General features: G+C 57.2%; 51 protein-coding genes, 2 rRNA genes and 1 riboswitch (1 of these 54 running past the window's edge). Of the genes, 19 read left to right on the top strand and 34 right to left on the bottom strand.

Features of this window, described 5'->3' with window-relative positions; translation table 11 throughout:
* The 4 genes from secD to queA form a co-directional block, all read right to left on the bottom strand.
* A protein-coding gene (gene secD / locus VNZ60_RS06330; protein ID WP_325657577.1) for a protein translocase subunit SecD crosses the window boundary here: on the bottom strand, window positions 1–409 show its start. 1,457 nt of this gene lie to the left of the window's left edge; the window shows 409 of its 1,866 coding nt (coding positions 1–409); its start codon is at window positions 407–409; its stop codon lies beyond the left edge, outside the window.
* 170 nt (window positions 410–579) lie between these two features.
* Window positions 580–933 carry a preprotein translocase subunit YajC gene (yajC, locus tag VNZ60_RS06325; protein ID WP_325657576.1) on the bottom strand — a complete coding sequence of 118 codons (354 nt, stop codon included), beginning with the start codon at window positions 931–933 and terminating at the stop codon, window positions 580–582.
* A gap of 220 nt (window positions 934–1,153) precedes the next feature.
* Window positions 1,154–2,281, bottom strand: coding sequence for a tRNA guanosine(34) transglycosylase Tgt (tgt, locus tag VNZ60_RS06320; RefSeq protein WP_325657575.1), 1,128 nt, complete (start codon window positions 2,279–2,281; stop codon window positions 1,154–1,156).
* A 29-nt stretch (window positions 2,282–2,310) separates the two neighbouring features.
* Window positions 2,311–3,330 carry a tRNA preQ1(34) S-adenosylmethionine ribosyltransferase-isomerase QueA gene (gene queA, locus VNZ60_RS06315; protein WP_325657574.1) on the bottom strand — a complete coding sequence of 340 codons (1,020 nt, stop codon included), beginning with the start codon at window positions 3,328–3,330 and terminating at the stop codon, window positions 2,311–2,313.
* A gap of 168 nt (window positions 3,331–3,498) precedes the next feature.
* Here queA and recG point away from each other — a divergent pair, with 168 nt between their 5' ends.
* The 4 genes from recG (at window position 3,499) to VNZ60_RS06295 (ending at window position 8,084) form a co-directional block, all read left to right on the top strand.
* A complete protein-coding gene (gene recG, locus VNZ60_RS06310) occupies window positions 3,499–5,628 on the top strand; it encodes an ATP-dependent DNA helicase RecG (protein ID WP_325657573.1) in 2,130 nt (709 codons plus the stop codon).
* 92 nt (window positions 5,629–5,720) lie between these two features.
* Complete coding sequence (locus VNZ60_RS06305; protein ID WP_325657572.1) at window positions 5,721–6,668, top strand: LysR substrate-binding domain-containing protein; 948 nt, start codon at window positions 5,721–5,723, stop codon at window positions 6,666–6,668.
* 148 nt (window positions 6,669–6,816) lie between these two features.
* Window positions 6,817–7,671, top strand: a complete 855-nt coding sequence (ubiA, locus tag VNZ60_RS06300) for a 4-hydroxybenzoate octaprenyltransferase (protein ID WP_325657571.1) — start codon at window positions 6,817–6,819, stop codon at window positions 7,669–7,671.
* A gap of 92 nt (window positions 7,672–7,763) precedes the next feature.
* Window positions 7,764–8,084 carry an ElaB/YgaM/YqjD family protein gene (locus tag VNZ60_RS06295; protein WP_325657570.1) on the top strand — a complete coding sequence of 107 codons (321 nt, stop codon included), beginning with the start codon at window positions 7,764–7,766 and terminating at the stop codon, window positions 8,082–8,084.
* Between the two features lie 137 nt (window positions 8,085–8,221).
* On the opposite strand, the gene proC is transcribed toward VNZ60_RS06295, so the two are convergent.
* Window positions 8,222–9,046, bottom strand: a complete 825-nt coding sequence (proC, locus tag VNZ60_RS06290; RefSeq protein ID WP_325657569.1) for a pyrroline-5-carboxylate reductase — start codon at window positions 9,044–9,046, stop codon at window positions 8,222–8,224.
* On the bottom strand, window positions 9,043–9,792 hold the full coding sequence (locus VNZ60_RS06285; protein ID WP_325657568.1) for a YggS family pyridoxal phosphate-dependent enzyme: 750 nt from the start codon (window positions 9,790–9,792) through the stop codon (window positions 9,043–9,045). The genes proC and VNZ60_RS06285 overlap by 4 nt, the downstream gene beginning before the upstream one ends.
* 120 nt (window positions 9,793–9,912) lie before the next feature.
* Between VNZ60_RS06285 and VNZ60_RS06280 the strand changes: the two genes are divergently transcribed.
* From VNZ60_RS06280 to VNZ60_RS06270, 3 genes are read left to right on the top strand one after another with little or no spacing between them, the layout of a single operon-like run.
* Window positions 9,913–10,956 carry a type IV pilus twitching motility protein PilT gene (locus VNZ60_RS06280; protein WP_092432679.1) on the top strand — a complete coding sequence of 348 codons (1,044 nt, stop codon included), beginning with the start codon at window positions 9,913–9,915 and terminating at the stop codon, window positions 10,954–10,956.
* Between the two features lie 50 nt (window positions 10,957–11,006).
* Window positions 11,007–12,143 carry a PilT/PilU family type 4a pilus ATPase gene (locus VNZ60_RS06275; RefSeq protein ID WP_325657567.1) on the top strand — a complete coding sequence of 379 codons (1,137 nt, stop codon included), beginning with the start codon at window positions 11,007–11,009 and terminating at the stop codon, window positions 12,141–12,143.
* On the top strand, window positions 12,140–12,643 hold the full coding sequence (locus VNZ60_RS06270; protein WP_325657566.1) for a glutathione peroxidase: 504 nt from the start codon (window positions 12,140–12,142) through the stop codon (window positions 12,641–12,643). Before VNZ60_RS06275 ends, VNZ60_RS06270 begins: the two co-directional genes overlap by 4 nt.
* A gap of 106 nt (window positions 12,644–12,749) precedes the next feature.
* On the opposite strand, the gene VNZ60_RS06265 is transcribed toward VNZ60_RS06270, so the two are convergent.
* The 9 genes from VNZ60_RS06265 to VNZ60_RS06225 form a co-directional block, all read right to left on the bottom strand.
* Entirely contained in the window at window positions 12,750–13,463 is a 714-nt protein-coding gene (locus tag VNZ60_RS06265; RefSeq protein WP_325657565.1) for an MIP/aquaporin family protein, read from the bottom strand.
* Between the two features lie 97 nt (window positions 13,464–13,560).
* Window positions 13,561–15,057: a glycerol kinase GlpK gene (gene glpK / locus VNZ60_RS06260; protein ID WP_325657564.1), complete on the bottom strand. Its 1,497-nt coding sequence runs from the start codon at window positions 15,055–15,057 to the stop codon at window positions 13,561–13,563.
* Window positions 15,058–15,207: 150 nt separating this feature from the next.
* Window positions 15,208–16,737 carry a glycerol-3-phosphate dehydrogenase gene (gene glpD, locus VNZ60_RS06255; protein ID WP_414648785.1) on the bottom strand — a complete coding sequence of 510 codons (1,530 nt, stop codon included), beginning with the start codon at window positions 16,735–16,737 and terminating at the stop codon, window positions 15,208–15,210.
* Between the two features lie 444 nt (window positions 16,738–17,181).
* Window positions 17,182–17,979 (bottom strand): DeoR/GlpR family DNA-binding transcription regulator, encoded by a 798-nt coding sequence (locus VNZ60_RS06250; RefSeq protein ID WP_325657562.1) that lies wholly within the window; start codon window positions 17,977–17,979, stop codon window positions 17,182–17,184.
* 103 nt (window positions 17,980–18,082) lie between these two features.
* A complete protein-coding gene (glcF, locus tag VNZ60_RS06245) occupies window positions 18,083–19,318 on the bottom strand; it encodes a glycolate oxidase subunit GlcF (RefSeq protein ID WP_325657561.1) in 1,236 nt (411 codons plus the stop codon).
* A 22-nt stretch (window positions 19,319–19,340) separates the two neighbouring features.
* Window positions 19,341–20,414 (bottom strand): glycolate oxidase subunit GlcE, encoded by a 1,074-nt coding sequence (gene glcE, locus VNZ60_RS06240; RefSeq protein WP_325657560.1) that lies wholly within the window; start codon window positions 20,412–20,414, stop codon window positions 19,341–19,343.
* Between the two features lie 15 nt (window positions 20,415–20,429).
* On the bottom strand, window positions 20,430–21,953 hold the full coding sequence (locus tag VNZ60_RS06235) for an FAD-linked oxidase C-terminal domain-containing protein (RefSeq protein WP_325657559.1): 1,524 nt from the start codon (window positions 21,951–21,953) through the stop codon (window positions 20,430–20,432).
* A 187-nt stretch (window positions 21,954–22,140) separates the two neighbouring features.
* Complete coding sequence (locus tag VNZ60_RS06230; RefSeq protein WP_325657639.1) at window positions 22,141–23,028, bottom strand: LysR substrate-binding domain-containing protein; 888 nt, start codon at window positions 23,026–23,028, stop codon at window positions 22,141–22,143.
* Between the two features lie 50 nt (window positions 23,029–23,078).
* A complete protein-coding gene (locus VNZ60_RS06225) occupies window positions 23,079–24,488 on the bottom strand; it encodes an FAD-binding oxidoreductase (protein ID WP_325657558.1) in 1,410 nt (469 codons plus the stop codon).
* A 98-nt stretch (window positions 24,489–24,586) separates the two neighbouring features.
* Between VNZ60_RS06225 and VNZ60_RS06220 the strand changes: the two genes are divergently transcribed.
* The gene (locus VNZ60_RS06220) at window positions 24,587–25,144 is read left to right on the top strand and encodes a cob(I)yrinic acid a,c-diamide adenosyltransferase (RefSeq protein WP_325657557.1); all 558 of its coding nucleotides are present in this window, start codon (window positions 24,587–24,589) and stop codon (window positions 25,142–25,144) included.
* A gap of 80 nt (window positions 25,145–25,224) precedes the next feature.
* Here the strand turns inward: VNZ60_RS06220 and folE2 are convergent, their stop codons facing one another.
* The 4 genes from folE2 to VNZ60_RS06200 form a co-directional block, all read right to left on the bottom strand.
* A complete protein-coding gene (gene folE2 / locus VNZ60_RS06215) occupies window positions 25,225–26,049 on the bottom strand; it encodes a GTP cyclohydrolase FolE2 (RefSeq protein WP_325657556.1) in 825 nt (274 codons plus the stop codon).
* Window positions 26,050–26,155: 106 nt separating this feature from the next.
* On the bottom strand, window positions 26,156–28,027 hold the full coding sequence (dxs, locus tag VNZ60_RS06210; RefSeq protein WP_325657555.1) for a 1-deoxy-D-xylulose-5-phosphate synthase: 1,872 nt from the start codon (window positions 28,025–28,027) through the stop codon (window positions 26,156–26,158).
* Between the two features lie 12 nt (window positions 28,028–28,039).
* On the bottom strand, window positions 28,040–28,981 hold the full coding sequence (locus VNZ60_RS06205; RefSeq protein WP_414648784.1) for a polyprenyl synthetase family protein: 942 nt from the start codon (window positions 28,979–28,981) through the stop codon (window positions 28,040–28,042).
* A complete protein-coding gene (locus VNZ60_RS06200; RefSeq protein ID WP_325657554.1) occupies window positions 28,978–29,244 on the bottom strand; it encodes an exodeoxyribonuclease VII small subunit in 267 nt (88 codons plus the stop codon). Before VNZ60_RS06200 ends, VNZ60_RS06205 begins: the two co-directional genes overlap by 4 nt.
* Before the next feature lie 470 nt (window positions 29,245–29,714).
* On the opposite strand from VNZ60_RS06200, the gene VNZ60_RS06195 reads away from it, so the two are divergent.
* From VNZ60_RS06195 to VNZ60_RS06185, 3 genes are all read left to right on the top strand, one after another.
* The gene (locus VNZ60_RS06195; protein ID WP_325657553.1) at window positions 29,715–30,818 is read left to right on the top strand and encodes an aromatic ring-hydroxylating oxygenase subunit alpha; all 1,104 of its coding nucleotides are present in this window, start codon (window positions 29,715–29,717) and stop codon (window positions 30,816–30,818) included.
* Window positions 30,819–30,966: 148 nt separating this feature from the next.
* On the top strand, window positions 30,967–31,896 hold the full coding sequence (locus VNZ60_RS06190) for a DMT family transporter (protein ID WP_325657552.1): 930 nt from the start codon (window positions 30,967–30,969) through the stop codon (window positions 31,894–31,896).
* A 39-nt stretch (window positions 31,897–31,935) separates the two neighbouring features.
* Window positions 31,936–32,805, top strand: coding sequence for a sulfurtransferase (locus VNZ60_RS06185; protein ID WP_325657551.1), 870 nt, complete (start codon window positions 31,936–31,938; stop codon window positions 32,803–32,805).
* Window positions 32,806–32,875: 70 nt separating this feature from the next.
* Here the strand turns inward: VNZ60_RS06185 and VNZ60_RS06180 are convergent, their stop codons facing one another.
* The 3 genes from VNZ60_RS06180 to polA form a co-directional block, all read right to left on the bottom strand.
* On the bottom strand, window positions 32,876–33,634 hold the full coding sequence (locus VNZ60_RS06180; protein WP_211460814.1) for a ZIP family metal transporter: 759 nt from the start codon (window positions 33,632–33,634) through the stop codon (window positions 32,876–32,878).
* Window positions 33,635–33,872: 238 nt separating this feature from the next.
* Window positions 33,873–34,754: a dienelactone hydrolase family protein gene (locus VNZ60_RS06175; RefSeq protein WP_325657550.1), complete on the bottom strand. Its 882-nt coding sequence runs from the start codon at window positions 34,752–34,754 to the stop codon at window positions 33,873–33,875.
* A 69-nt stretch (window positions 34,755–34,823) separates the two neighbouring features.
* Window positions 34,824–37,604, bottom strand: coding sequence for a DNA polymerase I (polA, locus tag VNZ60_RS06170; RefSeq protein WP_325657549.1), 2,781 nt, complete (start codon window positions 37,602–37,604; stop codon window positions 34,824–34,826).
* Here polA and VNZ60_RS06165 point away from each other — a divergent pair, their 5' ends adjacent.
* The 4 genes from VNZ60_RS06165 to VNZ60_RS06150 all read left to right on the top strand — a co-directional run bounded on the left by VNZ60_RS06165 (window position 37,605) and on the right by VNZ60_RS06150 (window position 40,829).
* Window positions 37,605–38,342, top strand: coding sequence for an LOG family protein (locus VNZ60_RS06165; RefSeq protein WP_325657548.1), 738 nt, complete (start codon window positions 37,605–37,607; stop codon window positions 38,340–38,342).
* A 129-nt stretch (window positions 38,343–38,471) separates the two neighbouring features.
* Entirely contained in the window at window positions 38,472–38,912 is a 441-nt protein-coding gene (locus VNZ60_RS06160) for a hypothetical protein (protein ID WP_325657547.1), read from the top strand.
* Between the two features lie 122 nt (window positions 38,913–39,034).
* Window positions 39,035–39,991 carry a homoserine kinase gene (locus VNZ60_RS06155; RefSeq protein ID WP_325657546.1) on the top strand — a complete coding sequence of 319 codons (957 nt, stop codon included), beginning with the start codon at window positions 39,035–39,037 and terminating at the stop codon, window positions 39,989–39,991.
* Between the two features lie 34 nt (window positions 39,992–40,025).
* Complete coding sequence (locus VNZ60_RS06150; protein ID WP_325657545.1) at window positions 40,026–40,829, top strand: BPSS1780 family membrane protein; 804 nt, start codon at window positions 40,026–40,028, stop codon at window positions 40,827–40,829.
* Window positions 40,830–40,872: 43 nt separating this feature from the next.
* Here VNZ60_RS06150 and VNZ60_RS06145 read toward each other — a convergent pair whose 3' ends face one another.
* Complete coding sequence (locus tag VNZ60_RS06145) at window positions 40,873–43,152, bottom strand: UvrD-helicase domain-containing protein (RefSeq protein WP_325657544.1); 2,280 nt, start codon at window positions 43,150–43,152, stop codon at window positions 40,873–40,875.
* Window positions 43,153–43,330: 178 nt separating this feature from the next.
* On the opposite strand from VNZ60_RS06145, the gene VNZ60_RS06140 reads away from it, so the two are divergent.
* Together VNZ60_RS06140 and VNZ60_RS06135 are read left to right on the top strand one after the other, a co-directional pair.
* Complete coding sequence (locus VNZ60_RS06140; protein ID WP_325657543.1) at window positions 43,331–44,551, top strand: MFS transporter; 1,221 nt, start codon at window positions 43,331–43,333, stop codon at window positions 44,549–44,551.
* A gap of 364 nt (window positions 44,552–44,915) precedes the next feature.
* Window positions 44,916–45,404 carry a Dps family protein gene (locus tag VNZ60_RS06135; RefSeq protein ID WP_325657542.1) on the top strand — a complete coding sequence of 163 codons (489 nt, stop codon included), beginning with the start codon at window positions 44,916–44,918 and terminating at the stop codon, window positions 45,402–45,404.
* Window positions 45,405–45,476: 72 nt separating this feature from the next.
* Here VNZ60_RS06135 and thiE read toward each other — a convergent pair whose 3' ends face one another.
* From thiE to thiC, 5 genes are read right to left on the bottom strand one after another with little or no spacing between them, the layout of a single operon-like run.
* Window positions 45,477–46,091 (bottom strand): thiamine phosphate synthase, encoded by a 615-nt coding sequence (gene thiE, locus VNZ60_RS06130; RefSeq protein ID WP_325657541.1) that lies wholly within the window; start codon window positions 46,089–46,091, stop codon window positions 45,477–45,479.
* Window positions 46,092–46,095: 4 nt separating this feature from the next.
* A complete protein-coding gene (gene thiD / locus VNZ60_RS06125) occupies window positions 46,096–46,932 on the bottom strand; it encodes a bifunctional hydroxymethylpyrimidine kinase/phosphomethylpyrimidine kinase (protein WP_325657540.1) in 837 nt (278 codons plus the stop codon).
* Window positions 46,929–47,741, bottom strand: a complete 813-nt coding sequence (locus tag VNZ60_RS06120; RefSeq protein WP_325657539.1) for a thiazole synthase — start codon at window positions 47,739–47,741, stop codon at window positions 46,929–46,931. Before VNZ60_RS06120 ends, thiD begins: the two co-directional genes overlap by 4 nt.
* A 54-nt stretch (window positions 47,742–47,795) precedes the next feature.
* Entirely contained in the window at window positions 47,796–47,996 is a 201-nt protein-coding gene (gene thiS / locus VNZ60_RS06115) for a sulfur carrier protein ThiS (RefSeq protein WP_325657637.1), read from the bottom strand.
* Between the two features lie 7 nt (window positions 47,997–48,003).
* Window positions 48,004–49,926, bottom strand: a complete 1,923-nt coding sequence (gene thiC, locus VNZ60_RS06110) for a phosphomethylpyrimidine synthase ThiC (protein WP_325657538.1) — start codon at window positions 49,924–49,926, stop codon at window positions 48,004–48,006.
* Window positions 49,927–50,023: 97 nt separating this feature from the next.
* A riboswitch (TPP riboswitch) is annotated at window positions 50,024–50,154 on the bottom strand.
* 247 nt (window positions 50,155–50,401) lie between these two features.
* Between thiC and VNZ60_RS06105 the strand changes: the two genes are divergently transcribed.
* The gene (locus tag VNZ60_RS06105; protein WP_325657537.1) at window positions 50,402–53,236 is read left to right on the top strand and encodes a valine--tRNA ligase; all 2,835 of its coding nucleotides are present in this window, start codon (window positions 50,402–50,404) and stop codon (window positions 53,234–53,236) included.
* Between the two features lie 68 nt (window positions 53,237–53,304).
* Window positions 53,305–53,754, top strand: a complete 450-nt coding sequence (locus tag VNZ60_RS06100) for a DUF2147 domain-containing protein (RefSeq protein WP_325657536.1) — start codon at window positions 53,305–53,307, stop codon at window positions 53,752–53,754.
* Window positions 53,755–53,877: 123 nt separating this feature from the next.
* Here VNZ60_RS06100 and VNZ60_RS06095 read toward each other — a convergent pair whose 3' ends face one another.
* From VNZ60_RS06095 to VNZ60_RS06070, 6 genes are all read right to left on the bottom strand, one after another.
* Window positions 53,878–54,720, bottom strand: a complete 843-nt coding sequence (locus VNZ60_RS06095) for a 2-keto-4-pentenoate hydratase (RefSeq protein WP_325657535.1) — start codon at window positions 54,718–54,720, stop codon at window positions 53,878–53,880.
* 140 nt (window positions 54,721–54,860) lie between these two features.
* Window positions 54,861–55,313, bottom strand: a complete 453-nt coding sequence (locus tag VNZ60_RS06090; protein WP_325657534.1) for a YaiI/YqxD family protein — start codon at window positions 55,311–55,313, stop codon at window positions 54,861–54,863.
* 43 nt (window positions 55,314–55,356) lie between these two features.
* Complete coding sequence (ruvB, locus tag VNZ60_RS06085) at window positions 55,357–56,415, bottom strand: Holliday junction branch migration DNA helicase RuvB (protein WP_325657533.1); 1,059 nt, start codon at window positions 56,413–56,415, stop codon at window positions 55,357–55,359.
* Between the two features lie 92 nt (window positions 56,416–56,507).
* On the bottom strand, window positions 56,508–57,086 hold the full coding sequence (gene ruvA / locus VNZ60_RS06080; protein WP_325657532.1) for a Holliday junction branch migration protein RuvA: 579 nt from the start codon (window positions 57,084–57,086) through the stop codon (window positions 56,508–56,510).
* Between the two features lie 167 nt (window positions 57,087–57,253).
* Window positions 57,254–57,366 (bottom strand): 5S ribosomal RNA (gene rrf, locus VNZ60_RS06075).
* 204 nt (window positions 57,367–57,570) lie between these two features.
* Window positions 57,571–57,671: ribosomal RNA gene (locus VNZ60_RS06070) — 23S ribosomal RNA — on the bottom strand; the annotation flags it as partial.

The following is a 57,671-nucleotide window of genomic DNA, read 5'->3' as shown; positions in this document are numbered from 1 at the left end:
GCAAATCGAGGCCGAGATACATAGGGAACGCATGCAGCGTTTGCAGCCAGTGCGGCGTATTCGGCACCAGGTTGAAAGCGACCGCATAGGTCGGATCGGTGGGGTCGGTATTCAGATTCTGTTCCAGCAAGGCTTTAGCCTTGAACTGTGTGTCTGTATCGTGAAAACGTGCACGTACCGTACCTTGCGCGCCGGCGTTTTCAAACGCCACGCCGTCTGCCGGCAAATTGCCTTGCTGCAGAACTTGCGAGACCTTGTCAGCCAGTGAGCTGTCGATCTTCAGCGTCGATTTGCCGCTGCTTACCTGTACCGCAGGCGATTCGCCAAAGAAATTCGGCAAGGTGTACAGCACGCCAAACAGCAGCGCGATGACGATCAGAATATATTTCCAGAGAGGATAGCGATTCATAGTAATTCAGCGTTCTGTGCGAGTCTCAAGGTCAGGTGAGTCTCTTGCTTGTGTGAGTCCGCCCGGAGCGCGTTGCACTGCGGGGCTCTTTTCTGTACTGGATAAATACAAAATAAGTACAAAAGAGCATCCGCTACGGATGCTCTCGTTCCATCAAGCAGGGTCCGTTATTACAGTGCCGTCTTGATTGTGCCCTTTGGCAGCAAGGTGGTGACCGAGCCCTTTTGCACCACGACTTCAGTACCGCTGGCGATTTCCAGGGTGATGTAGCCGTCGGCAACTTTAGTGATCTTGCCCAGCATGCCGCCGGCGGTGACGACTTCGTCGCCCTTGGCGAGTGCTTCCATCATGGCTTTTTGTTCTTTCTGACGCTTCATTTGCGGACGGATCATCAAGAAGTACAGCACCACGAACATCAGGATGATCGGCAAGAAGCTGGTCAGGTTGCCGCTCAGGCCCAGTGGGCCGGTAGCAGCGGTAGCTGCAGGCGCAGCTTGCGCATATGCATTGGAAATAATGAACACGAGTTGCTCCAAGTAGTAGTTTGAAAATAGCCCAGCATTCTAGCATTGGGCGGCGGCATACAACCGCCGCCATATCGCCCATTGCCATTTATTGCCAGAAAAACCAGCTCAGCCTGCCGCAGCCATCTCTGCCGCAGCAGCTGGAACCCGCTGTCATAGATAGTCTTACTTAAAAATAGTTGCAAAAATACATTTTTTTCAGATGTGCGGCAGACAACTTTTACACGCCGCGCGCCCGCTCCACGTGAAATTGCTTCACAAACACGTTGAACTGTCCGACATCCAGCGCTGCCCTGATATTTTTCATCAGATCCAGGTAGTAATGCAAATTGTGTATCGTATTCAGCCGCGCGCCAAGGATTTCGCCGGTGCGATGCAAATGATGCAAGTAAGCACGGGAGAAATTGCGGCAAGCGTAGCAGCCGCAGGTTTCATCCAATGGTTTTTCATCATCCTTGTAACGCGCATTCTTGATCTTCAGGTCACCAAAACGGGTGAATAGCCAGCCATTGCGCGCGTTGCGGGTCGGCATCACGCAGTCGAACATATCGACCCCGTTCGCGACCCCGGCCACCAGATCTTCCGGGGTGCCGACGCCCATCAGATAGTGCGGTTTGTCGGCCGGCAGACGCGGCCCGATGTGTTCCAGCACGCGCATCATTTCTTCTTTCGGCTCCCCCACCGACAGGCCACCGATGGCGATGCCGTGGAAACCCACGTCCTGCAGGCCTGCCAGCGATTCATCCCGTAAATGTTCGTACATGCCGCCCTGGACGATGCCAAACAGCGCATTTGGATTTTCCAGATGGTCGAACTCATTCTTGGAACGCTTGGCCCAACGCAGCGACATCCGCATCGATTGCGCCGCCTCGTCGCTGGTCGCCGGGCGGCCGTCGATTTCATACGGCGTGCATTCGTCGAACTGCATCACGATGTCGGAATTCAAGACTTTCTGGATCTGCATCGACACTTCAGGCGAGAGGAATAATTTATCGCCATTGATCGGCGAAGAAAACTTGACGCCCTCCTCGGTGATCTTGCGCATGGCGCCCAGAGAAAATACCTGGAAACCGCCTGAATCGGTCAGGATCGGCTTGTCCCAGCCCATGAACTTATGCAGGCCGCCGAATTTCTCGATGACGTCCATGCCCGGCCGCAGCCACAGATGGAAAGTATTGCCGAGGATGATCTGGGCCTCGATCTCCACCAGTTCCAGCGGCGACATCGCCTTCACCGAGCCATAGGTGCCGACGGGCATGAAAATCGGCGTTTCAACCATGCCGTGGTTGAGTTTCAGACGGCCGCGACGGGCCTTGCCTTCGGTTTTTAACAGCGTGAATTCAAGCATGGAATAAGATTTTCAATAAATAATCAGAATCAAACGTTATAGGTAAGCAGCATCGCATCGCCATAGCTGAAGAAGCGATAACGCTGGGCGATGGCATGGGTGTAGGCGGCGCGGATGCAGTCGTAACCGGCAAAGGCCGACACCAGCATCAGCAAGGTCGATTTCGGCAAGTGGAAGTTAGTGATCAAACGATCCACGGTTTTGAAGGTGTAGCCAGGCGTGATGAACAAGGCGGTATCCGCGCTGCCCGCCTGCAAAGCACCGGACTGCGAAGCCGATTCCAGCGCCCGCAAGCTGGTGGTGCCGACCGCCACCACCTTACCGCCGGCAGCCTTGGTCGCGCGTACGGCCTCAACCGTGGCCTCAGTGATCGTGTACCACTCGCTGTGCATCTTGTGCTCAGCCAGGTTCTCGCTGCGTACCGGCTGGAAAGTGCCGGCGCCGACATGCAGCGTGACATAGGCAAAACCAATGCCCTTTTGCTGCAAGCGTTCCAGCAAGGCCTGGTCGAAATGCAAGCCGGCGGTAGGCGCAGCCACCGCGCCCGCATGTTTGGCGTAGACGGTTTGATAACGGGTTTCGTCGAAGGCGTCAGCGTCGTGCTCGATATACGGCGGCAAAGGCAAGCGGCCGTGGGCCTCGATCAGTTCGAACACATCGGCCGGGAAGGTCAATGTGTAAAACTCGCCGACGCGCTCGCCGACAACCACATCAAACGCCTCTGCCAGACGAATCCTGGCGCCGGCCGGCGGCGATTTCGAGGCGCGCACCTGGGCGTGTACAGTACGGCTGTCGACCACCCGCTCGACCAGCACTTCAACCTTGCCGCCGGTTTCCTTGATACCGAAGAAACGCGCCTTGAGTACCCGGGTATCGTTAAACACCAGCAAATCGCCGGGGTTCAACAGATCGACAATGTCGGCGAACTGGCGGTCGATGAATCGTGCGCCGTCTATATGCAGCAGGCGCGAGGCGCTACGCTGCGGCAACGGGGTTTGCGCGATCAGCTCGGGAGGCAGCTCGAAATCGTAATCGGAAAGAGAATGCATGCTCGAATAAATAATGAAATTAGGCTCAACTTGCCAATACAGCTATAGGCTTTACAATGGCAAACGCTGAAATCCGTGCAAAACAGGGATGCAGCAACGCCATGCCTTTTTATGAGCAAACCCGTTATTTTACGCCCTGCCGCCCCCGATCACCCATTAATAGCCGATATGCCTGCTCCGAAGCGAAAACCTGCCGCTGCCGCCCCCTCTGCTCCGGCCGCGAACACCCGCGCCAGTAAGCTGGAAAAGCTGGGGCTGCGCTCGGATATGGACCTGGTTTTGCATCTGCCGCTGCGCTATGAGGATGAAACTCAGATCGTCACCATCCAGCAAGCCGGCATGATGGGTACTAGCGTAGCGCAAGTCGAGGGGATCGTCACAGCTTGCGATATCCAGTACCGGCCGCGGCGGCAATTGATTGTGACCATTGCCGACGACAGCGGCCAGCTGGTGATGCGCTTCCTGAATTTCTACGGCAGCCAGACCAAGCAACTGGCGGTCGGCACCCGGGTGCGCGCACGTGGCGAAATCCGTCACGGTTTTTTCGGCGCCGAGGTGGTCCATCCAAATTATAAAGTGGTACTGGAAGGCGCGCCCTTGCCGGATGCCCTGACTCCGGTCTACCCCGCCGGCGAGGGACTGTCGCAGATTTTCCTGCGCAAGGCGATTGCCGACGCCATGCAACACATCGAATGGCGTGACACCTTGTCGCCGGCGCAACTGGCAGCCCAGCAACTGACGCCATTCGAAAGCGCGGTGCGGCTGCTGCACAACCCGCCGCCGGATGTCGACGAGCATGCGCTGGAAGATCGTTCCCATCCGGCCTGGGTGCGTATGAAATTCGACGAGTTGCTGGCCCAGCAGTTGTCATTGAAACGCGCTCAGGTCGCACGCCGCGCCAAGAACGCCCGGGCGCTGCCGCTGGTGGGACAATTGTCTGCAGCCTTTCTGAACACGCTGCCATTCACCTTGACCAAGGCGCAACAACGGGTGGTAGCCGAAATCAGCACCGACCTGCGCGCCTCCTTCCCCATGCAGCGTTTGCTGCAAGGCGATGTCGGCAGCGGCAAAACCGTGGTCGCCGCATTGGCTGCGGCGCAAGCCATCGACAGCGGCTATCAGGCCGTGTTGATGGCGCCCACCGAAATCCTGGCGGACCAGCATTTCCGCAAGATTGCGGCCTGGATGGAGCCGCTGGGCGTACGCGTCGCCTGGCTCACCGGCAGCCTGAAAAAGAAAGAGAAACTGGCCGCCCTGAGCATGATCGAATCGGGCCAGGCACAACTCGTCATCGGCACCCATGCCTTGATCCAGGACAGCGTGCAATTTGCCAAGCTGGGGCTGGTGATTGTCGACGAACAGCATCGTTTCGGCGTCGGCCAGCGGCTGGCGCTGCGCAATAAAACCATCTCTGAAAACGGCGGCAACGAGACCGTGCAGGATATCAAAAACACGGCGCCGGTAGTGCCGCATCAGTTGATGATGAGCGCCACCCCCATCCCGCGCACCCTGGCAATGACCTATTACGCCGACCTGGAAATCTCGGTCATCGATGAATTGCCCCCCGGCCGCACGCCGATCGTCACCCGCGCGGTCGACCAGATGCGGCGCGACGAAGTCATCGCCCGGGTCCATGCAGCAGTGCAGGATGGCCGTCAGGCTTATTGGGTCTGCCCGTTGATCGAAGAATCGGAAGCCTTGCAATTGCAAACCGCGACCGAAACCTATGCGATGCTGGTGGAGGCGCTGCCAGACCTGCGCGTGGGCCTGGTCCATGGCCGTCTCAAGCAAGCAGAAAAACAGGAAGTGATGGACGCCTTCAGCGCTGGCGCCTGCCATGTACTGGTCGCCACCACCGTGATTGAAGTCGGGGTCGACGTCCCTAACGCTTCGCTGATGGTGATCGAGCATGCCGAGCGCTTCGGGTTATCGCAGTTGCACCAGTTGCGCGGGCGGGTTGGACGCGGTTCTGCGGCCAGCGTATGCTTGTTGTTATACCAAAGCCCGCTCGGTTATATCGCCAAGCAACGCTTGATGACTATGCGCGAAACCACGGATGGCTTTGAAATTGCCCGGCGCGATCTGGAAATCCGCGGCCCCGGCGAATTTCTGGGAGCGCGCCAGTCCGGCCAGGCCATGTTGCGCTTTGCCGACCTGACTACCGACCAGTGGCTGGTGGACCGTGCCCGCGATCTGGCGCAGACGCTGCTGCAGGATCCGACGCCGGCCAACCAAGCCACCGTCAGCGCCCATCTGGCGCGCTGGCTGGGCGGACGGGAAGATTTTCTGAAGGTTTGAGCGGCAGCAACTGGGAATGACGTCAGGCAGGCAAGAATGACGCCGAAACACGGAGATACAATCTCCATCGAAAAATATGCGAAGATAACAACATGACTCTGACCGAACTCAAATACATCGTCGCGGTAGCCCGCGTCAAGCATTTTGGCCATGCCGCGGAAGCCTGTTTCGTGGCGCAGCCGACTCTCTCCGTGGCGATCAAGAAGCTGGAAGATGAATTAGGCGTCGTCATCTTCGAACGCGGCGGCACTGAAATTTCGGTAACGCCGCTGGGCTCGCAGATTGTGGCCCAGGCCGAACGGGTGCTGGAGCAAACCGCCACCATCCGCGAAATCGCCAATCAAAACAAAGATCCGCTGGCCGGCCCGCTGCGGCTGGGCATCATCTATACGGTCGGCCCTTACCTGCTGCCGCCGCTGGTGAAAACCATGATCGAGCAAGTGCCGCAGATGCCGCTGGTCTTGCAGGAAAATTTTACCGTGCGCCTGCTGGAACTGCTGCGCCAAGGCGAACTGGACGCCGCCATCATCGCCCTGCCGTTTCCCGAGCATGGGCTGATGGTGCAACCGCTGTACGACGAACCGTTCGTAGTGGCGTTGCCCAAGCATCATCCGTGGGCCGATCGCGCCAGCATCAGCGCCCAGGATCTCAAATCGGAAACCATGCTGTTGCTTGGCAACGGCCATTGTTTCCGCGACCAGGTGCTGGAAGTGTGTCCCGAAATGTCACGCTTCTCGACCGCCGGCGACGGCATTGCCCGCACCTTTGAAGGTTCGTCGCTGGAAACCATACGCCACATGGTGGCGTCCGGCATCGGCATTACGGTGCTGCCGCTGGCCTCGGTGCCGGATATCGACGCCAAGGACGGCATGCTGCGTTATGTGCCGTTTACCGCGCCAGAGCCGTCGCGCCGAGTGGTGATTGTCTGGCGCAAAAGCTTCACCCGCCATGCCGCCATCGAAGCGGTGCAAAAAGCAGTCCTGGATTGCGGCCTGAGAGGCGTGACCTTGCTGCATGACGCGCTTGCCGTCGAGGGCTGAGGCCTTGATTTAAGCGTCTGACGCCTTGGGCGGAACAGCGTTTCCGCCCGTCGATATTCTTCTATACTCCGGTTGTCCTTACTCAAGTTTTATCCGCTCAAGTTTTACCCGCTGCCGTCCGGCGCTAACGCTCATCCCATAAACCGCAATGAATCGTCTCAAACTCTACTTCCAGCTGATCCGGATGGACAAACCCATCGGCATCCTGCTGCTGCTCTGGCCGACGCTGGCCGCCTTGTGGCTGGCTGCCGCAGGTAAACCGGGTTGGTCACTGGTGGCGATTTTCGGCATCGGCACCGCTCTGATGCGTTCCGCCGGCTGCGCGATCAACGATTTCGCCGACAGGGATTTCGACAAGCATGTCAAACGCACCGCCGAACGGCCGCTGACCAGCGGCAAAATCGCCGCCTGGGAAGCGGTGATGGTTGCCGTGGTGCTGACGCTGCTGTCCTTGCTATTGATCCTGCCGCTGAATGCGCTGACCAAGGAATTGTCCGTGCTCGCGGTGCTGGTGGCCGGCAGCTATCCCTACTTCAAGCGTTTCTTCGCGATTCCGCAAGCCTATCTCGGCATCGCCTTTGGTTTTGGCATTCCGATGGGTTTCGCCGCCATACAGGGAGCGGTGCCGGCGGCCGCCTGGCTGCTATTGCTGGCCAATGTATTCTGGGCCGTCGCCTACGACACCGAATACGCGATGGTCGACCGTGACGACGACCTCAAGATCGGCATCCGCACTTCGGCGATTACCTTCGGCCGCTACGACGTGCTGGCAATCATGATTTGTTACGCGCTCAGTTTGGGATTAGTATTTGCAGTAGGCTGGCAATTCGGCTTGCGTGGCTGGTTCAGCGCCGGCATGCTGCTGGCAGCCGGTTGCGCCGCGTATCACTACCGTTTGATCCGCACCCGTGAACGGGCCGGCTGCTTTGCCGCTTTTCGCCACAATAACTGGCTGGGGGCGGCGGTATTTGGCGGGATCGCCCTGGACTACGCGCTCAGGTAGCAAGACCGTAGCAATACTAGCAATACAACAGGATTTATCATGGTATATTAAGCAACTTCTTTCCCCCCGCAATCCACATTGAAGAGGCAAACATGGCTACTACCGACAACGTAAAAGAGATGCGCGACAATCTGGCTGGCGAACTTAAATCCGTGATCAAAGAAGCAGAAACCCTGCTCGACGATACCCACGATCATGCTGAAAAAAAATACAACTCGGCACGTGAAAAACTGAAAGCAGCGCTGGATACGGCCAAAACAGAACTGCCGAAAGCCACAAAAAAAGCGGTGGAGCACACCAAGCACGCAGCCCACGTGACCGATGAATATGTCGGTGACAATCCGTGGAAAGCCGTCAGCGTGGCAGCCGCCATCGGTTTGCTGGCGGGCCTGGTGATTGGCCGCAGCAAATAGAATCTGAGACGAGCTGCTGATGCAAGCTGCTGAAACAAACTGAAATGCGGCTTATCGACAGCAACAAAAAAGAAACAGCGGCAGTCGCGATGCGATTGCCGCTGTTTTTTTATGGCGCGCCGCGCTGCTGACGGATACTAGTCGCGCCCGAACTCATCGCCCAATTCCTGTCCGCGAGCAGCAGCAGACTTGATGGCGCTGATGACCGCCCCTTTCACATCAGCGGCCTCCATGCTGCTTAACGCAGCATAAGTGGTGCCGCCCTTGGAAGTGACGCGCTCGCGCAATAAAGACACCGGCTCTGACGATTGCGCCGCAAGTTGTGCTGCGCCGACGAAGGTTGCCTTGGCCAGTTCGATACCCTGCTGTGCAGTCAGCCCTAGTTCCTGGGCCGCCTGCTGCATCGCCTCGATAAAATAAAATACATACGCCGGGCCGCTGCCGGAGACCGCCGTCACCGCATCGATCTTTGCTTCGTCATCCAGCCACACCGTGCTGCCCACCGCGCGCAAGATCAGATCGGCAGTCTCGCGTTGTGCCGCCGACACCCCCGCAGTGGCGACCATCCCGGTAATTCCCTGGCCGATCAGCGCCGGCGTATTCGGCATGCAGCGCACGATGCTATCGTGGCCGCCCAACCAGCGCGCCAGATCGACGGCGCGAATCCCGGCGGCAATCGACAACACCAGTTGCGTCGTCACATGCGGCCGCAATTGGGCCACCACCTGCTTCATTTGCTGAGGTTTGACCGCCAGCACGATTACTTCGCTGGATTCGATCGCAGCGTCGATTGCGGTTGCAGTGCTGACGCCAAAACGTTGCGCCAGATGCTGCAAGGCCTCAGGATTCAGATCGACCACATGGATGTTGGCGCCCTCGGTGACCTTGCCGGCCAAGCCGCCGATCAGAGCCGCCGCCATATTGCCGCCGCCGATGAAACTGATATTTAATTTATTTTTCATGATTTACTGATCCGTTCCCGTTGCCCAAAAATTGCGCTGCCCACACGCACGATGGTAGCGCCTTCTTCAATCGCCGCTACCATGTCTGCCGACATTCCCATCGACAAAGTATCCAGTTGCAGCCCCGCCCGCTGTTGCGTCAATGCCGATTGCAGCTGCACCAGCAATTCCCTGGTCTGGCGGAATGCGGCGTGTTGTTTCTGTTGATCGTCGGTTGGCTCCGGTATCGCCATCAAGCCGCGTAATCTCAGCCCTGGCAATTCTGCAATGGCGCGCGCCACATCCAGCACTTCCGCCGGCGCCATGCCGCTTTTGCTCGCCTCGCCGCTGATATTCACCTGCAGGCAGATATTCAGCGGCGCCAGTTGCGGCGGGCGTTGCTGCGACAAGCGCTGAGCGATTTTTTCGCGATCGACCGTATGCACCCAATCGAAATGCTCGGCAATCGCGCGCGTCTTGTTGCTTTGAATCGGGCCGATAAAATGCCATTCGAGCAAGACGCCGGCGCCAGCGCCCGGCGTTGACTGCAACGCCTGCTCGACTGCTGCCATTTTGGCCAATGCTTCTTGCAGATAATTTTCACCGAAGGCGCGCTGGCCGGCAGCAATCGCCTCTAGCACCATTTCAGGGCCGAAGGTTTTGGACACCGCCAGCAATGCAACACTGTCAGGTCGGCGCGACACCGCAGCCGCCGCGGCCTGAATACTCGTATGGACGGCTTGCAACTTGTGAGACATTAAGGACATAATCGGAGACTTGGAAAATTGCCGCAAGGAACTACCAATCTGCGCTGCAGAGTTGTTCCGGCAGGCAGTGCACGGGCAAGAATGCCTTTCAATAAACAAAATACAGCACAGGGATTATAAATGGACATTTCCGAACTTCTGGCTTTTTCGGTGAAGAACAAGGCATCCGATTTGCATTTATCCGCAGGCTTGCCGCCGATGATCCGGGTTCACGGCGATGTGCGCCGTATCAACTTGCCGCCGCTGGAGCACAAAGATGTGCATTCGATGATCTATGACATCATGAATGACGGCCAGCGCAAGGCATACGAAGAGCATCTGGAATGCGATTTTTCGTTTGAAATCCCCGGCCTGGCGCGGTTTCGGGTGAACGCCTTCAATCAGGATCGCGGCGCTGCCGCCGTATTGCGGACCATCCCGTCAACCGTCCTGACACTCGAACAACTCAACGCGCCGCGCATATTTGCCGAATTGGCGTTGAAGCCGCGCGGCCTGGTGCTCGTCACCGGCCCCACCGGTTCGGGTAAATCGACCACGCTGGCGGCGATGGTGAATCACGTCAATGAAAATGAATACGCGCACATCCTGACCATCGAAGATCCGATCGAGTTCGTCCATCAGCCGAATAAGTGTCTGATCAACCAGCGCGAAGTCGGACCGCATACCCATTCGTTCAGCAATGCGCTGCGCTCAGCGTTGCGGGAGGATCCTGACGTCATCCTGGTCGGCGAATTACGCGACCTGGAAACCATTCGCCTGGCGCTGACTGCCGCCGAAACCGGCCACTTGGTATTCGGCACGCTGCATACCTCTTCCGCCGCCAAAACCATAGACCGTATTGTCGACGTGTTCCCGGGCGAAGAAAAAGAAATGGTGCGCGCCATGTTGTCAGAATCGCTGCAAGCGGTGATTTCCCAAAGCCTGCTCAAAACCAAGGACGGTTCCGGCCGCGTAGCCGCCCATGAAATCATGCTGGGCACGCCGGCGATCCGCAACCTGATCCGCGAGAGCAAGATTGCGCAGATGTACTCGGCGATCCAGACCGGCAGCAACATGGGCATGCAAACCCTCGACAGCAACCTGACCGAGCTGGTCAAACGCAATGTGATCTCGCTGGCCAGCGCCCGTGCGGCGGCCAAAACGCCGGACAATTTCCCGGGCTAAGCTGTGCTGGGCTGTACTGAGCTGTAAATCAATAACTAGGATAAGAAGATATGGAAAGAGATCAAGCGACCAAATTCATGCACGACTTGCTACGCCTGATGGTCAGCAAGCGCGGCTCCGATTTGTTCATCACCGCAGACTTCCCGCCGGCGTTCAAGATCGACGGCAAGATCACGCCGGTATCGAACCAGGCGCTGACTTCCGTCCACACCCTGGAACTGGCGCGGGCCATCATGAGCGACAAGCAGGCCGCCGATTTCGAAGAAACCAAGGAATGCAATTTCGCCATCAGTCCGGCCGGACTGGGGCGCTTCCGAGCCTCGGCGTTTATCCAGCAGGGCCGGGTCGGCATGGTATTGCGTACGATTACCACCGACATCCCGAAATTCGAAGATCTGGGCCTGCCGCCTACACTGAAAGAGGTTGCCATGACCAAGCGCGGCCTGGTGATCATGGTTGGCGCTACCGGCTCCGGCAAATCGACTACTCTGGCGGCGATGGTTGGTTATCGTAATGAAAACAGCTATGGCCATATCATCACCATCGAAGATCCGGTCGAATACATCCATCCGCACAAGAACTGCATCGTGACCCAGCGTGAAGTCGGGGTCGATACCGACAGCTGGGGCGTGGCGCTGAAAAACACCTTGCGCCAGGCGCCGGACGTGATCCTGATCGGCGAAATCCGTGACCGCGAAACCATGGATTACGCCATCGCCTTTGCCGAAACCGGCCATCTGTGCCTGGCTACCCTGCACGCCAACAGCGCCAACCAGGCGCTGGACCGCATCATCAACTTTTTCCCGGAAGAACGGCGGCCGCAATTGCTGATGGATCTGTCACTGAATCTGAAAAGCATAGTCTCGCAACGCCTGGTCCCGCTGAAAACTGTCAAAGGACGCTGCGTAGCGGTGGAAATCCTGTTGAATTCACCCTTGATTTCCGACTTGATTTTCAAGGGCGATGTGCATGAGATCAAGGAAATCATGAAGAAGTCGCGCGAGCTCGGCATGCAGACTTTTGACCAGGCCCTGTTCGATTTGTATGAAGAGGATAAAATCAGTTACGAAGACGCGTTGCGCAACGCCGATTCAGTCAACGATTTGCGCCTTTCCATCAAGCTGCGCGGCAAGGATGCAAAAGACCGCGACCTGGCAGCCGGCACCGAACATCTGGGGATTGTATGAGTAACGACACTAGCCACACCAGCATCTATGATTTCACCGTCAATCAGCTCGACGGCACACCTGATTCACTGGCTTCGTTTCGCGGCAAGGTACTGCTGATCGTCAACACCGCGAGCAAGTGCGGTTTTACGCCGCAGTACAAGGGGTTGGAAGAGATTTACCAGAAATACCATGATCAAGGCTTCGAAGTGCTGGGCTTTCCATGCAATCAGTTTGGCGCCCAGGAACCGGGAACGGCCGAGGAAATCGGCGATTTCTGCGAGAAGAATTTCGGCGTCACGTTTCCCTTGTTTGAAAAAATCGACGTCAACGGCGATCACGCAGCGCCGCTCTACCAGTACTTGAAAAACGCGGCGCCGGGCTTGCTTGGCAGCGAAGGCATCAAATGGAATTTCACCAAGTTCCTGGTGAATAAAGATGGCAGCGTGGTCGACCGCTTTGCACCGCAGACCAAGCCGGAAGCCTTGACCGCGGATATCGAGAAATTGCTGGGGAAATAAGACCGGAACAATCCGTATCACGTCCTGTTTTGCATCCTGGTTTTCCAGGCAGCCGAACCGGATACATCAAATCGATGCCGCCACCGTGGTGGCATCGAAGACTTCATCAATGCGCCATTTGCAGGCCGTACACCAGCGCTGCCAGCACACCGCCGCAGATCGAACCCACCACCGGCACCAGTGCATAACCCCAATCGCTGTCGCGCTTGCCAGGGATCGGCAACAAAGCGTGCATCAAGCGTGGCCCCAGATCGCGCGCCGGGTTGATTGCGTAACCGGTAGTACCGCCCAGAGAGACGCCGATGCTCATCACCAGCAAGGCCACCGGCAAAGCATCCAACGCGCCCAGTCCCATTTTCGGCGAAGCGATATTCAGTACACAGTAAACCAGCACGAAGGTGCCGACCACTTCGGAAACCAGGTTGCCGAAGGTGTTGCGGATTGCAGGAGCGGTGCAAAACGCCGCCAGTTTGAGATTGCCGTCCGAGGTTTCAGCAAAGTGATTGCGATACACCAGCCACACCAGGAAAGCGCCCATCATGCCGCCCAGCATTTGCGACAGGATATAGCCGGGCACACCACTCCAGGCAAACTTGCCGGCTACCGCCAGCGCCAAGGTGACAGCCGGATTCAAATGCGCGCCGCTGGACGAGGCCGCCACAAAAACGCCGACGAACACTGCCATCGCCCAGCCGACGGTGATCACAATCAGGCCGCTGCCGTTGCCATGGGTTTTACTTAAAAGAACGTTGGCAACCACACCGTTGCCAAGTAAGACAATCAGGGCGGTGCCCACGAATTCAGCTAAAAAGGGAGTCATGATGAACTCTTTCGGAAATAGGAAGTGAGAGGAACGCAGATTCTGATCTGCGTTCCATTCTGTTTTTTATCTAACAGCGTGTGCTACTAGTGAATGCTCAGGAGTCTGCCCAAACCACCGCCGCAGCAATCGCCCGCTGCCAACCTTTGATACTGGTCTGCACTTCTTCAGCCGGCAGCGCCGGTTTGAAGCGCTGGTCGAGTTGCCATTGTCCTTGCACGTCGTCAGTGCTGCTCCAGTAGCCGACCGCCAGGCCAGCCAGATAGGCCGCGCCCAATGCAGTGGTTTCGGTTACTTTCGGCCGCACCACATCCACTCCCAGAATGTCCGACTGGAATTGCATCAACAGATTATTCGCAGTGGCGCCGCCGTCGACGCGCAGTTCCGGAATCACGATGCCGGCGTCCGCTTCCATGGCCTTCAAGACATCCATGGTTTGATAAGCGATACTGTCCAGCGCAGCACGCGCATAGTGGGCCGAGGTTGTACCGCGGGTGATGCCGAAGATAGTGCCGCGTGCATGCGGATTCCAATGCGGCGCGCCGAGGCCGGCAAACGCCGGCACCAGATACACTCCGTCGCTGCTCTTGACGCTGCGCGCCAGCGCTTCGATTTCAGTGGAAGTCTTGATGATGCCGAGGCCGTCGCGCAACCACTGGACCACGGCGCCGCCGATAAAGATGCTGCCTTCCAATGCGTAGTTAACCTGATCACCGATTTTCCAGGCGACCGTGGTCAGCAAATTGTTTTTCGAGATGATCGGCTTGGTGCCGGTGTTCATCACCATGAAGCAACCGGTGCCGTAAGTATTCTTGACCATGCCGGGTTGGGTGCACATCTGGCCGAACAAGGCCGCCTGCTGATCGCCGGCAATCCCGGCCAATGGGATTTCAGAACCAAAACCGGAAATCTCGGTGTGGCCATAGACTTCGCTGGAGGAACGCACTTCCGGCAGCATGCTGCGCGGCACGCCCATGATCTTGAGCAGCTCGTCATCCCACTGCATGGTGTGGATATTGAATAGCATGGTGCGCGAGGCATTCGAGACATCGGTCAGATGCAGTTTGCCGCGCGTCATGTTCCACACCAGCCAGGTGTCGATGGTGCCGAACGCCAGGCGTCCTTGATCAGCCAGCTGTTGCGCGCCTTCGACATTGTTCAGTATCCAGCGGATTTTAGTGGCGGAGAAATAAGAGTCGACCAGCAAACCGGTCTTTTCACGGATAATTTCGCCCAGGCCGTCGGCTTTCAACTGATCGCAAAATGCCGCCGTGCGACGATCTTGCCAGACGATGGCGTTGTACACCGCCTTGCCGGTTTCGCGATCCCAGACCACGGTGGTTTCACGCTGGTTGGTGATACCGATGGCGGCAATCGAAGTGCCGTTCAAACCGATGTTGGTCGAGGCCTCGGCCGCCACCCCAACCTGGGTCGACCAGATTTCCTGCGGATCATGTTCGACCCAGCCCGGCTGCGGATAGATCTGGCGGAATTCTTTCTGCGCGGAAGAAACGATATTGCCTTGACGATCGAACAGAATCGCACGTGAGCTGGTAGTCCCTTGATCCAGGGCTAGAATGTATTTATCTTTCAACTTGTCTACTCCAAGGTTGGTGAATCCGCTTGCGCGGACCGGGGTGACTTTGATTCGGGGTGAATCCCGGATCCGTCTTTTTTATCTTCCGCTGTATCTTCCGATTTAATACGGCGAATCACTACACTAACTGCTTCATCGGGCAAAACTTCAGGCGAACATAGCAGCCGGCGGCTGTACCTGCTGCGCATCCAGCCAAGCCCGCAAACGACCAACGGCTGCGGCGTCAAGACGCAAGCCCAGCTTGGAACGACGCCACAGAATGTCTTCCGCGGTCAGCGCCCATTCGTTGCGCATCAGGTAGCGTACTTCGGCTTCATATAGATCTGCGCCGAACAATTCTCCCAGCCCGGCGACGTCGTGAATACTATCCAGCAGCCGTGCAGTGCGCGTGCCATAGGCGTGCGCGTAACGCGCCGCCAGGGTGGCTGGCAGCCAGGCGTGACGTTGCTGGAAAATACGCAGGAATTCTGCGAAATCGGCGTTGGGGATATCGCCGCCCGGCAGCGCTTCATGCGCCGTCCAATGCGTTTTCATGTAACCGAACAGCGGTTGCAAATGCTCCATGGCTTCTTCCGCCAGGCGCCGATAAGTCGTGATTTTTCCGCCGAATACGGACAGCACCGGAGCCAGTCCTTGCTCGGCCCGCAGCTCGAGACGGTAGTCGCGGGTCACCGCGGATGGATTGGCGATTTCTTCTTCCAGCAGCGGCCGCACGCCGGCGTATGACCAGACCACCTGCTGCGGCGTCACGGCGACCTCGAAATAGCGGCTCACCGATTCGCACAGATACGCGGTTTCCTCGTCGGAAATCTCGACGCTGCTCGGATTGCCGCTGTATTCAACGTCGGTAGTGCCGATCAGCGTGAAGTCGGTTTCATACGGAATCGCAAATACGATGCGCTTGTCGGGATTCTGGAAGATATAGGCGTGATCGTGATCGAACAAACGCTTGGTGACGATATGGCTGCCTTTGACCAGGCGAATCTGATGCTGCGCCGGCGTATTCAAGGCGCTATTCAACAGGCTGGCGACCCACGGCCCGGCAGCGTTGACGATACAACGCGCCCTGACTTTGCTGACCCCGCCGCTCAAGGTCGACAGCAAAGTGGCGTCCCAGTATTGCGCGCCTTGCCTGGCTTCGATCAAACGGGTTTTGGTGAGGATGGTGGCGCCGCGCTCCTTGGCGTCCATCGCATTGAGCACCACCAGACGCGCGTCTTGCACCGAGGCGTCGGAATACACAAAACCTTTGCTTAAGTTTTTTTTCAGCGGCGCGCCGGCCGGATGCTTGCGGAAATCGATGGATCGCGAACCTGGCAGCAATTCGCGCTTGCTCAAGTGGTCGTATAAAAACAAGCCGGCGCGTATCATCCAGGCCGGCCGCAAGCTCGATACATGCGGCATCACGAAGCGCAGCGGCGCAATGATATGCGGTGCCAGGCGCAGCAGCAGTTCGCGCTCTTGCAAGGCCTTGCGGACCAGGCCGAATTCGTAATGCTCCAGATAACGCAAGCCGCCGTGAATCAATTTGGTGCTGGCCGATGAGGTGTGCGAGGCCAGGTCGTCCTGTTCGCAAAGCAACACGCTCAAGCCGCGCCCGGCAGCGTCGCGTGCGATCCCAGCGCCGTTAACGCCGCCGCCCACCACCAACAAATCAACAATTTCACTTGATGCCACAGCCATCTCCTTGTGTCGGTAACTCGCTCATCGGGCAAATTCCACTATTGCTAAATAGCAAAATAGTTCGCCTGCAATGTCACCACACATCATAAAATATTTATATTCGAAAGTATATTGTTCGAATTCGAACATTGATAATCGTTTATATTTATTAAAAGCAATTACTCAATAGGAATTAACTTAATTGCTTATAGATACACTCTATGCCCCACGTTTAGGTTGGGTAGTTTGAGAATGGCGATCGAGAGTAGAGGCGGCAGCAGCCGCTGCTTTGGCGAAGGGATGGAGAGAGTGACGAGGGAGCGCTCTGCGGCGCACGAATGGCGCACAAGTGGGCAGGAGCCCCGCAGACCTGAAGCAAGCGTATTTTTTAGCTTTTTGCGGCCGAAATCACAGCCGGAGTCGCAGCCAAAATCGCAGCCAGAATCAAATAAATGCGAATCAGCTGGTTGATTCGCCGTTATCAGTTACAAACACATCGATTTTCGCTTCTTCGAAAATGCTGGTCATCGCTGCCGGCACTGGCCTGTCGGTAAACAGCGCGTTGATTTTCGAAATATCGCCGAGCCGCACCAGCGCAGGCCGCCAGAATTTCGAATGATCGGCGACCAGGAACACGGTACGCGAATGCTCAATGATCGCTTCTGAAACCCGCACCTCGCGATAATCGAAATCGCGCAAAGTGCCGTCGGCTTCGATGCTGGAGATGCCGATGATGCCGAAATCGACTTTGAAACGGCGGATGAAATCGATGGTTTCTTCGCCGGTGATTCCCAGGTCGCGGGCGCGGACTACGCCGCCGGTAATGATCACCTCGCAACCCGGATAACCGCTCATGATGGCGGCCACGTTCAGGTTATTGGTGATGACCCGCAGATTGCGGCGCCGGCTCAAGGCCTTGGCCACTTCCTCATTGGTAGTGCCGAGATTGATGAAGAGCGTCGCCTGGTCCGGGATATGTTCAACCACCAGCGCAGCGATGCGGCGCTTTTCTTCTGAATACAAACCTTGTCTTGCACCGTAAGCGATATTCTCGGCGCTGGACGGCAAGCCGACGCCGCCATGATAGCGCTGCAACAGGTTCATCTCCGCCAGCAAATTGATGTCGCGCCGGATGGTCTGCGGGGTGATCTGGAAACGTGTAGCCAGATGGTCCACCGTGACAAAACCGTCGCGTTGCACATAACTCAACAACTCTTGCTGCCGCGTATTTAGCTTTAGCGTTGATATCTCTGGCATGAACCTGTCCCGCGCTGATTTTTATAAAAGACTTTTATTATGAATCATCTTCGGGCCTGAATCACACTTGACCCACACTTGGCGTTGAGCTCGAACAAAGTGTTCAGGACAGGGCTTGATCCAGCAACTCTATCCAATGTTTGACTGGAGTCTGCGTGCCTGATTGCAGATGTGTCAGGCAACCGACGTTGGCCGAAACGATCATATCCGGCTGGCTCGCCTGCAAATTGTTCAGCTTGTTATCGCGTAGACGATAGGACAACTCCGGCTGTAATACCGAATAGGTGCCGGCGGAACCGCAACACAAATGACTGTCGGCGCACAGTTGCACGTCGACGCCGACGCTACGCAACAAACCCTCCACCTTGCCGCGAATCTGCTGACCGTGCTGCAATGTGCATGGCGGATGATAAACCACGCGCTGATGAAATTTACCCTGCAATTTTTGCTGCAACTCCGCCTCGAACGCTGGCAAGATTTCACACAGGTCTTTGGTCAGCGCCGAAATCGCCTTGGCCTTTACCGCATATGCCGGATCGGCAGCCAGCAGGTGCCCGTATTCCTTGACCGTGACGCCACAACCGGATGCGGTCATGACAATCGCTTCCACGCCTTGCCCATTGCTGCCGATCACATACGGCCACCAGGCGTCGATATTGCGGCGCATATCGTCCAGGCCGCCAGCCTGATCGTTCAGGTGATAACGAATCGCGCCGCAGCAACCAGCCTTGGGCGCCACCAGCAACTGCACGCCGAGCGCATCGAAAACCCGTGCCGCAGCGTGATTGATATTGGGCGCCATGGCAGGCTGTACGCAGCCGTCCAGCAACAGCATTTTGCGTGCATGCTGGCGGCTCGGAAAAAGACCGGCGTCCTGTTTTTCCGGAATCTTGTTTTTCAGTTTTTGCGGCAGCCAAGGCCGCAGCATTTGCCCCGCCGCCATGGCCGGTTTGAACAACCACGGACGCGGCAGGAATTCCTTCAACAGCTTGCGCGTCAGCTGCTGCGCAACAGGCCGCGGCACTTGATCTTCCACCACTTTACGGCCGATATCGAGCAGACGGCCGTATTCGACGCCGGACGGGCAAGTCGATTCGCAATTGCGGCAGGTCAGACAGCGATCCAGATGCAATTGCGTCTTGGCTGTTGCCGGCGCTCCTTCCAATACCTGTTTGATCAGATAAATACGGCCGCGCGGACCATCCAATTCATCGCCCAGCAATTGATAAGTCGGGCAGGTGGCAGTGCAAAATCCGCAATGCACACAGGCGCGCAGGATCGCATCGGCCTCCTTGCCGGCACGGGTATCTTTGATGAAGTCGGCTAGATTGGTTTGCATGGCTTGCTTCGCGATTAATTAATTAGAAGTCCGGATACATGCGGCCGATATTGAATATCGCCGACGGATCAAAGCTGGCTTTCAAACGTCGATGAATTTGCGCCACCTCAGGAGCCAGCGGATGAAACACGCCGACACCTTTGTCGCCGCCACGATACAGGGTCGCGTGGCCGCCGGCCGCGGCCGCCGCGCTGCGGATGGCCTGAGCGTCGGCTGCGGTGAATAGCCAGCGTTGCGCCCCGCCCCATTCGATCAGTATTTCGCCAGGCAATGCCAGCGGTGCTGCGGCCGACGGCAGCGACAGTCGCCACAAAGATTTCTGGGTGGCTGTTGGCGCAAAAAATGCATGTGTCTGCTCACGCAGCGCTTGCCAAAAATCGCCGGCATCGGCGACTGCTTCGCCACCGAGATTTTGTTCGGCAGCAGATACCGCTGCCTGCGCGCCGGACAGGCGCAGGGTCAGCAGACCGTCCTGCCAGCAACTGGCTGAAATCGGCAAGGGTAAACCGCCCCATTGGTTGAGACAACGCAGCGCGTCGGCTTCGCTCATTGCAAAGCGCCGGCTGCTGCTGGCAAACGGGCGCGGCAATACTTTCAGCGACACTTCAAGAATCAAACCCAGAGTACCGAGCGAACCAGCCAGCAAACGCGACACATCGTAGCCAGCGACATTCTTCATGACCTGGCCGCCAAAATGCAAGATATCCCCTTTGCCGTCCATCAGCACCGCGCCCAGCACAAAGTCGCGCAAGGCGCCGACGGCTTGTCGCGACGGGCCGGATAACCCGCTGGCGACCATGCCGCCTAGCGTCGCGGCACTGCCAAAGTGCGGCGCTTCAAACGGCAGCATCTGGTTATGCTGCGCCAGCAGTGCCTCGATCTCGGCCAGCGGTGTGCCGCAACGCGCAGTAATCACCAGCTCGGTCGGTTCATAATCGATGACGCCGCTATAGGCGCGCGCATCCAGCAACTCGCCTTGCACTTGCTGACCGTACCAGCGTTTGCTGCCGCCGCCGCGAATTTCCAGCGGACGGGCCTCTGCAGCGGCCGCCAGAATCTGCTGTTTTACCTGCTGCTTGAATAACTCTGCATCCATATTTTTTGGTCTGAATCAGAAGCGCGGGAGTTCCGCAAATTTTAACTGGCCGCGCTGCACATGCATCTTGCCGTACTCGGCACAGCGCTGCAAAGTGGGGATTGCTTTGTTCGGATTCAGCAAGAACGCGGTATCGAAAGCACGTTTGACGCTGAAGAACGCTTCGCGCTCCAGCGGTGAAAATTGCACGCACATCGAATTTATTTTTTCGATGCCGACGCCGTGTTCGCCGGTGATGGTGCCGCCGACGGCAACACACAATTCAAGAATCTCGGCGCCGAACTCCTCGGCCCGATGAAATTCACCCGCCACATTAGCGTCGAACAGAATCAAGGGATGCAGATTACCGTCGCCAGCGTGAAACACATTGGCGCAACGCAGCCCGTATTTTTTTTCCATCTGCTCGATGCCAAGCAACACCTGCGCCAGATTCTTGCGTGGAATAGTGCCATCCATGCAGTAATAATCGGGTGAAATGCGGCCGGCAGCGGGGAAGGCATTCTTGCGGCCGGACCAGAAGCGCAGGCGCTCCGCTTCCGACGTCGAGACTTCGATGCGGGTGGCTCCGCTGGCGTTCAGTACTGCGCTCATGCGGCCGATCTCTTCTTCCACCTCTTCAATGGTGCCGTCCGATTCGCATAACAAGATGGCGGCGGCGTCGATATCGTAACCAGCCTTGACGAAGGGCTCCACCATGCGCGAACTGGTGCGGTCCATCATCTCCAGGCCGGCCGGAATGATGCCGGCAGCAATCACATTGGCGACCGCATTGCCGCTCTTCACGACATCGTCGAAGGAAGCCATGATGACGCGCGCTGCTTGCGGTTTGGGAATCAGCTTGACAGTGACCTCGGTGACGACGCCCAGCATGCCTTCCGAGCCGATGAACACCGCCAGCAGATCGAAACCTGGCGCATCCAGCGCGCCGCTGCCGAGTTCGACCACCTCACCGTCGATGGTCACCATCCTCACCCGCAGCACGTTGTGCACGGTGAGGCCGTATTTCAGGCAATGCACGCCGCCGGAATTCTCGGCCACGTTACCGCCTATGGTGCAAGCGATCTGCGATGACGGGTCCGGCGCGTAATACAGATCATGCGCGGCTGCGGCCTCCGAAATGGCCAGGTTGCGTACACCCGGCTGCACCACGGCAGTCCTTGCATACGGGTCGAGTTTGACGATGCGGGTAAATTTTGCGGTGGACAAAACCACACCGTCGGCGATCGGCAGGGCGCCGCCAGACAAGCCGGTGCCGGCGCCGCGCGGCACGATAGGCACCTTGAGATCGCGGCAGGTCTTGAGGATGGCAACCACTTGCGCCTCGTTCTCCGGCAGCGCCACCACCATCGGCGTCTGCCGATACGCGGCAAGGCCATCGCATTCGTAGGGCCGGGTATCTTCGAGGTTGGACAACAAGGCGTGTTCCGGCAGCAGCTTGCGCAGTGCACTGACAACCTGCTGTTGACGAGCCGGGCTAAAGGCGGATTCAGCGGCGGCTGAAGCAAGCGCTGAAGTAGGCGCTGAAGTAAGCGAACTCATGCTGTTTTCCCATAACCGATTGCTATCGAACTGAGTACGCGACTGGATGATTTCTGTGGTCGAGTATAACGATATTGCGTTTTTTACAGAATGATTTCCTCTGGCTTCTGCTTGAAAAGCTTGCACCGTGCAGATGAAATGTTTTCAGGCTACGAGCCGCTATCCGGCAATCCGGCTTGCGTCCTGCTCAAATGCGGCTGAAAGTATCTTTCATCCACTCGATAAACGTCGTCACTTCCGGCCGCTCCTGCTGCTTTTGTTGATACACCAGATAATAGGCATGCGGCGGCGAGGTCAGGCTGATATCGAACAATTGCACCACCTCTCCCTGCGCAATCATTTGCTGAGCAAAATGCTTGCGGGTCAGGCCGACGCCATGGCCATATCGCACCAGTTCCAGCAACAAGCCGAGATCGTCGGCGCGCAAGCCCGAGGAAGGTTCAGGCCAGTCCAGGCCGGCAGCCTGGAACCAGGGTTGCCAGGGCTCCAGCGCCGAGCGCAACAAGCTGGCCTTGCGCAAATCGGCCGGCTGTTTCAGCGGACCGATCTGTTTCAAATATTCAGGGCTGACGACGGCGAAGGTCGGCTCTTCGAATAATTTCTCAGTGGTGGTATTCGGATATTTACCGGCGCCGAAACGCACTTCGAGATCGCTCTCGGTCAAACTCAAGTCATACAGCGGCACCGACAGAAAAATCTCGACCACGATCTCAGGGTGCTGGCTGGCAAACTCGTGCAGATGGGGAATCAGTAATTGACGGGCAAAAGTCGGCGGCGCGGTGATCTTGACGCGTGGCTGCACCTGAGCGTTACGCTGCGGCAGCGGGAATTCGGTCAAGGTGCGCAGGGCGCTGCACACCACCTCCAGATAACGGTGGCCGAATTCCGACAAGGCCACCACCCTGCCCTCGCGCGAAAACAATCGTTCGCCGACAAAGTCTTCCAGCAAACGAATCCGGTGCGATAACGCCGACGGCGTAATGCATAACTCATCCGCCGCCAGCGCGAACGAGCGATGGCGCGCCGCAGCTTCGAACGCCGACAAGGCGTGCACCGGCGGCAGGCGATTGACCAAGGGAGTTTTGCTCGACATCTTTTTCGGCAAATTGAGGAGATGGGCTGGGCTTACCACCGGATTATCTTTCCCGGATTCATGATGTTCTTCGGATCGAAAGCATGCTTCAAGGCACGCATGGTGGCAATCGCTTCCACGCCATGTTCTTCGATCAGGAAATCGATCTTGTGCAGGCCGACGCCATGCTCGCCGGTGCAAGTGCCATCCATGCCGATGGCGCGGCTCACCATCCGTGCATTGACGCCCTCGGCGCGCGCGATATCGGCGGCATCGTTCGGGTCTACCAGCATCTGCACATGGAAATTGCCGTCGCCGACGTGGCCGATAATCGAATACACCATACCGTTGGCTTCGCAATCGGCCTTGGTGTCGAGAATGCATTCCGCCAGGCGCGAAATCGGTACGCAGCAATCGGTTGAAATGGCGCGGCTGCCGGGACGCAGTTGCAGCAAGGCGAAATAGGCGTTGTGGCGCGCTGTCCATAAACGCGAACGATCTTCCGGGCGGGTCGCCCATTCGAAGCCGCTGGCGTGATGCTCGGCCACCACTGCCTGCACCAGCTCTGCCTGTTCCTTGACGCCGTTCTCGCTGCCATGAAATTCAAACAGCAGCAACGGCTGTTCCGGCAACGCCAGCTTGGAATGGGCGTTGATCGCTCTGACGCCGTTTTCATCCAGCAGCTCTACTCTTGCCACTGGCACCCCAAGCTGTATGGTCTGGATCACGGCGTTGACGGCGTCGGCGATGTTTTGAAACGAACAGACCGCGGCCGAGATGGCTTCCGGTTGCGGATAGAGCTTGACGGTCACTTCGGTAATCACGCCGAGCGTGCCTTCGCTGCCGACAAAAATACGCGTCAGGTCGTAGCCTGCGGCTGATTTCTTGGCGCGGGTGCCGGTCTTGATGATGCGGCCGTCGGCGGTCACTACCGTCAGGGCCAGTGTGTTTTCGCGCATGCTGCCGTAACGCACGGCATTGGTGCCGGAAGCGCGGGTTGCCGCCATGCCGCCGATCGTGGCGTCGGCGCCGGGATCGATGGGAAAGAACAGGCCGCTGTCCTTGATCTCGTGATTCAACTGCTTGCGGGTGACGCCGGTCTGCACCGTCGCCGTCAGGTCTTCGGCATGGATTGCCAGCAGGTGGTTCATGCGCGACAAGTCGATACTGATCCCGCCGTGCAGCGCCAGCACATGGCCTTCCAGCGAAGTGCCGCTGCCGAAGGGGATTACCGGAACCTGGTATTCGCTACACAGTTTGACTAGCGCCGCGACCTCTTCGGTGGATTCGGCAAACACCACGGCGTCCGGCAGCATCGGGTCATACGAAGAGGCGTCGCGGCCATGATGTTCGCGCATCGCTATGGTGGTCGAGAAACGTTCGCCAAACAGGGCGCCAAGGGTAGCCAGCAAAGCATCCGGCAACGGTTTCTTCATGGCAGCGAGGTCGCTTGGGTGATTCATTGGCAGTCTCCTTTTTCTATGGATTTTACTCTGCGGGGCTAGGGCGTGCTGGTGTAAAGTACAAGCACTCCTACACCACGCAAAAATAGCAGAAAATTATGGGAAATCGACTTTCAAAGATCGCCACGCGCACCGGCGATAACGGCAGCACCGGCCTCGGCGACGGCAGCCGCACGGATAAGGACAGTCTGCGGATCCAGGCTATCGGCGATATCGACGAGCTCAATTCGCAACTGGGCCTTTTACTGTGCGACAAACTGGATGCGGCGTTGCGTGAAACATTGCTGTCGATACAACACGATCTGTTCGATCTGGGCGGCGAACTATGCATTCCCGGCTATGCCTTGATCAGCGAGGCGCAGGTAGCGCGGCTCGACCGCTTGCTGGAAAAATATAATGCCGACTTGCCGCCATTGCGCGATTTCATCCTGCCGGGCGGCAGCCATGCCGCCGCACTCGCGCATGTTTGCCGCACCGTTTGCCGGCGGGCGGAACGCAGCATCGTCAGCTTGGGCAAGAACGAAACGGTAAGTGAGGCGCTGCGGCAGTATGTGAACCGCTTGTCGGATTTGCTGTTCGTGCTGTCGCGGGTGTTGAACCGGGCGGATGGCGGCAGCGATGTATTGTGGCAGAAGGATAGATTGCGGGATGCGTAAAACCAAACGGGCCGGATCATGTCGCCATATGGATGGCGACATGATCCGGCCCGTTTTGGACTAATCAAGCTTGCTGCGTTTTATTTTTTGCGTTTGTCGTGTTCGATCAACGCATACGCTGAATGATTGTGGATCGACTCGAAATTTTCAGCTTCCAGCACATAGGCAAGTACGCGCGGCTCATTGTTCAGAGCCACCGCCACATCGCGCACCAGATCTTCGACAAACTTCGGATTTTCGTAAGCACGTTCGGTAACGTATTTTTCATCCGGACGCTTCAGCAAGCCAAACAATTCACACGATGCCTGCGCCTCGATGCGAGCAATCAGTTCGTCCACCATGATCTCGCCGTCCAGCACCGCATTGACGGTAATGTGCGAACGCTGGTTATGCGCACCGTAGGCTGAAATCTGTTTCGAGCAAGGGCACAGACTGGTCACCGGCACCAGCACTTTCAAGCTCACTTCCAGCACACCCTGATTGATCTCGCCAGTCAGACCGACTTCGTAATCCATCAAACTCTGCACACCCGAAACCGGCGCCGTCTTGTTGATGAAATACGGGAAAGTCAGCTCGATGCGGCCGCGTTCGGCATCCAGCAGGCTGACCATCTTGCGCATCAGTTCGCCAAACGAGGCGACATCTAGCGGCCCTTCCAGGCCTTCCAGCAGCGCGATGAAACGCGACATGTGGGTGCCCTTTTGCTGTTCCGGCAGATGCACATACATATTCCAGGTGCCGATGGTCGGCTGGGCTAAAGCACCACCAGCAGCACCGGCTGTGGCGGTACGCACCGTCACCGGATAACGCACGCCTTTTACGCCAACGCGTTGAATCGCCAGACGGCGGGTGTCGACGCTGCTTTGCACGTCAGGAATCGTCAGATTGTGGTCACGAGTATTCATTGATGCTTACCTTTGAATGAACGTAGGGCGGGCACAAGCTGCCCACGCGGATCTCAGCGCAATTGCGCTGTACCGCGTGTGGACATTCCATGCCCACCCTACTCTGTTAATTTTGATTGACGACCAAACGTGGCTGATCCTTGCCAAACCGCTGGCGTATCGATGCGGCGATACCTTCCGCATTCAAGCCGCACTGCGCCAACAACTGGTTCGCATCGCCGTGGTCTATAAACCGGTCCGGCAAGCCCAGATGCAAGAGCGGCTTGACACATCCTGCCGCCGTCAACGCTTCCGCCACGGCGGCGCCGGCGCCGCCCATGATGCAGCCCTCTTCCACGGTGACCAGCGCATCGTGGGTTTTGGCCAGTTCCAGCACCAGATCGATGTCCAGCGGCTTGATGAAACGCATATTGGCGACGCTGGCGTCCAGCAACTCGCCGGCCGCCAAGCTCGGCGCCAGCATCGAACCGAACGCCAGAATCGCTACGTTCCGGCCCTGGCGCTTGATTTCGCCTTTACCGAGGGGCAGTGTAGTCAGCTCCTTGGCGATGGCCGCGCCAATACCGGCGCCGCGCGGATAACGCACCGCTGCCGGGCCGTTGTAGTGGTAGGCGGTGGACAACATCTGGCGGCATTCGTTTTCATCGGATGCGGCCATCACCACCATGTTGGGGATGCAACGCAAATACGCCATGTCGTAGTTGCCGGCGTGGGTCGCGCCATCGGCGCCGACCAGGCCGGAACGGTCCAGCGCAAACGTCACGTCCAGATTCTGCAAAGCGACGTCATGGATCAATTGATCGTAGGCGCGCTGCAGGAAAGTCGAATAAATCGCTACCACCGGCTTCAAGCCTTCGCAGGCCAGGCCGGCGGCGAAAGTGACCGCATGTTGTTCAGCGATGCCAACGTCATAGAAGCGTTGCGGAAAACGCTGGGCGAAAGTATCCAGGCCGGAGCCGCCCGACATGGCCGGGGTGATGCCGATCAGCTTGTCGTCTTGCGCCGCCATGTCGCACAGCCAATCGCCGAAGACCTGAGTGTAGGTTATCTTGCTGACCGCAGCCGGCTTGATGCCTTCAGCCGGATTGAACTTGCCGGGACCGTGATACAGCACCGGGTCGGCTTCCGCCAGCTTGTAGCCCTGGCCTTTTTTGGTCACCACGTGCAGGAATTGCGGGCCCTTCAGGTGCTTCAGGTTTTGCAAGGTCGGAATCAGCGATTCCAGGTCATGGCCGTCGATCGGGCCGATGTAATTGAAACCGAATTCTTCAAACATGGTGGCCGGCACCACCATGCCTTTGGCGTGTTCTTCGAAACGCTTGGCCAATTGCCGCATCGGCGCCGGCAGGATCGACTTGCCGACATTCTTCGCTTGCGCATAAAACTGCCCCGACATCAAGCGTGCCAGATAGCGATTCAAGGCCCCTACCGGCGGCGAGATCGACATGTCGTTATCGTTCAAGATCACCAGCATGTTGATGTCGTCGTACACACCAGCGTTATTCATCGCTTCGAATACCATGCCGGCGGTCATGGCGCCGTCGCCGATCACGGCAATCGCGTGGCGCTCGGTCTCGCCCTTGGTCTTGGCAGCCAGCGCCATGCCGAGTGCAGCTGAAATCGAGGTCGATGAATGGGCGGTGCCGAAAGTGTCGTATTCGCTTTCGCTACGGCGCGGGAAACCGGAGATGCCGTTCATCTGGCGCAGCGTGTGCATGCGCTCGCGGCGGCCAGTCAGGATTTTATGCGGATAGGTTTGATGGCCGACGTCCCAGACGATCCGGTCCTCTGGCGTATTGAAGACGTAATGCAAGGCGATCGTCAATTCGACCGTACCCAGGTTGGACGACAGATGGCCGCCGGTCTGCGCCACCGACTCGATGACGAATTCGCGCAATTCATCGGCCAGCGGCTTGAGCTGCGCCCGCGTCAGTTTGCGCAGGTCTGCCGGGCTGTCGATTGTGTTGAGTATTTCCATATGCCCTAAACCCTAAGCCTTCCGTTGCACGATCAGATCCGCCAGCTCGCGCAGGCGACGTGCCCTATCCCCAAAGATCGCAAGCGCCTGATGGGCGTCGTTGCGTAATTTTTCTGCCAGTGCCTGCGATTCGGACAAACCCAGAATCGAGACATAAGTCGGCTTGTTGTCTGCGGCGTCCTTGCCGGCGGTTTTACCGAGCGTCGCGGAATCAGCGGTGGCGTCGAGGATATCGTCCACCACTTGAAACGCCAGGCCGATGGCGGCGCCATAGGCTTCCAGTGCCTGAATTTCATTTTGCGCCAGGGTCTTGCCTGCCCATGCCCCCAGCAATACCGAAGCACGCAACAGGGCGCCGGTTTTCAACTTGTGCATCTGTTCCAGCTCTGCCAGCGACAGATTCAGGCCGACGCTAGCCAGGTCAATCGCCTGGCCGCCGCACATGCCGAGCGAACCGGAGGCTTGCGCCAGCAAACGCAACATGACAATCTGGCGTGCCGCGTCGACACCCTTGCCGACTTCGCCGGCCTCGGCCAGCACTATAAAGGCTTGCGCCTGCAAGGCGTCCCCTACCAGCAGGGCGGTCGCTTGATCGTATTGCACATGGACAGTCGGCTTGCCGCGACGCAAGGCGTCATCGTCCATGCAGGGCATATCGTCGTGCACCAGCGAATAGGCGTGAATCATTTCGACCGCGGCGGCGGCCCGCTGCACGCTGCCGGCCGGGGCTGCAAACAATTCCCCTGCAGCAAATACGAGCAAAGGCCGGACCCGCTTGCCGCCATCCAGCACGGCGTAGCGCATGGCTTGGTGGAGTTTGGTCGGGATGCTGGCTGCGGCCGGCAAGAACTGCTCCAGAGCGGTCTCCATTTCGGCCTGCACATGGCGCATCCAGATATCGAAGGCTGGCGCTGGTTCTGCCGCCCGGCTGGAAAATTGGGCGACGGCAGTCATTCGTCTGCCCCGCTGCTGTGGTCGTTGAGGGCTTCGCCGGCAAACGGCTTGAGCATGTCGCCTTCCAGCACTTTGACCTGGCTATCGACCTTTCCGAGTTGCACAGCACAAAATTTGACCAGCTCCGATCCTCGTTTATAGGCGGCAACTGATGCTTCCAGCGGCAACTCGCCAGCTTCCATTTGGGCAACCAGCTGCTCCAGTTCGGCCATTGCTTGTTCGAACGTGGCCGGGCTGCCGGTAGAAATCGGATTTTTTGGCATAGTAGCGATAAACCTAGAAACGGTAGTAGAACGCGCTCGAGTGCGCTTTTGCCGGAGTGCATGGCAAGGCGCGACGACGCGGCAGGGTAGTCCCTGCAAGGAGGAGCAACGCGGCCAGGCGCGCCGGCAAAAGTGCAATCGAGTGCGTAACGCTGCATCCTCGTTGGTGAATCAATAAATTCCTCATATTCTCAATGTCTCGGCGCCCTCCTAAGTACAAGCGAGTGGTCTACTGCCTTTTCTAGGTTAAAGTTTAGTCCGCTATTTTAGTGCAAACATGGTTAACTCGTTGAATTTCGAGGAGTTCGAGCCCTAACTTCTGGATAAACAGTGTAAAACGCCGCCAGATCTTGCATTTTTATGGGATAATCCTCGGTTCTGTCCAAAATTTCCGTTTCATATTACTTGAACACAGGTTTTTGCGGATTCTTTCTCTCTTAGGTTGATACAACACATTTGGGGGTGGAGGGATGTCCGATCTGGCTTCTATTACCAAGCTCGCGCGCTCCGATGCGCAACTTCCGGTCAACGTCTATTTTGACGAGGCGCTGTTAAAGCGCGAAATCCAGCAGCTCTTTCAGAATGGCCCGCGTTACGTCGGCCATGAACTGATGGTGCCCAACGTCGGCGATTACGCCACGCTGGCTTCTGAAAGCGAAGGCCGCATGCTGGTGCGCAATCCCCAAGGGATTGAGCTGATGTCCAACGTCTGCCGTCATCGGCAGGCAAAAATGTTCGATGGCCGCGGCAATGCCCGCAACATCGTCTGCCCGCTGCATCGCTGGACTTACGACCTTAAAGGCGAACTGATTGGCGCACCGCATTTCGGTGAGACGCCATGCATGAACTTGTCTAGAACACCCTTGCAAAACTGGAACGGCTTGCTGTTCGAGCAAAATGCATTTCATGTCGGAGAAAAGCTGGCGCAACTGGGTGTCGCCAAGGATCTCGATTTCAGCGGCTACCTGTTCGATCATGTCGAAGTCCACGAGTGCGATTACAACTGGAAAACCTTTATCGAGGTCTACCTGGAGGATTACCACGTCGAACCGTTCCATCCCGGCCTCGGCAGTTTTGTCAGCTGCGATGATCTGGAGTGGCAATTCGGCAAGGATTACAGCGTGCAAACCGTGGGCGTCAATCACGGACTGGCGAAATCCGGCTCACCAGCCTACAAGAAATGGCAGGAACAGGTTCTCAAGTTCAGCAATGGCCAGCCACCAAAATTCGGTGCAATCTGGCTGACTTTGTATCCCAACATCATGGTCGAGTGGTACCCCCATGTCCTGGTGGTGTCAACGTTGTGGCCGCGCGGCCCGCAAAAAACCACTAATGTGGTGGAGTTCTACTACCCCGAGGAAATCGCGCTGTTCGAGCGCGAAATGGTCGAGGCAGAACGTGCGGCCTACATGGAAACCTGCGTCGAAGATGACGAAATTGCATTGCGCATGGACGCCGGACGGCGGATCCTGATGGAGCGCGGCGTCAATGAAACCGGGCCTTACCAGTCGCCGATGGAAGACGGCATGCAGCATTTTCATGAGTGGTATCGGAGCCAGGCCGGCCTGCTCTAAGCGCTTGCCCTTGAAGCCAGGCCAACGGCCGGAGTTTGTTCGCTTGCGAATGACTCCGGCTTTTTATTTTTTTGCGTCAGACATACAGCATGGCTGGAATCAGTCAAAATACCACTAAGCCACCCTATCCTCACCTGAATCCCGCCCCATGCAATCACTTTGGATGCTCTTCGCCAGCCTCATGTTTTCCATCATGGGGGTATGCGTCAAGCTTGCGTCCGATCATTACTCGATTCCGGAAATCATGCTGAGCCGAGGCCTGATCGGCATGCTATTCATCATCATCCTGATCCGGTTCAAGGGCGGCACCCTCAAAACACCCATGCCGCGCCAGCACGTGTGGCGCGGCGTGATCGGCGTGATCGCCTTGTCCATGTGGTTCTATTCCTTCAGCCTGTTGCCGGTGGCCACCGCAACCACCCTCAATTACACCTCCTCCATCTGGCTCGCCGCCATCCTGTTCGGCGCCGCCTGGTGGCGCGGCAACAGCCGTTTTGAATGGGGCATGGCGTTCACCATCATGCTCAGTTTCATCGGCGTGATGCTGCTGTTGAAACCATCGTTCAACGCCAGCCAAACCCTGGGCGCGATGATTGCACTGGCGTCAGGCCTGATCTCGGCCGTCGCTTACCTGCAGGTGCGCCACTTGGGCAAGCTGGGCGAACCGGAATATCGCGTGGTGTTTTATTTTTCTACCACCAGCGCCATTGTCGGCCTGGCTGGCAGCCTGCTGCTGCCAGGCGGCGGCATGCCATTCTGGCATGCTCAGAGTGCGTACGGCATAGGTTTGCTGATAGCGCTGAGTTTGTCGGCGACCGTCGCCCAAATGGCGATGACACGTGCCTACCGCCTTGGCAATCCGCTGTTGACGGCCAACCTGCAGTACACCGGCATCGTCTTTTCCAGCATCTGGGGCATCGTGATCTGGCAGGATCAGCTCGGCTGGCGCGGCTGGATCGGCACTGCCGTCATCCTTATCGGCGGTTTGCTGGCAACGTTTTATAATCAAAGGAGAGCGCGTCCGCTCAGTCAAGTCGGGCCCGAACCCGCACTTGCCAACCAGAGCCGCAGCTTATGAAGCTTGCAGCACAGCACACACTCACATAGAAGGAATGCCATGTCCCAAGCACATCCCTACCAGACGCTGATTTCTGCCGCGAACCTGCAGCAGAATGCGCATAACCCGGCATGGGTGATTATCGATTGCCGGCATGACCTGGCAGACCCGCTGACAGGCCAGACGGCCTACGATGCCGGCCATATTCCTGGAGCCCTGTTTGCCCACGTCGACCGCGACCTGTCCGGCGCCAAGCTAGCTGCCGACGGCAAGTTCAAAGGCCGCCATCCGTTACCTGAAAAAGACGCCCTGATCGCGACGCTGCGGCAATGGGGCATTAACGATGACACCCAGGTTGTTGCCTATGACGGCCAGGGCAGCATGTATGCAGCGCGCCTGTGGTGGCTGCTGCGCTCCATCGGCCATGCTTCGGTAGCAGTGCTGGACGGCGGCCTGGCAGCCTGGCAGGCGACCGGACAAGGTTTGTCGACGGCAGTGCCAGCGTCGCCTGCGCCCGGCAGCATCAGCCTGAAAACGCCGCTGACCAGCAGTGTCAACGCGCACGACGTGCTGATCAACCTGACCAATCCAAGGCGAACCATCATCGATGCGCGCGCACCGGATCGTTTCCGCGGGGAAAATGAAACGATAGATCCGGTCGGCGGTCATATCCCTGGCGCCAAGAATCGTTTCTTCAAAGACAATCTGCAAACCGATGGCCGTTTCAAGCCGGGCCATCAATTGCATGAGGAATTCGGCGCCCTGATCAGTGAACCGCAAACCGCTGTCATGCAATGCGGTTCAGGCATCACCGCCTGCCATAACCTGCTGGCGCTGGAAATCGCCGGCTTGCACGGCGCGGCCTTGTATCCGGGATCGTGGAGTGAGTGGTGCTCAGACCCGACGCGGCCGGTGGCCAAGGGTGTATGAGCAAGGCATGAGCAAAAACGCACAATAACCACGGTGGGGAGTTGCGCCAGATCGCACCCCCCTCAGGGTTTTAATGTTGGTGAGCGTGGCGAGTCAGGAACAACACGATGGCGACGCCCGCGCCAATCAGCAAAATCTGCGGAATCGTTTCACGCAAGGTGGCGCGGCGCTGCATCTGCGGCATCAGATCGCTGACGGCGATGTAGATAAATCCCGACGAGGCAAATACCAGCACGTAAGGAATCCACTCCATGCCACGCTCAAGGGTAAAGTAGCCCAGCAAGCCGCCAATCACTGCCATCAAGCTGCAGATCAGGTTATATACGTAAGCGCGGGTGCGCGAAAAGCCGGCGTTGAGCAGCACGATGAAATCGCCGATTTCCTGCGGGATCTCATGCACGATGATGGCCAGGCCGGTGATCAGGCCCAGATGCGGATCGGCCAGGAAAGCGGCGGCAATCAGGATGCCGTCGGTAAAATTGTGCAAGCCGTCGCCAACCAGGATCATCCAGCCGGCTTTGCCTGCCTCTTTCTTGTCATGGCCGTGATGATGCCCGTGGCCGTCGTCTTCATGATGATGCGAGTGGCGCAGGATGGCAAATTTTTCCAGCACAAAAAAAGCCAGCAAGCCGCCCAGCAACACCGCGAACAGCGTATGGCTGTCAGCCTGCGACTCAAAAGCTTCCGGCAATGCGTGCAACAAGGAAGTCGCCAGCATGATGCCGACCGACAGGCTGACCATGCGCTCTACCATCTTGGATAGCAGCGCGAACGAAAAAATAGCGGCGGCGGTAATACTGAAGACACCGGCGATCGTGGTCGCCAGGATGATTGAAACGAGTGTGGAATTAATTTTTAGCCCCGGCAGACAGAGATTAAATGCAACATGGTTGCAAATTAAAACACAGCTACCGAAATTACGCAATTTTACTTATTGCGGGACAGAGTTTAAGAGTCGCCTGGGTGAACCTTGCGACGACTTACTCTGTCCCCAACTGACCAGATAAAAGTGTCAAATAACTTGGACAGCTTTCAGAGCAAATTTCAAGAACTTACCTTACATTCCTTCAACTCACGCCATGCGCTTTGAACCAGGCCAAAGTACGCTTCCAGCCGTCCTTGGCGTCCGCCTCAACGTAACTAGGACGATAATCGGCGTTAAACGCGTGGCCGGAATTCGGGTACACCACGAATTCCGACTTGCTGCTGCCTTTGGCCAGCGCCGCCTTCATCTGCGCCAGGGTATCTTGCGGGATGCCGTCATCCTTGCCGCCATACAAACCCAGCACCGGCACTTTCAGCGTCGGCGCGATGTCGACCGGTTGCTTAGGCATCAGCTCGCTCTTGTCTCCTACCAGGCGGCCATACCAGGCGGCAGCGGCCTTTACCTTGGGATTGTGGCCGGCATACAGCCAGGTAATGCGGCCGCCCCAGCAAAAGCCGGTGATCGCCAGCTTATTGACGTTGCCGCCATTCTCCTTGGCCCAAGCGACACAGGCATCGATATCGCCCAGCACCTGATCATCCGGCACCTTTGAAATCACATTTTTTTGCAGCTCTGCAATCGACGCGAAAGCGGCCGGATTGCCCTGGCGAATGAACAGATCCGGTGCAATCGCCAGATAACCCAGCTTGGCAAAACGCCGCGCGATATCGGCGATGTGCTCGTGCACGCCAAAAATTTCCGAGATCACCAGCACCACCGGCAGATTGGTTTTGCCTTCAGGCTGGGCCCGGTAAATCGGCACGCTCAAGCCGTTGGCCTGGACCTCCAGCGCTCCCGCAGTAAGGCCGGCAGTATCGGTCGTGATAGTTTGCGCCGACACCGGCAGCACCGCTGCGGCAAACCCGGTACCTAAAGTCGTTTTCAGAAAAGTACGGCGATCAACATCGTCTGACAAGCCGGTTTTTGCTACCAGGCTATCGAAATCCTCTTTCAAATTCGGCATTAAAGCTCTCCTTCAAGGTAGACCATCAATATCGATTTGCGTCGACCAAAGCAAATCACGGAGCACCGCTTAATGCGCCTCGTCCCAATTCTTGCCAACTCCGACTTCAGCAATCAGCGGCACTTTTAATTCAGCTACACCGGCCATCAGCTGCGGCAGCTTTTCCCGCACCAGCGCCAGCTCGTCTTGCGGCACTTCGAGTACCAGCTCATCGTGCACCTGCATGACCATCTTGGATTTTAACCGTTCTGTTTCAATCCAGTTTTGCACCGCGATCATCGACAATTTGATCAAGTCGGCAGCCGTACCCTGCATAGGCGCATTGATCGCCGCCCGCTCGGCGCCCTGACGGCGCTGGCCGTTAGGCGAATTGATTTCCGGCAGCCACAAACGACGCCCGAACACGGTCTCAACATAGCCTTGCGCCTTGGCTTGCACGCGCGTCATATCCATGAACTGCTTGACACCGGCAAAGCGCATGAAATATTTTTCGATATACATCTGTGCAGCGGCGCGCTCTATACCGAGATTACCGGCCAGGCCGAAAGCGCTCATGCCGTAAATCAAGCCGAAGTTGATCACCTTGGCATAACGACGCTGCTCGCTGCTGACTTCCGCTGCGGTAGTGCCAAAAATTTCTGCGGCGGTGGCGCGGTGGATGTCGACGCCTTCGGCAAATGCGCGCAACATGTTTTCATCGCCGGAGATGTGGGCCATGATGCGCAATTCGATTTGCGAATAGTCGGCGGAGACAATCACACTGCCTGCCGGCGCAACAAACGCTTCGCGGATACGGCGGCCTTCGGCGGTGCGAATCGGGATGTTTTGCAGGTTCGGATCGTTCGACGCCAGCCGTCCGGTAACCGCAACCGCCTGGGCGTAATTGGTATGCACCCGGCCGGTATTCGGATTGACCATCTTCGGCAATTTGTCGGTGTAGGTCGATTTCAGTTTGGACAAGCTGCGGTAGTCGAGCAGCACCTTCGGCAAGGGATAATCTTCCGCCAGCTTCTGCAGTACTTCTTCATCGGTCGAAGGCGATCCGGATGGCGTTTTCTTGACCACCGGCAGTTTGAGTTTATCGAACAGGATTTCGCCTAGCTGCTTGGGCGAACTCAGGTTGAAAGGCTGCCCCGCCAGTTCATAGGCCTGCTGCTCGATTTCCAGCATGCGCTTGCCCAGTTCATTCGATTGCGTCGCCAGCAGGCTGGCGTCGATCAGCACGCCATTGCGTTCAATCTTTTGCAGCACTACCGAAGTCGGCACTTCGATTTTTTCGTAGATGAACCTGAGCTTGGCGTCGTCAACAATATGCGGCCACATGGTCAGATGCAGCTGCAGCGTGATGTCAGCGTCCTCGGCCGCGTATTCGGTGGCGCGGCCGATCTCGACTTCGTCGAAACCGATTTGCGAAGCCCCTTTGCCGCATACTTCCTGGAAGGTGATGGTCTGGTGATTCAAATGACGCAAGGCCAGGCTGTCCATATCGTGGCTGCGATGCGATTCGAACACATAGGATTCAAGCAAAGTGTCATGCACGATGCCGCGCAAGCTGACGCCCTGGTTGGCGAAAATATGACTGTCGTATTTCATATTCTGGCCGACCTTAGGCTTGCTTTCGTCTTCTAGCCAAGCCCGCATTTTTTCCAGCACGAACTCACGCGACAACTGCGCCGGCACGTCCTGATAACGATGAGCGACCGGAATATAGGCAGCAACACCGACCTCGCAGCACAGAGAAATCCCGACCAGTTGCGCCGTCATCGGATCAAGCGAGGTGGTCTCGGTATCGACTGCAGTCAAGCTCGCCTGGTCGACGCGTTGCAGCCACTGATCCAGCTGGGCTTCAGTCAACACGGTTTCATAATGCCGCTCCACCGCGGCAAACAGACTGCTCTGCGCCGGCTCGGCGGCACCTGGCTTGCTGTCGGCGGCGACTTCGGCTGCGCCGCTTTTCCCTGCGCTGTCGGCTGCACCGGCAACACTTCCGGGCCCGCTTAAATCACGCAGCCAGGTCTTGAAGTTATAGCGCGTGAATAACTCGATCAGCGTCTCCTTGTCCTGCTCCGGCGCCTTCAAGGATTCCGGAATCGACACCATGTGCGCACTCAGGTCGCAATCGGTTTTCACCGTCACCAGCTCCTTGGCCTTGGGCAGCCAGTCCAGCACTTGCCGCAGGTTCTCGCCGACGGCACCGCCGATGCTGGCGGCATTGGCGATCACTTGATCGACAGTGTCATATTGCGCCAGCCACTTGACCGCAGTCTTCGGTCCGACCTTGGCGACGCCGGGGATGTTATCGACGGTGTCGCCGATCAATGTCAGATAATCGACGATGCGCTCGGGCGGCACGCCGAATTTGGCGATCACGCCGGCACGATCCAGCGTCTCGTTGCTCATGGTGTTGATCAGGGTCACATCATCGTTGACCAGTTGCGCCAGGTCCTTGTCGCCGGTCGAGACCACGGCTTGCATGCCGTGGCTCACCGCTTGCACGGTCAAGGTGCCGATCACGTCGTCGGCTTCCACTCCTTCAACCATCAGGATCGGCCAACCCATGGCACGCACGGCGGCGTGAATAGGCGTAATCTGTTTAACTAGGTCTTCCGGCATCGATGCGCGGGTGGCCTTGTAGTCGGCGTACATGTCGTCGCGGAAAGTTTTACCTTTTGCATCGAACACGCAGGCGAGGTAAGCTGCGGGGTAATCGATACGCAAGCGGCGCAGCATATTTATGATGCCATACAGCGCGCCGGTCGGTTCATTGGCTGCATTGCGCATATCGGGCAAGGCGTGGAAGGCTCGATAAAGATAACTGGAACCATCAACTAACAGCAGGGTTTTTTGCATATGGAATTGAACGGAAAAAATGTGCCGCGTTTGCGGCAAGTGACGGACGTCGAACGCGCAACTTCCAAGAAGGCGCGCGAATCGTGGCATATGTTCACGATTATGGCAGAATTTATCGAGTCGACCGAACGCCTTTCCGAGTTGCATCCCGCGGTATCGATCTTCGGCTCGGCGCGAATCAAGGCCAGCAATCCTTATTACCCGCTGTGCATGGATATCGCACGGCGCTTTTCCGATGAAGGTTTTGCCGTGATTTCAGGCGGTGGCCCGGGCTTGATGGAAGCCGCCAACAAGGGCGCATTCGAAGGTAAATCACCCTCGGTCGGTTTGAATATCGAATTGCCGCATGAGCAAAGCGGAAATAAATGGCAGGATATCTCGCTCAGCTTCCGTCATTTCTTTGCCCGCAAAGTCGCCTTCGTGCGTTACGCCGACGCCTACATCGTGCTGCCTGGCGGCTTCGGCACCATGGATGAGCTGACCGAAGTATTGACGTTGATCCAGACCGGCAAGTGCCGTCATATCCCTATCATCCTGGTCGGCAGCAGCTTCTGGAGCGGTTTGCTGGACTGGTTTCGCACCCAGCTGGTGGGCGACGGCATGATCGCGGCCAAGGACATGGACCTGATCCAGGTGCTGGACGACCCGGCCGAGATTCTCGCTGCCGTAGTGAAATTCTACGAGACGGGCGAAACCGTCATGGCGGAATCCGACAGCCATGCCAGCGTGTTGTTGTAGTGTTGTTGTAAACAACGCCTCCTGACAAGCCGCCAGCCAGATTACCGGCCCCCTTATCGCCTATAGGGGCCGGCGGTTTGTTACAATGAAGCCTTCCATCTTGTTTTATTTCAAGGTAGCCAAATTCTCATGCATAAATCTAAAGTCTGGCAGTTGTTGGCAGTAGGCATTGCCTCGCTTGCAACACCTTTGTTAGTAAACGCACAACAAACCTCCCAACTACCAGCCAAGAGCTCCGCGCCGCCACCGCCTGAGCTGCAAAAGCTGGAAGAAGGCGAAGCGCCGGCAGTCACCATCCGCAAACCCGGTGAAGGACCTGGCGAAATCACGCAAAAACGTGAGCAAGGCCGGGTTACTGAAGTCAAGGTTACCAGCGGCGGCAGCACGTATTACGTGAAGCCGGCTTCACAAGCCGGCACCTTGCTGCCAGGGGAATCACTGCCACGCGGGGCGCAATGGCAGATCAAGGAATTCGACCTGGGTCAAAAAGCGCACAAGCCAGGTGAGGCGGTTCAGACCGACAGCGAAGCAGGATTGCCGCCACCGACAGTATCGCCGGACAAGAAATAGTCCACGGCAGCCCCTATTGCCCTATTAAGTAGCCGTGCGGCTGATACGCGGAAATCCACCGCGTGTTCGCCGCATCTTTATTCCGACATGGCTTGAAGCTTGTCCTTTCCCCGATTTTTCCCATGGCAGTATTTACCCCCGTCACGCTAGACGATCTCACACAGTGGATCCCCCCCTTTTCCTTAGGCAAGGCACTGGCAATCAGGGGTATCTCATCCGGCATCGAAAACAGTAATTTTTTCATCAACACCGAGCGCGGAGAATATGTGCTGACGGTGTTTGAAAAGCTCAGTTTCGAACAATTGCCGTTTTATCTCGAACTGATGCGCCATCTGGCACAGCGCGGCGTACTGGTGCCCGAGCCTATCGCCAATCAGCAAGGCCAGATTCTCAATTCCTTGCATGGCAAGCCGGCTGCCATCGTCACCAAGCTGGAGGGCGATTGCCAACTGGCGCCGGCAGCGGTACATTGCGCTGAAGTGGGCGCGATGCTGGCAAAAATGCATCTGGCGGCACAAGACTTTCCAATTCGACAACCGAATTTGCGCGGCCTGCCGTGGTGGCGCGAAACCACCCCGGTGGTATTGCCGTATCTGCCGGACGACCGCCAACAGTTGCTGCGCAGCGAGATGGCGTTCCAGGAAAGCTTCGCCGCCTCGGAAACTTATCGCCAGTTGCCTAACGGGCCGGTGCACGCCGATCTATTCCGCAATAACGTGATGTTCGACGGCGACCGACTGACGGGATTCTTTGATTTCTATTTCGCCGGTTGCGATACCTGGCTGTTTGACCTGGCGGTCACAGTCAACGACTGGTGCATCGATCTGAACAGCGGCGCACTTGACATTCTCAGGGTAAGAGCGATGCTGGATGCATATCATGCGGTGCGGCCGTTCAGCGCAGCCGAGCAAATTGCCTGGCCGGCAATGCTGCGCGCCGGCGCCCTGCGTTTCTGGCTGTCGCGACTCTATGATTTTTATTTACCGCGCGCTGCAGAAATGTTGACGCCGCACGATCCCGGTCATTTCGAACGGATTCTGCGGCAACGTGTGGCCCATCCGGCCCCAGCCCTGTATTAGGCAAAACTACTAAGCGAAATTCTTGATTGAAACAATGGAAAAACTGCCTGCAAAAACCGGATGGATATGGATCAAGGAAGGCTTTGCGTTGTTCCGCAAACAGCCTGCCGAAATATCCACTTTATTCCTGGCTTATATGTTCTTGATGCTGGCGCTCAATATCATCCCGCTGCTGGGACAATTGCTGCCGCTGATTCTGGTTCCGGTATTTGCCATGTCCTTCATGCAGGCTTGCGTGAATATTGAACAAGGCAAGCGCGTCTATCCCAACCTGTTGCTGATCGGCTTTCGTTCGCCGGCACTGAAAAATCTGCTGATCCTGGGCAGCCTGTACCTGGTAGCGGCAGTCATCGCCGTCGCGGCCTCAGTCCTGATCGACGGTGGCGTATTCTGGATGACGGTGACCGGCCAGAGCGCCCTCGACGCCAAAGAAATACAAGACTCCAGCATGTCGCTGGCGATGCTGTTTTCCGCCGCGGTCTACACGCCGGCAGCGATGGCGTTCTGGTATGCGGCGCCGCTCATCATGTGGAAAAATATGAGTGTATCGAAAGCCATTTTCTACAGCTTCTTTGCAGTATCGCGTGAAATGAAAGCGTTTGCCGTATATGGGCTGGCCTGGGCCGCCATCGGTGTTTTGCTGCCGGCGCTCATCAGCGTGGTGATCGCGGTATTGATCGGCAACGCATCGGTCACGATCATGATCCTGCTGCCGCTATCGATTGCATTGACGGTGGTGATGTACTGCTCTTTCTATCCGACCTACACCCACATCTTCGGCAAACCGGAGGCCGATTTGCCGCCGCCCCAACCTCAAGCAACGACGACCACCGAATAAGCGTAGGGCGGGTAACGAAATACAAAACCGCCCGCCCACTCTCCTACGCTAGCTTCTCCAGCTTCGCCACGCTCAAATCCAACAGCTTCATGCCGTGCTTGCCGAAATTGATATGGGCGCGAGCATTGCCGCCGCTGCCTTCGATATTGACGATCACGCCTTCGCCAAACTTCAGGTGGGCGACGTTCTCGCCGATGCGCCAGCCGATGTCGCGCCGACCGAAGTTCTTCGAGATATTGTTGGCAGCTTTCTCGGGCGCTTCGTCCCAGGCTGACTTGGTATTGGCAAACCAGCTGTGCTGCTGCACCTTTGGCGACAGCCACTTCAGCGCGTCTTCCGGCAACTCGTCAAAAAAGCGCGAACGCATGTTGTAACGGGTCTGGCCGTGCAACATGCGGGTTTGCGAAAAGCTCATGTAAAGACGATTCCTGGCGCGGGTGATGGCGACATACATCAGGCGCCGCTCTTCTTCCACGCCGGCGTCTTCTTTCTGTGAATTCTCGTGCGGGAACAAACCTTCTTCCAGACCGGTAATGAACACCGCGTCAAACTCCAGGCCCTTGGCGGAGTGCACCGTCATCAGTTGCAAGGCATCTTGTCCGGCCTGGGCTTGATTGTCGCCCGCTTCCAGCGATGCATGCGAGAGGAAGGCCGACAAAGGCGACATCACCGCCGCCAGCGGCGCATCGGCGTCGAATATCTCGATGCCGTCGGCGGTCGTGATCGACGTCCCGGCCGCAGCCTGCGCCTTCGGTCCCAGCAGGGCCGGGGCATCGATGCCAAACCCTTCTTCCGAGACAAACAGGGTCGCAGCATTAACCAGTTGCTCCAGATTCTCGATACGGTCAGCGCCTTCTTTTTCATTGCGGTAGTGCTGCATCAAGCCGCTCATGTCGAGCACGATCTGCACCATTTCCGGCAACGGCAGCTGCTGGGTTTCAAAGCGCCCGCCTTCGATCAGTTTCAGGAATGCGCCCAGCGTGGCGCCGGCTTTGCCGGCCACATACGGCACCGCAGCGTAGAGTGAGACGCCATATTGTTTAGCGGCATCCTGCAATTGCTCCAATGCTCTCGCACCTATGCCGCGCGTCGGAAAATTCACCACGCGCAAGAACGCCGAGTCATTGTGCGGATTGTCCATCAACTGCAGATAGGCAATCGCATGCTTGACTTCGGCGCGTTCGAAATAGCGCTGGCCGCCATACACGCGATACGGTATGCCGGCAGAAAACAAGGCATGCTCGATCACTCGCGATTGCGCATTGGAGCGATACAGTACGGCGATTTCGCTACGCGTGGCGCCGTCGTTGATCAGGCTCTTGGTCTCTTCGATAATCCATTGCGCTTCCTGCAAATCGCTGGTGGCTTCATAGATTCTTACCGGCTCGCCATGGCCGGCGTCGGTACGCAGGTTCTTGCCGAGACGTTTGCTGTTGTTGGCAATCAGGGTATTGGCGCTATCCAGGATATGGCCGTGCGAACGATAATTCTGCTCCAGCTTGATCAGGTTCTCGACCCGGAACTCGTGCTCGAAAGCGCTCATGTTGCCGACATTGGCGCCACGGAAAGCGTAAATGCTCTGGTCGTCATCGCCGACCGCAAACACCGCGCCGCGCTGGCCCGCCATCAGCTTCAGCCATTTGTATTGCAGATCGTTGGTATCCTGGAACTCGTCCACCAGGATGTGCTGGAAGCGTGACTGATAATGCTCGCGCAGCGGCTGGTTACGGCTCAGCAGCTCATAAGTACGCAGCAAAAGTTCGGCAAAATCGACCACGCCTTCACGCTGGCATTGCTGATCGTACAAATCGTACAATTCGACGAATTTCCGGTTGTAATCGTCATTCGCCTCAACCTCGTTGGCGCGTAAACCCTGGTCCTTGGCGCCATTGATGAAATACATCAGATTACGCGGCGGATATTTTTCATCGTCGACATTGAGCGATTTCAGCAGGCGCTTAATGGCCGACAACTGGTCCTGCGAATCCAGGATCTGGAAAGTCTGCGGCAAACCGGCGTCGCGATAATGCGCGCGCAACAAGCGGTTGCACAAGCCATGGAAAGTCCCGATCCACATACCGCGCGTATTGATCGGCAGCATTGCCGACAAACGCGTCATCATTTCCTTCGAAGCTTTATTGGTAAACGTCACCGCCAGCACGCCGGCCGGCGATACCTGGCCGGTCTGGATCAGCCAGGCGATGCGGGTGGTCAGCACACGCGTCTTGCCGGAGCCGGCGCCAGCCAGGATAAGTGCGGATTGCGCCGGCAAGGTGACTGCGGCGAGCTGTTCTGGATTGAGGTTATGAAGAAGATTTTGCATCCTCGCATTATAAGCTGTGCGGCGGCACAGCTGATGCAAGCGATCACGATCGCTGTCGAGTTGCCTCTCTCGCTCCGCTGGCGGCTATTGGCCGCCACCAGCAGCTTCCAGGCCAGAAGGGTAAAATACCGCGTTGCACCAATTCCCTTCGTAACAATCAACCAAGCCGTCGCCCACCATGCCCGAAGAAGTTAGTCCTGACCGCGCCAACCAGCCGTTGTCCGGGACCGCAGTTACTTTCCACATTGTTTCCACCGCATTTTTCACTTTCATTTGCTATCTGGCAATCGGCATACCGCTGGCAGTGCTGCCCGGCTACGTCCATATCGACCTGGGCTACAGCTCGGTGCTGGCAGGCCTGGCGATCAGCATGCAATATCTGGCAACCTTGCTGAGCCGGCCGTTTGCCGGCCGCATGGCTGATTCGGTCGGCCCCAAGACCGCCGTCCTGCGCGGCCTGATCGGTTGCAGCATCAGCGGCGCTTTCCTGCTGGTCGCCGCGTTCTTCACACACATGCCGGCGCTAAGCCTCGCCATTCTGTTGACAGGCCGCCTGGTGCTCGGCTGTGGCGAGAGCATGGTCGGAACCGGTGCGATTACCTGGGGCATAGGCCGGGTCGGCGCCCAGCACACGGCGCGCATGATTTCCTGGAACGGCATCGCCACCTATGGCGCGCTGGCCATCGGCGCACCGCTTGGTGTGGTGATCGCCCACACCTGGGGTCTGGCGGCAGTGGGCGTTACGGTGACAGTGCTGTCGTTAGCCGGCTTCTTCCTGGCGCGTTTGAAGGCCGCGACAGCGGTGGTACGCGGCGAGCATTTACCGTTTCAACACGTATTGCGCAAGGTACTCCCGCACGGCATGGGGCTGGCCTTGGGCTCGATAGGGTTCGGCTCTATCGCTACCTTCATTACTCTGTTTTATGCCAGCCACCAGTGGCCGAACGCAGCGTTTTCACTAACCATGTTCGGCACCTTCTTTGTCGGTGCGCGCCTGCTGTTTGCCCACACCATCTCGCGCTTCGGCGGTTTCCGCGTGGCGATCATCTGTTTCTCAGTCGAGGCGCTCGGCCTGTTGCTGCTGTGGCAGGCCGGTTCGCCCTCGCTGGCGCTAATCGGCGCGGCGCTCACCGGTTTCGGTTTTGCCCTGATCTTCCCGGCACTCGGGGTGGAGGCAGTGAATCTGGTCCCGGCGCATAACCGCGGCAGCGCTCTGGGCGCTTATTCGGTGTTCCTGGATCTGGCGCTCGGCGTCACCGGCCCGCTGGCAGGATTGATCGTCAGCAAATTCGGTTATGCCGAGGTATTCCTGTTTGCCGCCATGGCGTCGCTGGCTGCGGTGGCGTTGACCGTCAGCATGTATCGCCGCTCACGGCTGACCTCGCCCGCCGCTGGCTAGGGCCTGTTAACATTTGATTTGGGAGTGCGAACGCGCGGCAGGCGTTGCGTGCCTAGGCGCAGCGACGCGACGTAGCGGTGCTACGGCAAGGAGCTGCAACAACGGCATGCGACGCCTGCAGCCGTTCCGGAGGGTTCCAATCAAAACGTGCGCTGGCCGCGTTGCATGGCTTGCTGGGGCGCCAGCCCCAGCTGCGCCACGCGCCTTGCCACCACACGTTTTGGTTGGAACGCATCTCCCAAATCAAATGTTAACAGGCCCTAGAGGCAGCGACAAAAAATACGCGCCTTTCTTTGCCGCTGGCAAATTGACATAAAATCGAGCTGCAAGTCTTCATACATCACTGTTAGAAGGAGTAAGCACAATGGCAAGGAAAAGCGTCTCAGTCATCGATATCGGCATCAGCGACAAGGATCGCAAGAAGATTGCCGACGGCCTCAGCAAGCTGCTGGCCGACACCTACACCCTGTATCTGAAAACCCACAATTTCCACTGGAACGTGACCGGGCCGATGTTCAACACATTGCACCTGATGTTCGAAGCCCAGTACAACGAACTGTGGCTGGCGGTAGACCTGATTGCCGAACGGATTCGCGCACTCGGTTATCCGGCGCCGGCGACCTACAAGGCCTTCGCCAAGCTGACCTCGATTTCGGAAGAGGAAGGCGTACCGAGCGCGACCGCCATGATCCAGCAACTGGTGCAAGGACAAGAAGCCGTCACCCGCACCGCGCGTTCGATTTTCCCGGCGGTTGATGCAGCGGCAGATGAACCGACCGCAGATTTGCTGACGCAACGCATGCAACTGCATGAAAAAAATGCGTGGATGCTGCGCAGTTTGTTGGAAACCTGACAGCTTGCCAGCCAAACGAGTGAACGTGGTTGCGATCGGATCGGGTCGGATCGGAACCACGTTCATGGATAGCTATCTGTTATCAAACAAGGCAACGAAACTGCGTGCCGCAGCGGTCGGATCCTCAGCCAGGTAAACACTGCTGATGGCGGCCACCATATCGGCGCCGGCAGCAATCAAAGGCAGCGCATTCTCTTGCGTCATGCCACCGATCACCACGTTCGGCAAAGCGATTTCGGCTTTAGCTCGCGTGACGATATCGGGCGGCGTGGTGACCGGATACTTCTTGACGCGCGATGGATAAAATCCGCCGAACGCGACATAACTAGCGCCGGCACGATACGCCGTATGCGCCAGCTCCAGATCGCCGTAGCAGGAAGCGCCGACAATCTTGTCCGCCCCCACCTTGGCCCGCACTTCGGCCACGCTGGCATCGGTGCCGCCGACGTGAATGCCGTCGGCGTCCAGCGCCAGGCACAAATCCACATAATCGTTGATGATGAATGGCCGCTGATAACGTCGGCACAAGGCCAGCAAAGCTTCAGCCTGCAGCTGCCGCAAAGCCGCATCAGCAGTCTTATGGCGATATTGCAGCAGCGCCGCGCCACCTTGCAAGGCTTGCTCGGTAACCTGCAACAGTTTGTCGGTATCATCCCAATCGGGTGTGACGATGTATAGACCCTTCATCGCTTTATCCTCGTAATTTCAGAAACGGCAGAACACGGCTAGGAATGCGCTGGCCAGCAGCGATCGCATAGGACTCAGCCAAGGTTTGCTGGCAATAGATTTGCGCCGCATCGATCGCCTGCTCCATCTCCAGCCCTTGCGCCAGCAGAGCTGAAAGCGCTGCCGCCAAGGTGCAGCCGCTGCCGTGAAACTCGCCCCGCAAGCGTGGCCAGCTCCAGTTGCGTTGCTGCGTCCTGCTGATCCATCGGTTCAGTACTTCATGCTGTTCCGGACCGTGACCGCCCTTCAACAACACATGCCCGCAACCGCGCTCCAACAGCATCGCCGCTTGCTGCTCTGGACTTGCCTGAGCGCCGCACAAACGATCGGCTTCGACCCGGTTCGGCGTAATCACGGTGGCAAGTTCAAACAAGGGAGCGAGTGCCGCAATCGGATCTTCGCTGGCCAGGCTGTCGCCACGGCCGTTCGCCAGTACCGGATCAAACACCACCGGCAATGCCGGTTGCCGTGAACGCAGGTCGCGAATAACGGCGGCAATCGCTTCGGCGTTAGCGCGATTGCCAACGATGCCTAGCTTGACCGCTGAGATATCGATACGATCGACAAGCGCTTGCGCCTGCTGCCGCACCAGATCCGCAGCGACGGGATAGACGCCAAACACCCGTTGGTTGTCCTGCACCGTCAATACCGTCATGACCGACAGCGGGTGCGCCCCGAGTGCGGCAATCGCGCTGATGTCGGCTTGCATGCCGGCGCCGCCGCTCGGGTCCGATCCGGAAAACACCAGCACACAGGCTGGCGCTTTGGCGCCGGCCGTGTCGACGTTTACCGAGACGCTCATTTGACTCTTCCTGCCATCGGTGAAGATGGCGATGCTGCAAAGCGCTTCGGAATCCGGCCGGCAAGAAAGGCTTCGCGCCCGGCTTCGATCGCCAGCCGCATCGCCCTTGCCATGCGGATCGGGTCCTGGGCGCCGGCAATCGCGGTATTCATCAACACGCCGTCGCAACCCAGTTCCATCGCAATCGCCGCGTCGGATGCAGTGCCGACGCCGGCGTCGACCAGCACCGGCACTTTAGCCTGCTCGATGATCAGCGACAGATTCCACGGGTTCAAGATACCCATGCCGGAACCGATCAGCGACGCCAGCGGCATCACCGCAACGCAGCCGATTTCTTCCAGAATCCGTGCCTGGATCGGATCGTCGCTGCAATACACCATGACGTCGAAACCATCCTTGACCAGAGCCTCGGCCGCTTTCAAGGTCTCCGGCATATTGGGGAAAAGCGTACGCTCATCGCCCAGCACTTCCAGCTTGGCCAGCTTGTGCCCGTTCAACAATTCACGCCCGAGTTGCAGCGTATAAACCGCATCGGCCGCGGTATAACAACCTGCCGTATTGGGCAGTATGGTGTAACGCGACGGTGGCACTACATCCAGCAAATTCGGCGCGTTCGGGTCCTGGCCGATGTTGACGCGCCGGATCGCCACCGTGATGATCTCGGCGCCGCTGGCTTCGGTTGCGGCGCGCGTTTGCTCCAGGTCACGATACTTGCCGCTACCTACCAGTAGCCGTGAGCTGTAGGTCTTGCCGGCGATGGTCAGGCCGGTATCCTGTTGTCCCGTTTCAGGGGTTGAGTTCAGATTCATGACAAATCCTTTAAAAGATTTTGCAGGGTGGACACATGTACCCACCCTACTAGTTCAGCCACCGCCGATAGCGCGCACTACATCAACCTTGTCTTGCGGCTGCAAAACGCGCTGCGGCCACAAACTGGCCGGCACCACCTGCCGGTTGACGGCGACTGCCACCGCTTTCCCGGCCAGTTCCAGCGCCACGATCAGCTGTTGCAAATTCTCGCCGTCAGCCAGCGGATGCGGTGCGCCGTTAAGTACGATTTCCATCATCGCCTCACTGCTTGCTATAGATTTCCGCGCCGTTCTTGACGAACTCGATGGCTTTCACTTCCATCCCCTGCTTGAGCGCGGCGATTTCGGAAATGCCTTGCGCGGCGGCGTACTCGCGCACTTCCTGAGTGATCTTCATCGAACAGAAATGCGGCCCGCACATCGAGCAGAAATGCGCGACCTTGGCGGAATCCTTCGGCAAGGTTTCGTCATGGAATTCGCGTGCCTTGTCCGGATCGAGACCGATGTTGAACTGGTCTTCCCAACGGAATTCAAAACGTGCTTTCGACAAGGCGTTGTCGCGGATCTGCGCACCGGGATGGCCCTTGGCCAGATCGGCCGCATGCGCCGCGATCTTGTAGGTAATGATGCCGTCCTTGACGTCGACCTTGTTTGGCAAACCGAGATGTTCCTTCGGCGTGACGTAGCACAGCATGGCGGTGCCATACCAGCCGATGGTGGCGGCGCCGATGCCGGAAGTGATGTGGTCGTAGCCGGGAGCGATGTCGGTGGTCAACGGTCCAAGCGTGTAGAACGGCGCCTCGTGGCACTGTTCCAGTTGCAGATCCATGTTTTCCTTGATCAGGTGCATAGGCACGTGGCCCGGGCCTTCGATCATCACTTGCACGTCATGCTTCCAGGCGATCTGGGTCAGCTCACCCAGGGTCTTCAGCTCACCCAGTTGCGCTTCGTCGTTGGCGTCGTAGATCGAGCCCGGACGCAGACCGTCGCCGAGACTGAAGCTGACGTCATAGGCCTTCATGATTTCGCAAATATCTTCGAAGTGGTCGTACAGGAAGGATTCGCGATGATGCGCCAGGCACCACTTGGCCATGATGGAACCGCCGCGGCTGACGATGCCGGTCAGGCGCTTGGCTGTCATCGGCACGTATTGCAGGCGCACGCCTGCGTGGATGGTGAAGTAGTCGACGCCCTGCTCGGCTTGCTCGATCAGCGTATCGCGGAAAATTTCCCAGGTCAGATCTTCAGCTTTGCCGTTGACCTTTTCCAGCGCCTGGTAAATCGGCACGGTACCGATCGGTACCGGCGAATTGCGGATGATCCATTCGCGGGTTTCGTGAATGTGCTTGCCAGTCGACAGATCCATCACGTTGTCGCCGCCCCAGCGAATCGCCCAGGTCATCTTTTCGACTTCTTCGCCGATGGAAGAGGTCACTGCGGAATTGCCGATGTTGGCGTTGATCTTGACCAGGAAATTACGGCCGATGATCATCGGTTCGATTTCCGGGTGATTGATATTGGCCGGGATGATGGCACGGCCGCGGGCGATTTCATCGCGCACGAATTCCGGTGTGACGAAATCACCTGCGGCCGGCAGCGATGCACCGAACGATTGGCCGGGATGCTGGCGGCCCATCAGGTCGGCCAGCTTGTTGCCCATCGGGCCGGAGGCTTTCAGCTCTTCCAGATACTCTTTGCGGCGCATGTTTTCGCGAATTGCCACGAATTCCATTTCCGGCGTGACAATGCCTTGGCGGGCGTAATGCATTTGCGAAACGTTCTTGCCGGCTTTGGCGCGGCGTGGCTTGCGGTGCAGGTTAAAGCGCAACTCGGCCAGCTTCGGATCGTTCAGACGCTCGATGCCGTATTCCGAGCTTGGTCCCGGCAATTCTTCGGTGTCGTCGCGCTCTACGATCCACGGCAGGCGCGGCGTCGCCAGGCCGGAACGGATATCGATCTTCACTTCAGGATCGGTGTACGGACCGGAAGTATCGTAGACATAGATCGGTGGATTTTTTTCGGCACCGAACGAAGCCGGCGTATCAGACTGGCTGATCTGGCGCATCGGTACCCGGATATCAGGGCGCGAGCCGGTGACGTAGATCTTGCGGGAATTCGGCAGGGGGTGGATTGCAGCTTCATCCACCGTAGCAGTGGCGGACAGGAATTTTGGGTTGGCGTTCAATTTTGGCTCCTTTGCTTGTATTTCATGGCTTGGAGCCAGCAAAGGAGTTTTCGAGTCTGGTGGCGCGGGATCACGGTATTGCTTTGTGAATCGGCCGATTACATCTCGACAGCTTCCCTTCGCTGGCATTACCCAGATCAGGTTCGAGGGTATTTCTCACCCGGTTACAAGCGTCAATTCGCAGAAAGCGTATTAACATTTCAGTAACCAGGACCCCTAGCGTTGTGCTGCCGCAGAATAAATTCCATGACAGCGAAAAGGATTCTACACCCGCAATCGGCTTGCGGTATATCAAAAATGCGGGTCTCCCTATGTCAGGTCGAGTATAAAAGCCCCGCTTCCCTGGCAAATCCGTCCACACGATTGTCTTTACGTCAAAAAACCCTGCGTCCCGGCCGGCAATGTTAGGAGCCAGTCGGCTGCGTACTTTATAATCATCGTTTTAGATAGCTTTAGCAAAGAACCTCAATAAATCATGGAATTAGCCAAGTCTTTCGACCCTGCCGAGATTGAACAATTCTGGCGTACCGAGTGGGAAAAACGCGGGTATTACACCGCCACCACCGACGCCGACAAACCGTCCTTCAGCATTCAGTTGCCGCCGCCCAACGTGACCGGCACGCTACACATGGGGCACGCTTTCAACCAGACCATCATGGATGGCCTGACCCGTTACCATCGCATGCGCGGTTTTAATACTGCCTGGATTCCAGGCACCGATCACGCCGGCATCGCAACGCAAATCGTGGTCGAACGGCAACTCGATGCGCAAAAAATCTCGCGCCACGATCTGGGCCGCGAAAAATTCGTGGAAAAGGTCTGGGAGTGGAAAGAACAATCGGGCTCGACCATTACCGGCCAGATGCGCCGCATGGGCGCCTCGACCGACTGGAGCCGCGAATACTTCACGATGGACGACAAGCTGTCCGGCACCGTGGTCGAAGTTTTTGTGCGCTTGTTTGAGCAAGGCCTGATCTATCGCGGCAAACGGCTGGTGAACTGGGATCCGGTGCTGGGTACCGCAATCTCGGAATTGGAAGTGGCCTCGGAAGAGGAAGACGGTTCGATGTGGCACATCCATTATCCGTTTGCCGACGGCAGCGGTCATCTGACGGTTGCCACCACGCGCCCGGAAACCATGCTGGGCGACGTTGCTGTTGCGGTCGATCCGACTGACGAGCGTTATATCCACCTGGTCGGCAAGATGCTCAAGCTGCCGTTGACCGATCGCGAAATCCCGGTCATCGCCGACAGCTATGTCGACAAGGAATTCGGTACCGGTTGCGTCAAGATCACGCCGGCTCATGATTTCAACGACTATGCGGTTGGTCAACGCCACCAGCTGCCGCAGATTACGATCCTGACGCTGGACGCCAAGATTAATGAAAACGGCCCGGCCCAGTACCAGGGCATGGACCGTTTCGTGGCGCGCAAACAGATCGTTGCCGATCTGGACGCCCAAGGTTTGCTGGAATCGGTCAAGCCGCACAAACTGGTCGTGCCGCGCGGCGACCGTACCGGGGTAGTGATCGAGCCGATGCTGACCGATCAATGGTTTGTCGCCATGAGCAAGCCAGCGCCGGAAGGCACTCACTTCCCGGGCAAATCGATAGCCGAAGTGGCGCTGGAAAAAGTCGCCAACGGCGAAATCCAGATGATCCCGGAAAACTGGAGCAACACTTACAACCAGTGGCTCAACAATATCCAGGACTGGTGCATTTCGCGTCAACTGTGGTGGGGCCATCAGATCCCGGCCTGGTATGGCGACGACGGCAAAATCTATGTCGCCCGCGACGAAGCGTCAGCCCGGGCGCAAGCTGCGGCGGCCGGCTACATCGGCGCACTCAAGCGTGACGACGATGTGCTCGACACCTGGTTCTCATCGGCGCTGGTGCCGTTCTCAACCCTTGGCTGGCCTGAAGAAACGCCAGACTACAAGATGTTCCTGCCGTCGTCGGTGCTGGTCACCGGTTTTGACATCATCTTTTTCTGGGTTGCGCGGATGGTCATGATGACCACCCACTTTACCGGCAAAGTCCCGTTCAAGACCGTCTATGTGCATGGCCTGGTACGTGATGGCAACGGCCAGAAGATGTCTAAGTCGAAGGGCAATACGCTCGACCCTATCGACCTGATCGACGGTATCGATCTGGAAACGCTGGTTGCCAAACGCACAGTCGGCCTGATGAATCCCAAGCAAGCCGACAGCATTGCCAAGGCGACCCGCAAGGAATTCGCAGACGGCATCCCGGCCTTCGGCACCGACGCCTTGCGCTTTACCTTTGCCTCGTTGGCGACGCTTGGCCGTAACATCAATTTCGACCTTGGCCGCTGCGACGGCTACCGCAATTTCTGCAACAAGCTGTGGAACGCTACGCGCTTCGTGCTGATGAACACCGAGGGCAAGGATTGCGGTTTCGACGGCCATGCTGCGGGTGTCTGCGATAAGGAGAAACTGCAATTCTCGCAAGCCGATCGCTGGATCGTCTCGCTCTTGCAGCGCACTGAAGCTGAAGTCGCCAAAGGTTTCGCCGACTACCGCTTCGACAATATCGCCTCGGCCATCTACAAATTCGTCTGGGATGAATATTGCGACTGGTACCTGGAAGTTGCCAAGGTACAGATCCAGCAAGGCAACGAAGCGCAACAACGCGCCACCCGCCGCACTTTGCTGCGGGTACTGGAAGTCGTGTTGCGCCTGGCGCATCCGATTATTCCGTTCGTCACTGAAGCCTTGTGGCAAAGCGTGGCGCCGCTAACCGGCCATGCACTCGATGCGGCAGGCGACTCCATCATGCGCCAGCCTTATCCTGAAGCGAATCTGGAAAAGATCGATGAAGACGCTGAAACCTGGATGACGCAATTGAAGGCGCTGACGGACGCATGCCGCAATTTACGCGGCGAGATGCAATTGTCGCCGGCGCTGCGCGTGCCGCTGATTATTGCCGGTTCGGCAGCCCAGCAAAGCACGCTGTTGTCGTTCGCACCGTACCTGCAGGCGCTGGCAAAATTGGCAGATGTGCAAGTAGTAGAGACTCTACCCGAATCGCCGGCGCCGGTCTCGATTGTCGGTGATGCTAAGCTGCTGCTCAAAGTTGAAATTGATGTTGCGGCTGAACGTGAACGGCTGGGCAAGGAAATCACCCGTATCGAGGGTGAAATCAGCAAAGCCCAGGCCAAGTTGGGCAATGAAAGCTTTGTGGCTAGAGCTCCGGCACAGGTGGTTGCACAAGAGCAAGAGCGCTTGGCGAATTTTTCCGGTACCCTCGAAAAGTTGCGTGAACAGTTTGCAAAATTAAAAGTATCTTGATTTCTTATTAATATAATAGTGCCGGCTTGCAGCGATGCGGTCGGCACGACAGAGACAGGAGACGAAACGTGAAAAAACTTTTGACGACAGCGATCGCCGGCGCTGCCTTGTTGGCATTCGGCGCTTTTGCGCAGGACACCAGTTCAGCGGTCGGCCTGTGGAAAAATATCGATGATCACACCGGCAAGCCAAAGGCGCTGATTCGTATTAGCGAAGCCAATGGCGAACTGCATGGCAGAATCGAGAAGCTGCTGCGTGACCCTAGCCAGGATCAAAATCCCAAATGCGTTAAATGCCAAGGCGAGCTGAAAGATCAGCCCATCATCGGCATGACCATCATCAATGGCATGAAAAAGGATGGCAACGAATACAATGGCGGCACCATTCTTGATCCGGATAACGGCAAGGTCTACAAAAGTAAAATGTCGCTGGCCGACGATGGCAAGAAATTGAATGTACGCGGCTATATCGGCGTACCCCTGCTTGGCCGTACCCAGACCTGGGTACGCGAAGAATAATTTTTTTGCCCGCAAACTGGTCTAAAAAAATGCCGTTCAAGCGATTAGCTGAACGGCATTTTTGCTGGTGCGGTGCTTCGTAAATGGGGAGCCACAGAAGCACTACACTGACTATCGGACTGTTTAAACGAAGGATACGGTCAGGCCTGGCAGCGCAATTCCAGAGAAAGCCGTGACCCAGGTTTGCCCGGCTTGCACCGGATAGGCATCGGTCCAGGTGCCTGTGGTAATGATCTCGCCGGCTTGCAAAGGCATGAACTGTGGCTGTGCATTCAGCACCTGGTGCAAATGCCATAAAGCGTGCACCGGGCTATCCAGCACATCGCTGCCGAAACCGGCGCCGCACAAGGTTACCGAATCCTCGGTGCAGCACGATAGCGAGACGCTTGCGTTGGCCAGCATGCTGGCAAGATTACGGCGGGTGGCGGTGGACAACACATGCGGTTCGCCAATAATCAGCGTGCCATGCAGGCCGAACGCCGCGATCGCATCGACCGCATCGAATTTCCAGTCGGGGAAAGGGCACACCACGATTTCGAAAGCATGCGCCATCCATTCGATACACTCGGCGATTTCTTCCAGATCGGCATCCGGCGCGGGTGTTCTGCCCAAGCTGAATACCACTTCGGGTTCTATCCGCGGCTGCAACGCCCCTTCCAGACTTTGAATCCCGCGGTTGTCTTCGGCGTAGCGCACGGTGTTGTCGAATACATGCGCCCAGATCGGTGCATTGATAGTTTCGGTGATCCCGTATTTGGGCCATATGGTGCGATTGCTGAAGCCGACCTTGCGGCCGATCGGAGTCGCGCCGTGTCCGATACTGGCGTCCAGAATGCGCTTGCCGATATCGTAGCCATCCATCGGCGAGAGAACATCAGCAGCCGACAACAGCGGCATCAATTTGGCGCTCGCTCGCGCATCCAGAAGCTGGTGGGCGTAACGGTTAGCTTTGGTAGACATAAGCATGGTTGACTTGCACACTATTAGTGAAGGCTATCGTATTGTCTGTGACGTTTAGTTTTTACACAAGCATAGAAATATTAATATTCCAACACTTGTATTGCGGGACGGCACCGGGCCCGCGATCCTGCCTTGATTAGAAACACTCATCGATTCCGCGATTTCTGCAGAAACCGGTCAAGCTGCGCTGCGAACTGATGGCGATCGTTCTGGTTAAATGCTGCCGGGCCGCCGGTTTCTACTCCGCTGCTGCGTAACTCTTCCATAAAATTACGCATCGTCAAATGCTGCTGGATGTTGTCCTTAGTATAAAACTCGCCGCGCGGATTAAGCGCCTGGCCGCCCTTTTCAAGTACATCGGCTGCCAATGGAATATCGGCAGTAATCACCAGATCGCCAAGCTGCAACATTCGAACAATTTCGCGATCGGCGACATCAAAACCTGACGGCACCTGGATTGCCTTGATGAATCGCGATGGCGGCACTCTCAACAATTTGTTCGCTACCAGAATCACCACGATTTGCAGTCGATCGGCGACCCGGAACAGAATCTCCTTGATGACGTTCGGACAGGCGTCAGCGTCAACCCAGATTTGCATTGCTACGGGCTGCGCCGGCATCACATCGGCGTCTGCGAGCGAATTAATTTTGCCCCCACAACTCACCGTTAGGGCCGGTACGCGGCGCCGCTACACCAAAATGACTGTAAGCGATCGGGGTGGCAATACGGCCGCGCGGTGTGCGCTGCAAATATCCTTGCTGAATCAGGTACGGTTCAAGTACATCTTCGATGGTGTCACGTTCTTCGCCGATGGCGGCGGCCAGATTATCCAGGCCGACCGGACCGCCGCCGAACTTGAACAGCACCGCTTCCAGTAACTTTCTATCCATGATGTCGAAGCCGACGGGATCGACATCCAGCATCACCAGCGCCGCATCTGCCATCGCCTTGGTGATTTCGCCGTTGCCTTTGACTTCTGCATAGTCGCGCACGCGGCGTAACAAGCGGTTAGCGATACGCGGCGTGCCGCGGCTACGCTTGGCAATTTCGAAAGCGCCATCATCCATGATGGGCGCCCCTAATAATGAAGCGCTGCGAGTCACGATCTTGCCCAGTTGTTGCGGCGTATAAAATTCAAGACGGGCGACAATCCCGAAGCGGTCGCGCAGCGGGTTGGTCAACATTCCTGCCCTGGTGGTCGCGCCTACCAGCGTGAAAGGTTGCAGATCCAGGCGCACCGAGCGCGCTGCCGGACCTTCCCCAATCATGATATCGATCTGATAGTCTTCCAGCGCCGGGTACAGGATTTCTTCCACCACCGGCGACAAGCGATGGATTTCATCGATGAACAGTACATCATTTGCTTCGAGATTGGTTAGCAAAGCCGCCAGGTCGCCGGCGCGTTCCAGCACCGGCCCCGAAGTCTGACGCAGATTAACGCCCATTTCCCGCGCGATGATATGCGCCAGGGTAGTCTTGCCCAAACCAGGAGGACCAAACAATAAGGTGTGGTCCAGCGCTTCATGCCGTTGCCTGGCTGCAGTAATGAATATCTGCAGCTGGTCGCGTATCTTTTCCTGGCCGACGTATTCGTCCAGTTGCTTGGGCCGCAGGGCGCGTTCGATCGCCTCTTCATTCGGTGATGCGGGCGTGGCAGCGATAATGCGCTGTTCGGTGAAATCGTCGGTTTGGATACTCATGGTCGGATTGTAGCCAGACTGCAGCGATTAGATATAAGAAAAGACATCCACTCCATCAATAAAGCAATAATGATCAGCTTTGGCCTGCCCGGCTACAACTTGGACAGGGCTTTCAATGCCAGTTTGATTCCATCTGAGACGCTGGCGTCCGACGGCAATTGTTTGAGCGCCAACATAGCTTCCTTGTCCGAGTAACCGAGCGCGATCAGGGCATTCAAGATATCGCCACTGACATCGCTTGCATGATGACTACCCACAGGCCCCAGATCAGCACCTAGCTTGCCCTTCAATTCGAGCAGCAGGCGCTCAGCTGTCTTTTTACCAATACCAGGCACCTTGGTGAGCCGGCCTGCTTCCTGCATGGTGATCGCCTGGGCCAGGTCTTGCACCGACATGCCGGACAAGATAGACAGTGCGGTACGGGCGCCAACCCCGCTGATTTTGATCAACTGCTTGAATACATTACGTTCTTCAGCGCTGCCAAAACCATATAAAACATGCGCATCTTCGCGTATCGCCAGATGAGTCAGCAAGGCAACCTTTTCACCCAGCCCCGGCAGATTGTAGAAAGTGCTCATCGGCACGCCAACTTCATAGCCGACGCCGTTGCAATCAATCAATAATTGGGGAGGATTTTTTTCGAGCAGAATCCCGGAAAGACGACCTATCATCGCAGTTGGCCTTTATGTGAATCAATGAATCATACAGGACAACTGGTTAAAAACACAGTGGTTTTGTTGCGGCAAAGCTGAAATTCCGGAAAATCATGCTGTTGCGTGAATCCGAAACGCAAAGCAAAAACCCTCTGTACGAGAGTACAGAGGGTTTTTTAATAAAAGCCTGACGATGACCTACTTTCACACTGGTTGCAGCACTATCATCGGCGCAAAGTCGTTTCACGGTCCTGTTCGGGATGGGAAGGGGTGGTACCAACTCGCTATGGTCATCAGGCATAACTTGTAACCGTTGAGCGTTCTCCAGTGGGAGCAACGACCAACGCAATTTAGAAGAAGTAGTTTTTTTATACCGAACTCACTGGTGTTTTCACAGTGAGTGAGTCCGGTTGGGTATGAATGTCCAAACGGTGTTGTTATCTTTTACAAGATAGTCACCTTGGCAAACAAATAAGCTCATCATATAACCTGCTAAGGTTATAGGGACAAGCCTCACGGGCAATTAGTATCAGTTAGCTTAACGTATTACTACGCTTCCACACCTGACCTATCAACGTCCTGGTCTCGAACGACCCTTTAGGG

This window comes from Collimonas sp. (genome assembly GCF_035566375.1).
GTDB lineage: Bacteria > Pseudomonadota > Gammaproteobacteria > Burkholderiales > Burkholderiaceae_D > Collimonas.
Note: the sequence above shows the minus strand (reverse complement) of the source record. Positions and strands in the feature narration are given on the sequence as shown.

Excerpts from the sequence above, each read along its gene's own strand:
- tgt (WP_325657575.1), bottom strand. The coding sequence starts at position 2,281 with ATGCTTGAATTCACGCTGTTAAAAACCGAAGGCAAGGCCCGTCGCGGC.
- queA (WP_325657574.1), bottom strand. The coding sequence starts at position 3,330 with ATGCATTCTCTTTCCGATTACGATTTCGAGCTGCCTCCCGAGCTGATC.
- recG (WP_325657573.1), top strand. The coding sequence starts at position 3,499 with ATGCCTGCTCCGAAGCGAAAACCTGCCGCTGCCGCCCCCTCTGCTCCG.
- VNZ60_RS06305 (WP_325657572.1), top strand. The coding sequence starts at position 5,721 with ATGACTCTGACCGAACTCAAATACATCGTCGCGGTAGCCCGCGTCAAG.
- ubiA (WP_325657571.1), top strand. The coding sequence starts at position 6,817 with ATGAATCGTCTCAAACTCTACTTCCAGCTGATCCGGATGGACAAACCC.
- VNZ60_RS06295 (WP_325657570.1), top strand. The coding sequence starts at position 7,764 with ATGGCTACTACCGACAACGTAAAAGAGATGCGCGACAATCTGGCTGGC.
- proC (WP_325657569.1), bottom strand. The coding sequence starts at position 9,046 with ATGAAAAATAAATTAAATATCAGTTTCATCGGCGGCGGCAATATGGCG.
- VNZ60_RS06285 (WP_325657568.1), bottom strand. The coding sequence starts at position 9,792 with ATGTCCTTAATGTCTCACAAGTTGCAAGCCGTCCATACGAGTATTCAG.
- VNZ60_RS06280 (WP_092432679.1), top strand. The coding sequence starts at position 9,913 with ATGGACATTTCCGAACTTCTGGCTTTTTCGGTGAAGAACAAGGCATCC.
- VNZ60_RS06275 (WP_325657567.1), top strand. The coding sequence starts at position 11,007 with ATGGAAAGAGATCAAGCGACCAAATTCATGCACGACTTGCTACGCCTG.
- VNZ60_RS06270 (WP_325657566.1), top strand. The coding sequence starts at position 12,140 with ATGAGTAACGACACTAGCCACACCAGCATCTATGATTTCACCGTCAAT.
- VNZ60_RS06265 (WP_325657565.1), bottom strand. The coding sequence starts at position 13,463 with ATGACTCCCTTTTTAGCTGAATTCGTGGGCACCGCCCTGATTGTCTTA.
- VNZ60_RS06250 (WP_325657562.1), bottom strand. The coding sequence starts at position 17,979 with ATGCCAGAGATATCAACGCTAAAGCTAAATACGCGGCAGCAAGAGTTG.
- glcF (WP_325657561.1), bottom strand. The coding sequence starts at position 19,318 with ATGCAAACCAATCTAGCCGACTTCATCAAAGATACCCGTGCCGGCAAG.
- glcE (WP_325657560.1), bottom strand. The coding sequence starts at position 20,414 with ATGGATGCAGAGTTATTCAAGCAGCAGGTAAAACAGCAGATTCTGGCG.
- VNZ60_RS06235 (WP_325657559.1), bottom strand. The coding sequence starts at position 21,953 with ATGAGTTCGCTTACTTCAGCGCCTACTTCAGCGCTTGCTTCAGCCGCC.
- VNZ60_RS06225 (WP_325657558.1), bottom strand. The coding sequence starts at position 24,488 with ATGAATCACCCAAGCGACCTCGCTGCCATGAAGAAACCGTTGCCGGAT.
- VNZ60_RS06220 (WP_325657557.1), top strand. The coding sequence starts at position 24,587 with ATGGGAAATCGACTTTCAAAGATCGCCACGCGCACCGGCGATAACGGC.
- folE2 (WP_325657556.1), bottom strand. The coding sequence starts at position 26,049 with ATGAATACTCGTGACCACAATCTGACGATTCCTGACGTGCAAAGCAGC.
- dxs (WP_325657555.1), bottom strand. The coding sequence starts at position 28,027 with ATGGAAATACTCAACACAATCGACAGCCCGGCAGACCTGCGCAAACTG.
- VNZ60_RS06205 (WP_414648784.1), bottom strand. The coding sequence starts at position 28,981 with ATGACTGCCGTCGCCCAATTTTCCAGCCGGGCGGCAGAACCAGCGCCA.
- VNZ60_RS06200 (WP_325657554.1), bottom strand. The coding sequence starts at position 29,244 with ATGCCAAAAAATCCGATTTCTACCGGCAGCCCGGCCACGTTCGAACAA.
- VNZ60_RS06195 (WP_325657553.1), top strand. The coding sequence starts at position 29,715 with ATGTCCGATCTGGCTTCTATTACCAAGCTCGCGCGCTCCGATGCGCAA.
- VNZ60_RS06190 (WP_325657552.1), top strand. The coding sequence starts at position 30,967 with ATGCAATCACTTTGGATGCTCTTCGCCAGCCTCATGTTTTCCATCATG.
- VNZ60_RS06185 (WP_325657551.1), top strand. The coding sequence starts at position 31,936 with ATGTCCCAAGCACATCCCTACCAGACGCTGATTTCTGCCGCGAACCTG.
- VNZ60_RS06175 (WP_325657550.1), bottom strand. The coding sequence starts at position 34,754 with ATGCCGAATTTGAAAGAGGATTTCGATAGCCTGGTAGCAAAAACCGGC.
- polA (WP_325657549.1), bottom strand. The coding sequence starts at position 37,604 with ATGCAAAAAACCCTGCTGTTAGTTGATGGTTCCAGTTATCTTTATCGA.
- VNZ60_RS06165 (WP_325657548.1), top strand. The coding sequence starts at position 37,605 with ATGGAATTGAACGGAAAAAATGTGCCGCGTTTGCGGCAAGTGACGGAC.
- VNZ60_RS06160 (WP_325657547.1), top strand. The coding sequence starts at position 38,472 with ATGCATAAATCTAAAGTCTGGCAGTTGTTGGCAGTAGGCATTGCCTCG.
- VNZ60_RS06155 (WP_325657546.1), top strand. The coding sequence starts at position 39,035 with ATGGCAGTATTTACCCCCGTCACGCTAGACGATCTCACACAGTGGATC.
- VNZ60_RS06150 (WP_325657545.1), top strand. The coding sequence starts at position 40,026 with ATGGAAAAACTGCCTGCAAAAACCGGATGGATATGGATCAAGGAAGGC.
- VNZ60_RS06145 (WP_325657544.1), bottom strand. The coding sequence starts at position 43,152 with ATGCAAAATCTTCTTCATAACCTCAATCCAGAACAGCTCGCCGCAGTC.
- VNZ60_RS06140 (WP_325657543.1), top strand. The coding sequence starts at position 43,331 with ATGCCCGAAGAAGTTAGTCCTGACCGCGCCAACCAGCCGTTGTCCGGG.
- VNZ60_RS06135 (WP_325657542.1), top strand. The coding sequence starts at position 44,916 with ATGGCAAGGAAAAGCGTCTCAGTCATCGATATCGGCATCAGCGACAAG.
- thiE (WP_325657541.1), bottom strand. The coding sequence starts at position 46,091 with ATGAAGGGTCTATACATCGTCACACCCGATTGGGATGATACCGACAAA.
- thiD (WP_325657540.1), bottom strand. The coding sequence starts at position 46,932 with ATGAGCGTCTCGGTAAACGTCGACACGGCCGGCGCCAAAGCGCCAGCC.
- VNZ60_RS06120 (WP_325657539.1), bottom strand. The coding sequence starts at position 47,741 with ATGAATCTGAACTCAACCCCTGAAACGGGACAACAGGATACCGGCCTG.
- thiS (WP_325657637.1), bottom strand. The coding sequence starts at position 47,996 with ATGGAAATCGTACTTAACGGCGCACCGCATCCGCTGGCTGACGGCGAG.
- VNZ60_RS06105 (WP_325657537.1), top strand. The coding sequence starts at position 50,402 with ATGGAATTAGCCAAGTCTTTCGACCCTGCCGAGATTGAACAATTCTGG.
- VNZ60_RS06095 (WP_325657535.1), bottom strand. The coding sequence starts at position 54,720 with ATGCTTATGTCTACCAAAGCTAACCGTTACGCCCACCAGCTTCTGGAT.
- VNZ60_RS06090 (WP_325657534.1), bottom strand. The coding sequence starts at position 55,313 with ATGCAAATCTGGGTTGACGCTGACGCCTGTCCGAACGTCATCAAGGAG.
- ruvB (WP_325657533.1), bottom strand. The coding sequence starts at position 56,415 with ATGAGTATCCAAACCGACGATTTCACCGAACAGCGCATTATCGCTGCC.
- ruvA (WP_325657532.1), bottom strand. The coding sequence starts at position 57,086 with ATGATAGGTCGTCTTTCCGGGATTCTGCTCGAAAAAAATCCTCCCCAA.